The organism is Prauserella rugosa, from assembly GCF_000719975.1.
Classification (GTDB): domain Bacteria; phylum Actinomycetota; class Actinomycetes; order Mycobacteriales; family Pseudonocardiaceae; genus Prauserella; species Prauserella rugosa.
In genome coordinates this window covers 455973-512422 of record NZ_JOIJ01000001.1, presented here as the reverse complement: position 1 = coordinate 512422, position 56450 = coordinate 455973, and the positions used below count along the sequence as shown (strand labels likewise).

Sequence of the window (56450 nt, the reverse complement as noted above, 5' to 3'; positions counted from 1 at the left end):
GCGCTCCGGGAGCCGGTTCGACGAACGGGCGCAGCAGCTCGGCCGCGTCGACGATCTGGGTCGGGTGCGAGTCGGGGTCGAACGGGTCGTAACGCGGCCCGTCCACATCGTCCGGCGAGACGACCATGCGTTGCGCCCCTCTCTGCACCCGGTCACGCGACGCGCCGGCGCACGGCGGGTGCCGAAGCGACAGCGCAGAGCGACAACCTACCGCGCACGAGGCCGCGAGATCACCTGTTCAAGTGATCTTGTGGGTGCTGCGCGAGAGAGGTCAGCCGGTCTCGGTGGCGTGCACGGGGTTGAGGACGCGGCTCAGGAACGTCTTGGTGCGCTCCTCGGACGGCTCGCCGATCACCTTCGACGGCGGCCCGGCCTCGACCACCACACCGCCGTCCATGAACAGCACCGTGTCGGCCACCTCGCGCGCGAACTGCATCTCGTGGGTCACGACGAGCATCGTCATGCCCTCGTCGGCCAGCTGCCGCATGACGCCGAGCACGTCACCGACCAGCTCGGGGTCGAGCGCCGACGTCGGTTCGTCGAACAGCATCACCGCGGGCTGCATCGACAGCGCCCTGGCGATCGCCACCCGCTGCTGCTGACCACCCGAGAGCTGGTCGGGCATCGACTTCGCCTTCTCGGCCAGGCCCACCTTCTCCAGGTTCTCGCGCGCGATCCGCTCCGACTCGGCCGCGTCGCGGCCGAGGACCTTACGCTGGGCGACCGTCAGGTTGTCCAGCACCGACAGGTGCCCGAAGAGGTTGAAGCCCTGGAACACCATGCCGATCGAACGACGGGCGCGGTCGATGTCGACGTCCGGGTCGGTCAGCTCGTAGCCGTTCACCAGGACGGTGCCCGAGTTGGGCTCCTCGAGCAGGTTCACACAACGCAGCAGCGTGGACTTGCCCGAACCGGAGGGCCCGATGATGCACACGACCTCGCCGCGGCGAACCCGCACGTCGATGCCCTTGAGCACCTCGAGCTTGCCGAACGCCTTGTGCAGTCCGGAGATCTCGACGATCGCGTCATCCGTGCCGGCGCTCATGCCGTCACCTCCAGTCCTTCGTCACGCTGCCGTCCGGCGCGACGTTCCAGGTACCGCGACAGGTAGCCGAGCGGCACCGTGATGATCAGGTAGCACAGGCCGGCGAGCAGGATCGGCGACATCGAGTTCGTCGCGTTCATGCCCTCGCGGCCGAACTTGGCGAGCTCGTACTCCGAACCGAGCAGACCGAGCAGGTAGATCAGCGATGAGTCCTTCGTCAGCAGGATCAGCTCGTTGGTCAGCGGCGGCAGGATGATGCGGAACGCCTGCGGGATGACCACCGTGAACGTGGCCCGCGACTGGGACATACCCAGCGAACGCGCCGCCTCGACCTGCCCCTTCGGCACCGCCTGGATGCCGGCACGCAGCGTCTCGGCGATGTAGGCCGACCCCACGAGACCGAGCGCGATGGCGGCCGTGGAGTACGTGTCGAACTGCAGCTGGAACGCCAGCGGCACGCCGAACCCGAGTGCGATGAACACGAGCAGAGCGGGCACGCCGCGGAAGAACTCGATGTAGACGGTGGCGATCCACCGGTACGGGCCGACCGACGACAGCTTCATCAACGCCAGCACGAGCCCGATCGCCAGACCGAGCGCGAATCCGAGCGCCGTGTAGATGATCGTGTTGACCAGCGCCGTGGTGATGATCCCCGGGAACTGGGTGCTCATCGCGTCCAGGTTGAAGAACGCGTCACCCAGTTTCTCCCAGTTGGCGAAGAACGCCACTGCGGCCAGGGCCAGTACGAGGATCCCGTACTGCGCTCCGCGGAAGGCCTGCGCCCGCTTGCGCGGCGACATCGGCATGGACCGACTCCTCAAACGTTGCTCACCAGCGAGGAGCCGGCCTCGGGCGAGACCGGCTCCCTCACGGCGGAACTGTAGCGGTGGTGGTTACCGGCTGCTGTCGTCAGCACCCTCGCCGCCGCCACTGTCGGACGGGGCCTCACCGAACCACTTCTTGTAGATCTCGTCGTACGAGCCGTCCTGCTTGGAGGCGTCGATGACCTCGTCGATCTTCGCCTTGAGCGCGCCGTTGCCGTCGGCGACCGCGAACCCGTACTGCTCACCGGTGTCGAACTCGGCGCTGACCTGCAGGTCCTTCTTCGACTTGGTGGCGTACATCAGCACGGAGTTGTCGTTGATGCCCGCCTGCACGGCGCCGTTCTGCACACCCTGCTGGAGCAGTTCGAGGTCCTCGTACTGGCGCGTCTCGTAGCCGTGCTCCTCGGCGTGCTTGGTCGCGTACTCCTCGCCGGTGGTGCCCTGCTGGACGCCGAGCACCTTGCCGTCGAGGTCGTCGAGGCTCCCGACCTTGGAGTCGGAGGGGACGAGCAGCGCCTGGTCGGCGTCGAAGTAGCCCTTCGAGAAGTCCATGACACGGTCGCGCTCGGGGGTGATCGTGATCGCCGCGGCAGCGAGGTCGCACTTGCCGGTCTCGAAGGCCTGACCGGTCTCGATGCCCTCGAAGCTCGTGTCGACCAGCTGCTGCTTGACGCCCAGGTCCTTGGCGACGAGGTCGATGAGGTCGACGTCGAAGCCGACGATCTTGCCGCCCTGCTTGAACTGGAAGGGCTCGTAGGGCAGGTGGGTGCAGACGGTGAGCTGGCCTTCGTTCATCAACTCGACCTTGTCACCGGCTTGCGTGTTACCCGCCGTCTTGACCTCTTCCGCGCAGCCGGCCGCGGTTGCGGCGAGCGCCAACGCGGGCAGCAGGGTGAACGCGCGGAGCTTGTAACGACGCTGGGGGGTTCGACGCGCCACGATCTTCACTCCTAGTAATGAGTACCGGTCGGTCAAGGCATCCTGCCACTCCAAGTAGGGAGTTGGCACTATCAGGGTCGTTACATAGCGGTTTCATTGCTGATCACGCCGCGGTCATCGACGCGCCGCCCACGGTCGTTCACCCGCCGTGTTCCGCAACCGGGCCCGGGTCCCGTCCCCACCGCCGCGTACGGCGGGGACGTGACGCATGTCTATCCGCATCGCCGACTACCCGGGTTACCTTGCGTCTATGCCCGCACCTCGCGTCTCGCTGCCGGCCTCCGACCTGGCCCGGATCGTCGTGTTCGCCGCGTTCATCGCCGTGCTGGGGATCTTCCCCGGCATCTACTTCGGCGCGTCCGGAGTTCCCGTGGTGATCCAGAACGCGGGTCCGCTGCTGGCCGGCGTGCTGCTCGGTGCCCGCAGGGCCACGGCGTCGGTGGTGCTGCTGCTCGGGCTCACCGCCATCGGACTGCCGCTGTTGTCCGGCGGACGCGGCGGGCTGGCACCGTTCGTCGGCCCGAGCGGCGGGTTCCTGTTCGGCTGGATCGCCTCGGCGCTGATCGCAGGCCTCATCGTGTCGCGCGCGTCGAAGCCGACGCTGCCCGTGCTCGGCCTGGCCACGCTCGGCGGCCTGCTCGGCAGCTACGCGATCGGCATCCCGTTCCTCGGCGCCTACATCGGCGACCTGGGTGCCGCGGCGGTGCAGTCGCTGGTGTTCGTGCCCGGTGACCTCGGCAAGGTCGCGGCGACGACGGTGATCGCGGCCGTCGTGCACCGCGCGTTGCCCGGCACCCTGCTCAGGACCGCGCAGCGCGAGTGACGGTCGTCGGCCACCTTCCCCCGGAGGCGCACGGCGCCGCACGGACCCTCGCCGCCCGCGGCGTCTCGGCGGGCGACCACGTCGCGATCGACTCGCCGAACGTGCTGCCGTGGCTGCTGGGCGCCGACCTGCTCGGTGCTGCGGCGCTGGTCGTCGAGCCGACGTGGACCGCAGCCGACCGTGCTGCCGTGTTCGACGCCGCCCGGCCCTCCGTGACCGTCACCGGCAGCCCCGAGCCCGCACCGCCCGTGCCCCCGCACGTGGGCGACACCCGCTTCTACCTGCCGACCACCTCCGGCAGCACCGGCACCCCCAAGGTCGGCGTCCGGACCCGCTCGTCGTGGACACGCAGCTTCGAGGCGCTCGGCCGGATCGACGGTCCGGTGCTCGTCGGCGGACCGCTGAGCTCGTCGCTGTTCCTGTTCGGTGCACTGCACGCGCTGTGGTGCGGAGCCACGCCGTGGCTGCGGGACCGCTGGCGTCCCGCGGAGGCGCGCGAAGCGGGTGCCGTGCACGTCGTGCCCGCGATGCTGGCCGACCTGGTCGCCGACGCCGAACAGCGACCGGGACCGTCGGCGCTGCGCACGGTCGTCTGCGGCGGCGCGCACCTCGGCGAGGCGTTGCGCAGCCGGTTCGCCGAGGCGCTGCCCGAGACGCGGTTGATCGAGTACTACGGGTCGGCCGAGCACTCGCTCATCGCGATCCGCCGCCACGCCGACGCGGAACTACGCCCACTGCCCGAGGTGGACCTCGACATCCGCGACGGCGTGCTGTGGGTGCGCTCGCCGCTGGCGTTCGACGGCTACCTGCACGAGGGGGCTGTCGAACCCGCGGGCGAGTGGCTCAGCAACGGCGATCGCGTGCGGCGGACCGCGTCCGGCGGTCTGATCGTCGGCGGACGCGGCGAGACGATCGTGCACAGTGCAGGCACGCAGGTGCCTGCCGAACACGTCGAATCGGTGCTGCGTACCGTCGCGGGCGTGGACGATGTGCTGGTCACCGGGACCCCACACCCGCGTCTCGGCCAGCTCGTCACGGCGGTGGTGCAGGCGCGGCGGGCGCCGTCGCCGGCCGAACTCCGCGCGGCGGTGCGTGCGGCGCTGCGACCCGAACTCCGCCCGCGGCGCTGGCTGTGGACCACGCAGCTCCCGCGGACGGCCTCCGGTAAACCGGCCCGCGCGGCCGTGGCCGACCGGCTCCGCGACGGAACGCTGGACGCCGTGCCGCTCGGCGGGGAGCCGACGCCGTGAACGCCACCGACCCCGTGGTGATCGCGGCGAGGCGCACGCCGATCGGCACGAGCGGCGGCGGGCTCCGCGCGTACACCGTGGACGAGCTCGCCGCGCCCGTACTGCGCGCGGCACTCGACGACACCGGACTGGACCGCGTCGACGACGTCGTGCTCGGCAACGTCTTCGGCCCCGGCGGCAATCCCGCACGCGTCGCGGCGTTGCGCGCCGGACTCGGGGTCGACGTTCCCGGTGTGACGGTCGATCGGCAGTGCGCCAGCGGGCTGGCTGCGATCACCCAGGCGGCCGCCCAGATCCGCGCAGGTGAGGCCGAGGTGGTGCTGGCGGGCGGAGTGGAGAGCGCCTCGACGGCCCCGCACCGCGCGTGGCCCACCGACCCGCCCACGCCGTACCCGCGTGCACCGTTCGCACCGGCCGAGTTCGGCGATCCGGACATGGGCCCGGCCGCCGACGTCGTGGCCGCGGAGGCGGGGATCAGCCGCGAGCGGCAGGACGCCTTCGCCGCCCGCAGCCACGCCAGGGCAGTCGCGGCCCAGCGGGAGGGCCGGTTCGACGACGAGCTCGTGCCGCTGGCCGGACTGTCCGCCGACGAGCGGCCCCGGCCGGGGTTCACGGCCGAACGGCTGGCCCGCTTCCGGCCCGCGTTCACCGCGGACGGAACGGTGACGGCGGCCAACTCGTGCGGTGTCAACGACGGTGCGGCGGCGGTCGTCGTCGTGAGCGAACGCGTGCGCGCGCGACTCGGTGTGCCAGGACTGCGGCTGACGGCGTCGGCCACGCGGGGATGCGCACCGGCACGCCTCGGCCTCGGCGCCGTGCCCGCGATGAGGGCGGTACTGAGCGACGTCGGCGGCGTGCGGCTCGATGCGGTCGAGTTCACCGAGGCGTTCGCGGGACAGGTACTGGCGTGCCTCGACGCCGTGAATACCGATGCCGTGAGTACCGACGCAGGGGGTATCGATGCAGGGGGTATCGAGGAGAGTGTCGTGAGCCCGGACGGTGGCGCCATCGCACTGGGGCACCCGTGGGGCGCGTCGGGTGCGGTGCTCGTGGTGCGATTGTTCGCGCGGTTGGTGGCCCAGGGCCGTGGCAACACCGGGCTGGCCGCGTTGTCCTCGGGAGGCGGAATCGGAGTGGCGACGATGTGGACGGTCGTGCGGTGATCGAGTTCGAGAACGTGGGACACACCTACGACACCACGCCCGTGGTGTCCGACGTGGACCTGAGGCTGGAGCAACGGCGGGTCGCGTTCGTCGGCGCCAACGGATCGGGCAAGTCCACGGTCGCGCGGATGATCAACGGGCTCGTCGTGCCGTCCCGGGGCCGGGTTCGGGTGAACGGCCTCGACACCGCGTCGGAAGGGCGCAAGGTGCGCAAGCAGGTCGGTTTCGTGTTCACCAATCCGGACTCGCAGATCGTGATGCCGACCGCGGGCGAGGACGTGGCGTTCTCCCTCCGCGGCAGCGGTCTGTCCAAGAAGGACCGCGCCGCGCGCGCGGCTGAGGTGCTCGGCGAGTACGGCCTCGACCCGGAGCATCCTGCGCACCAGCTGTCGGGTGGGCAAAAGCAACTGCTCGCGCTGTGCTCGATGTTGGTGCTCGACCCCGACGTGCTGGTGTGCGACGAGCCGACGACGTTGCTCGACCTGCGGAACAAGCGCCGGTTCACCGAGTTGCTCACCGGACTGCGGCAGCAGATCGTGCTCGTGACGCACGACCTCGACCTGCTCGACGACTTCGACCGGGTGCTCGTGTTCGACGCCGGCCGCGTGGTCGCCGACGACGAGCCGCGGCCCGCTCTGCGGTACTACCGGGAGCTGGTGGGATGACGCCGCTCGGGCTGTACGAACCGGGCGGAAGCGTGCTGCACCGCGCGCCCGCCGGGGCGAAACTGCTCGCGGTGGTGGCGCTGGCGACGGCCGTGGTGCTGCTCGGGTCGCCGTGGTGGCTGGGTGGACTGCTGGCGGTCGTGCTCGCCGGCTACGTCGTCGCGCGGGTGCCTGCGCGGCGATGGCTGCCGCTCGTGCGGACGCTCGTGATCGTGTCGGTGGTCGTGTTCGGTGTGCAATGGTGGCTGCTCGGCGCGTCGGCCGCGGCCGTGGTCTGCCTGCGGCTCGTGACGGCGTTGGCTGCGGCGAGCCTGTTCACGTTGACGACGAGAGTGGACGATGTTGTCTCCACTGTGGAACGTGTTGCGCGGCCGCTGCGGCGGTTCGGGGTGCGACCGGAGACGATCGGCCTGCTGGTGGGTCTGACGGTGCAGGCGATCGCGACGCTGTCGGGCATCGCGGGAGAGGTGCGCGCGGCGGCGAAGGCGCGGGGCGCCGACCGAAGCCCGACGGCGTTCGTCGTGCCGTTCCTCGTCCGCACCCTCCGCCACGCCGACCAACTCGGCGAAGCCCTCGCCGCCCGAGGCGCCGGCGACCCCTGAAGGTGCCCCCGAGGGCCCCATGGTCGCGTTGAACGCAACTATGGGGCCCTTGGGAGCTTCTCGATCGGTTAGAAGGTGATCGCCATTGCGGGGTCGGACAGCAGGGCGCCGACGTCGGCGAGGAACTCCGAACCCTGCTGGCCGTCGATGACGCGATGGTCGAACGACAACGACAGCTGCATCACCTTGCGCACCGCGAGTTCGCCGTCGACGACCCACGGCATGTCGCGGATCGCGCCGACGGCGAGGATCGCGGACTCACCGGGGTTGATGATCGGCGTTCCGGTGTCGACCCCGAACACGCCCACGTTGGTGATCGTGAACGTCCCGTTCAGCATGTCCGCAGGCGTCGTCTTGCCCTCGCGGGCCGTGGCCGTCAGCTCCTCGATGCTCCGGGCGAGTTCGGGTAGCGACATCGCGTCCGCGTCGCGGATCTTCGGCACCACCAGGCCCCGCGGCGTCGCGGCCGCGATCCCGAGGTGCACGTAGTCCTTGAACACGATCTCGCCCGCCTCGCCGTCCCACAGCGAGTTGACCTCGGGGGTGCGCTTGGCTGCCAGGCAGACCGCCTTCGCCGCGAACGCCAACGGCGTCAGCTTGACGCCCGCGAACTCGGGATGCGACTTGAGCTTCTGCCGCAGCTGCATCATCGGTGTGACGTCGACCGTGAGGAACTCCGTCACGTGCGGCGCGGTGAAGGCACTCTCGACCATCGCCTGCGCGGTCGCCTTGCGCACGCCCTTGATCGGCACGCGCCGTTCCCTGGTTCCCGCTTCGACCGGAGCCGCGGTGGCGGGCTGCGGGGGCTCCTCGACCGCACGCCGGACGTCCTCGCGGGTGATCACTCCGCCATCCCCGGACCCGGCCAGCGAGCGCAGATCGACGCCGAGGTCCTTGGCGAGCTTGCGGACCGGCGGTTTGGCCAACGGCACGTACCCACCGCGCTGGGCAGGCACGTCCGGAACCGGCTGGGCAGGCTGTGCCGGTTCGGGCGCGACGCCCTGCGGCTGGGCCGGCGCGCCACCGGAGGTGGCACCGTTCGACCCTGCCGAACCCGCGGATGCCTTGCGGGGCCTGCGTTTCGTGCTCGTCGCCTTCGAGCCGTATCCGACGAGCGGCTTCATCTCGTCGGACTCCGCCGCGGACGACGCGGCCGCCTCGCCCCCGGCGCCGTTCGGCACGGCGCCGTTGGCCGCGGGAGCTCCCGCGTCGGCCGTCGGTGCGCCTCCGGTACCGGCCGGGTCGACGTCGACAGTGAGGATCGGTGTGCCGACCTCCACCGTCTGGCCGGGCTCGACGAGCAACTCGGTGACCACGCCCGCCCACGGGATGGGCAGTTCGACGGCCGCCTTCGCCGTCTCGACCTCGACGACGATCTGGTTGACCTTCACCTCGTCGCCCGGCTGCACCTTCCAGCCGAGGATCTCGGCCTCGGTCAGCCCCTCCGCGGTGTCGGCGAGGGGAAACTGCTTGTACTCAGGCATGAATCCTCCTCACCATTCCAGCGCGCGGTCGACGGCGTACAGCACTCGGTCGAGGTCGGGCAGGAAGTGCTCCTCGAGCTTGGCCGGCGGATACGGAGTGTCGAATCCGGTCACCCGCTGCACCGGCGCTTCGAGGGAGTAGAAGCACTCCTGCTGCACCCGGGCGGCAACCTCCGAAGCGAGCGACACCTCGGACGAGGCCTCGCTGACCACCACGAGCCTGCCCGTGCGGCGCACCGATTCGAACACCGGATCCAGGTCGAGCGGCGACAGCGTGCGCAGGTCGACCACCTCGAGCGAGCGGCCCTCCTCCTGCGCGGCCGTGGCCGCGTCGAGCGCGACCTTCACCGACGGCCCGTAGGCCGCGACCGTCGCGGTGTCCCCGTGGCGCACCACGCGCGAGGCGTGCAGCGGTTCGGGCGTCGCCGTCGTGTCGACCGGCGCCTTCAACGCGCTCGAGTGGTACAGCTTCTTCGGTTCGAAGAACAGCACCGGGTCGTCGGAGGCGATGGCCTGCTGCAGCATCCAGTAGGCGTCGACGGGGTTGGAACAGGCGACGACCTTCAGTCCGGGAATGTGCGAGAACAGCGACTCCGGCGATTCCGAGTGGTGCTCGACCGCACCGATCCCGCCACCGAACGGAACCCGAATCACGACGGGCGCCTTGAGCTTGCCCTGTGAGCGGTACCGCAGCTTGGCGAGTTGACTGGAGATCTGGTCGAAGGCGGGGAAGATGAAGCCCTCGAACTGGATCTCGCACACGGGACGGAATCCGCGCACCGCGAGGCCGACCGCCGTGCCGACGATGCCGGACTCGGCCAGCGGCGTGTCGAGCACGCGGTGTTCGCCGAAGTCCTTCTGCAGGCCGTCGGTGACCCGGAAGACGCCGCCGAGCTTGCCGACGTCCTCGCCCATCACGATGACCTTGGGGTCGGCCTCCATCGCCGCACGCAGGCCCTGGTTGAGCGCCTTGCCGATGGTCAGGTTGGCCACGTTCGCCTTCTCGGTGTCCACAGGGGACTGCACCGGTGCCGCCATCAGTGCTCACCTCCCGCGAAACCGGCGAGGTAGCTCAGGTACTCCTCGCGCTGGGCGTCCAATGTGGCCGGAGTGTCGGCGTACACCTCGCTGAAGATCCGCTCGGGCGGCGGATCGGGCATGGTGAAGCAGAAGTCGCGCAGCTGTGCGGCGAACTCGTCGGCCTCGGCCTCCACGGAGTCGAAGAACGCCTGGTCGGCCACGCCAGCCCGCGCGAGGTGCGCGCGCACGCGCTCGATCGGGTCCTTCAGCTTCCACGCCTCGAGCTCGTCCGAGAGCCGGTAGCGCGTCGGGTCGTCGGTCGTGGTGTGGGCGTCCATGCGGTAGGTGAACGCCTCGATCAGCACGGGACCGTTGCCGTGGCGGCACTCGTCGAGCGCCCACCTGGTCACCGCCAGGCAGGCCAGCACGTCGTTGCCGTCCACGCGGATCCCGGGGAATCCGTAGCCGCGGGCACGCTGGTACAGCGGAAGCCGGGACTGCCGCTCGGTCGGCTCGGAGATCGCCCACTGGTTGTTCTGGCAGAAGTAGACGATCGGCGCGTCGTACACCGCGCCCCACACGAAGCCCTCGTGCACGTCGCCCTGGCTGGTGGCGCCGTCGCCGAAGTAGACGATGGTGGCCTCGTTGTCGGCGTCGTCGGCGTTGCCGACCTTGCCGTCGAACTTCTGGCCCATCGCGTACCCGGCGGCGTTGAGCACCTGGTTGCCGATGACGATCGTGTACGGGTGGAATCCGTACGACACGGGGTCCCATCCGGAGTGGTCCGTGCAGCGGAAGATGCCGAGCAGTTCCCGGAAGTCGACCCCGCGCGTGTACGCGACGCCGTGTTCGCGGTAGCTGGGGAAGGCCATGTCGGAGGGACGCAACGCGCGCCCGGAGCCGATCTGCGCGGCCTCCTGGCCCAGCAACGGCACCCAGATGCCCAACTGGCCCTGCCGCTGCATGGCGTTGGACTCCCGATCGGCCCTGCGCACGAGCACCATGTCGCGGTAGAGCCCGCGCAGTGCCTCGGCGTCGATGTCGGAGATGTAGGGGTCGAACCGGCTGTCGGAAAGCCGCTCACCTTCCGGCGTGAGCAGCTGGGTCAGCTCGGTGCCCCCTTCGGTCGTCGCTCGCAAACCCGCGATCACCTGTTCCGGAGACGGCTGTGCCGCTGTCGCGGCTGGTCCGGCACCGGGTTCCGGTCGCGTCCACTGTTCTGGGGACGGCATGGTTTCTCCTCCAGGTCGTGCCGCTCGGCCGCTTGTGGCAGCCGGAACGGCTCGCCGCCGGCACCGCCGGCGCCGCGCCTGAGGTGTGGCCGCGCCGGTGTCCGTCGGCGGTGACGGTTCACGTCGTCATCCTGGCACGAACGGGGGAGGTTTGCGGAGGGTCCGTAGCCGAATTTTTGCCCGGACAGTGGCGCTGAACTGGGAAAATAATCGGAACACCGACGGTGTGCCCGCCGAAAGTCTGTCGTCCATCCCGGGGCTGGCCAGGACCGTTCGACGCGGGGATCGAGCGCCGCGGCGCACACCGTCGTCAGGCGAGGTGGTGAGCGAGACCGGTCACATCGGCGTGGCGCGTCCGGCGCCGTGCTTGGATGGCCGGCATGGATGCGAAGGGTGAGACACGCGCGGCTGACGGCATGGACACCACGGTGATCCGCGAGACGGTGCGCGACCGCTGGTCGCCGGACTCCGGTGCGGCGCTGGAGGGACTGTCGGGGCTGGTGGAGATCCCGGCGTTGTCGCCGTCGTTCGACGCGGACTGGCAGCGCACCGGCGCGCTGCACGACGCGATCGCCCACGTCCGCACCTACCTCGACGCCCGCGGGCTGCCCGGCGCGACGACCGAGGTCGTCGAACTGCCGGGGCGCACGCCCGTACTGCTGCTGGACGTTCCCGCCACCGAGGGAGCACGCACGGACGAGACCGTCGTCGTCTACGGCCACCTGGACAAGCAGCCGGAGGCGGGCGAGTGGTCACCGGGCCTCGGGCCGTGGAAGCCGGTGGTCAAGGACGGCAGGCTGTACGGCAGGGGCGCCAACGACGACGGATACGCGGCCTATGCCGCCGCGACCGCACTCGAGGCGCTCCACGCAGCCGGCGGCGCCCACGCCCGCGCCGTCGTCCTGCTCGAGACGTGCGAGGAGTCCGGCAGCCGCGACCTCGACGCCTACCTGGAGCATCTGCGGCCGAGGCTGGGCGAGGTCGGCCTCGTCGTGTGCCTCGACACCTCCGGCGCCGACCACGAGCGGCTCTGGCTCGCCACCTCGCTGCGCGGGATGATCTCGTTCGACCTGACCGTGCGCGTGCTCACCTCGGGTGTCCACTCCGGACACGCAAGCGGCTTCGTGCCCAGCAGTTTCCGCATCCTGCGCGAACTGCTCGACCGCATCGAGGACCCGCGCTCGGGCGAACTGCACCTGCCCGAGCTCGTCACCGACGTACCCGCCGACCGCCTCGCCGAGGTGCGCGCGGCCGGCGACGCGCTCGCGCCGACGCTGCCCCTGGTCGAGGGCATGCGCTACAGCCGCGACGGCACCGCCGACGTCGCCGACCTGGTGCTGGCCAACACGTGGGCCACGACGCTGTCGGTGACCGGGGCCGAGGGCCTTCCGCCGCTCGCCGACGCGGGCAACGTGCTGCGCCCGTACACGAGCGTCAAGCTCAGCTTCCGGCTTCCGCCGACCGTCGAGGCGAACACCGCGCTCGAGGCACTGACCACCACGCTCACCGCCGACCCGCCCTACGGCGCGCAGATCGACATCGCCCGCGCCGATGCCGCCACCGGCTGGAACGCGGGCCCCCGCGTTCCGTGGCTCGAATCCACACTGGACACCGTCAGCGACGAGGTGTTCGGGCTGCCGTGGCGCGCACTCGGACTCGGCGGCACGATCCCGTTCCTCGGCATGTTCGGCCGCGCCTACCCGGACGCGCAGTTCGTCGTCACCGGACCGCGCGGACCGGGCAACAACGCGCACGTGCCCGACGAGTGGCTGCATCTGCAGCAGACCGAACGGGTCACCGAGGCCGTCGCCAGGATCATCGACGCACACGCACGGGCCTGAGCCGACCCGGTGAGGCAGGATGGGGCACGTGGAACAGCAACGCGTGACCGACACCGTCCAGAAGATGTGGTCGGACGAGATCCTGCCCAGCCTGTCCGGCCTCGTCGAGATCCCCGCGCTGTCGCCGGGGTTCGACCCCGAGTGGCAGACCAGCGGCCACCTCGACGCCGCGATCGAGCACGTCCGCGCGTGGATGGCCAGCAGGGAGATCCCCGGCGCCACCATCGACGTCGTCCGGCTCGAAGGCCGCAGCCCGGTGCTGCTCCTCGACGTTCCCGCGACGCCGGGCGCCGAGGACGCGGGCACCGTGCTCCTCTACGGCCACCTCGACAAGCAGCCGCCGGTCGGCGGGTGGGCCGAGGGACTCGGACCGTGGACGCCGGTGATCGAAGGGCACAAGCTGTTCGGCCGCGGCTCGGCCGACGACGGCTACGCGGGGTACGCCGCGACGGCCGCGCTCGAAGCCGTGCGGGCGGGCGACGGTGCACACGCGCGTTCGGTCGTGCTGCTGGAGACCGGCGAGGAGTCCGGTAGCCCCGATCTGCCGGCCTATCTGGAGCACCTGTCCGACCGGCTCGGCCGGGTCACGTTCGTCGTGTGCCTCGACTCGGGCGGCAACGACTACGAGCGGTTGTGGCTGACGACCTCGCTGCGGGGCCTCGCGCAGGTCGACGTCACGGTGCGCGTGCTCGACTCGTCGCAGCACTCCGGCCTGGCCAGTGGTGTGGTGCCGGACTCGTTCCGCGTGCTGCGCGCGCTGCTCGACCGGATCGAGGACGCCACGACCGGCGACGTGCTGATCCCGGAGTGCACCGTCTCGATCCCGGACAACCGCGTCTCCGAGGCCCGCGCGACCGCCGAGGTCACCCCGCCCGGCGCGGTGGCCGGTGCGTTCCCGCTGCACGGCTCGACCCGGCCCGTCGCCGACGACGACGTCGAGCTGCTGCTGGCCAACGCGTGGCGGCCCACGCTGTCGGTCATCGGCGCGGCCGGCTTCCCCGACCCCGCGGAGGCGGGCAACGTCCTGCGCTCGGAGTCGACCCTCGCGCTGAGCTTCCGCCTGCCGCCGACCGCCGACTCCGCGGCCGCGCTCGAGGCCATCAAGAAGGCGCTGACCACCGACGTTCCCTACGGGGCGACCGTCGAACTCTCCGGGCTCGAGGCCGCCGACGGCTGGAACGCGCCCGACCCCGCGCCCTGGCTCGCGGACACGCTCGAGTCGGTCAGCACGAGCGTGTTCGACGCCCCGTGGCGCACGAGCGGGCTCGGCGGGTCCATCCCGTTCATGGGTCTGCTCGGCGAGAAGTACCCGGAGGCGCAGTTCCTCGTCACCGGCGCGCTCGGACCGGACTCGAACGCGCACGTGCCCGACGAGTGGCTCCACATCCCGCAGGCCCAGCGCGTGACCGAGGCGGTCGCCCACTTCCTGAACGCCCACGCACAGGGCTGACGCTCCCGGCGCGGCCGATCACCTGCTGGCGCGCAGGCCGGCCGCGCCGAGGGAGCTCGGTCATTCCTCGGTGTCGACCTCGTTGAACGCGACGACCTCGCCGCGCTCACCGAACGTCACGCGCTCGTTGTAGGCGATCTCCCAGCGGTTGCCCTCGGGGTCGGCGAAGTAGGCCGACCGGCCGCCCCACCGGCGTGGCTGCGGTTCGGCGACGGCACCTGCACCCATCGCGAGAGCGGCCTCGTAGGCCGCGTCGACCTGCTCGGGGGAGTCGACGTTCACGGCGAGCGTGAACCCGCCGCCGTACATGCCCGCACCGGTCTCCTCCGACAGCGCGGCCCGCGGATACAACGCCAACACCACGCCGCCGACGAGGAAACCGACCCAGTCGTCGCTGCCCGAGGGCAGTTCCTCCCAGCCGAGGGCCTTGTAGAAATCGCGCAGCTCCGCGACGTTTCCGGCGGCCAGCGTCACGACACTCATCCGCTGCGGGACGTGCCACTCGGCCACGTTCAACTCCTGCTCCGGCACTTCACTCATACCCCGGATTCTGGGCCCACCCGTCTCGAGTCCCGACGACCGGGTGGCCCTCGCGGTCCATTCGTCGCCGTGATCGGGATCAAACCGGACACCTCACGCGTTGACCCGGTATGGCCGTTGTGCTCCTGCTGTACGTGATCGCCGAAGTGGCCGCCGTGTGGACGGTGGCCTCGCTCGTCGGGTTCCTGCCGACGATCGGGCTGCTCATCGCCGGTGCGTTCGTCGGCTCGTGGCTGGCTCGCCGCGAGGGCGGCAAGGCGATGCGCGCGTTCACGGCGACGGCGCGCTCCGGCCGGTCCCCGCACGAGGAGATCACCGACGGCATGCTCGTCGGCGTCGGCGGCCTGTTGATCCTGCTGCCCGGTTTCGTCAGCGACCTCGTCGGCCTGCTGTTCCTCATCCCGCCGACGCGGAAGGTGCTGCGCAGGTCGTGGCTGCGGAGGGCGCAACGGCGGGCACCCGTCGGCGGCCGCGCGGGTGGTGCGTTCGGGCCCGGGATGCGCAGCCAGGTGATCGTGGTGGACAGCGAAGTGGTCGACGACCGCAACGCGGCGCGCGACGAGCGCAGCCGGCGCGAGGGGCCCGACGACGGCCCGCCGCGGATCATCGAAGGCTGACGGCCACCATCACCCGCCTGCCCGGTGGATCAGTTCGCGCCGGGCAGGTCGAAGAAGCTCAACAGCCGCATCGCCGGGGTGTAGTCGCCCTTGACCTTGAGCTTGCCGCGGACGAACTGCGAGGCGGCTCGGGCGTTGCCGGTCGCCACCCTGAGGAAGTCCTCGAAGGGTGCGGTGATCGTCGTGTCCGGCGTCAGCACGCAGTCGGCCGTGGACACGCACCGGCCGTCCTCGATGACGGTCTGGTAGCGGTCGTAGTCGTCGCCGTTGGGAAACCGCCAGGTCACGACGATGTCGGCGTCGCCGGCGCGTTCGGCGTCGAAGTGATCGGCCATCCGGCGGAACACCTCTTCGAGGAACAACGCCCTCAGCTGGGGATGCTTGGCCAGCGCCCGGAGTTGATCCTTCGACGCCGCCGACACCACCTCGGCCAGCACCTCGGTGGACAATGAGCTCAGCTCGATGCCGGCGCCCGCACTGTCCAACATGTGGAGCGTCTCCAGGACGCGGAGGAACTGTTCGGTACTCAGCACCTCAATATCGATGCTGCGAGCGAACTCGTCCAGGACACTTCCGGTTGGCACGGCGTAAGGTTACTCAGCGGTATGTCGCGGCGGCAATCGGCGGGCGAACGGCGGCACCACAAGGGTGAGACGCCCACTGGGGCAGGAGGAACAGTGACGGAGAGCGGTCAGCAGGTCGAGAAGGCGAAGCGCCTGCCGCGAGCGGTACGGGAGCGGCAGATCCTCGACGCGGCCGTCACCGTGTTCGCACGCCACGGATATCACCCTGCGTCGATGGACGAGGTGTCCGAGGTCGCTGGCGTGTCCAAGCCGATGATCTACAGCTACCTCGGCTCGAAGGAGGACCTGTTCCTCCAGTGCATCCGGCGCGAGGCCAACCTGCTGATCGACACCGTCCAGGCGGGCATCGACCTGGACGTCGCCCCGGACATGCAACTGTGGACGGGGCTGCGCGCGTTCTACGGCTTCGTCGCCGACCACCGCGAGTCGTGGACGGTGCTGCACCAGCAGGCGCTGGCCGTCGGCGGGAAGTTCGCGACCGAGATCACGGCGTTGCGGGAACACGCCATCGCGATGGTCACCAAGCTGGTCGTCTCGCAGGGCTCGCGGAAGGGGCTCGCGGAGCAGGCGGAGTTCTCGGGTGAAGGCCTGGCAGCGGCGCTCGTCGGCGCCGCCGAGGCGCTGGCCGACTGGTGGCTCGACCGCCCCGACATCTCGCCGGGCGTACTGGCGTCGTGGCTGATGAACCTGACGTGGCTGGGCTTCAACGACCTGGTCGAAGGCCAGGTGTGGCGGCCCACGGACGCCTGAGCCTCACGGCGCGCGAATCCCGTCGAGCAGGAACGTGGTGCGGCGATCGTAGTCGGCAGCCGCAGGCCGGGTTCCGTACTTGAGCGCGAGCGCGCTGTCGTGGATGAGCGCCTGCAGGTCGGCTTCGCCGAACTCGGGGCGAAGTGCACCCGACTCGTGTCCCGCGGCGACGAGCTCGGCGTTGAACTCGCCCGCGACGTGGCAGATCGCCATGAGCTGCTGCGATTCGGGATACATCTGCAGCAGGACGTCGTTGGCGGCCGGTTGGCGGTACTGGAGTCTGCGGATCGCGTCGATGTAGTACGCGATCCGATCGCCTGCGTCCGCGATGGTCCTGGCGTGGTCTATGACGGCGTACAGCTCACGAGCGACGAGCTGCTCGATGACCGCCTCGATGAGCCCGATCCGACCGCCGAACCGGTTGAACACCGTCGCCTTGCTCACTCCCGCGGCCGTGGCCACGTCCTCCAACGGCACGGAGAGTCCTCGGCCGCGGAAGGCGTCGATCGCGGCATGTCGGATCTGCTCCGCGTTGCGTTTGGCGTCGGCACGCAAGCGCGGCTGCTCGACGGTCATGTCCCCGCCCTTTCGACGTAGCCAACCTCGCCATAACTTGACACCATAAGTCAGTTTATCTACCGTCGGCGCACGGGACAAACTGACCAACCAGGTCAAATTAGGGGAAGGCCACGCATGATCGTTGTCACCGGCGCCACCGGCGCGCTCAACGGGGCCACCGTCGAGCATCTCCTCGAACGCCTACCCGCCGAGCGCATCGGGGTGAGCGTGCGTGACCCGAGCAGAGCCCAGCACCTGGCCGACCGCGGCGTACGTGTGCGACAGGGCTCCTACGACGATCCGGTCGCCCTCCGCCACTCCTTCGAAGGTGCCGACCAGGTGTTGCTGATCAGTTCCAACAACATGGCGGCCGACGTGGTCGGCCAGCACCACGCGGCCATCGAGGCCGCCGTCGCAGCAGGCGCACGGAGGATCCTCTACACGAGCCAGCACAACGCCGCGGAAACCCCGTACGCCCCGGCGGCCATACACGCCGCCACCGAGGCGGCCCTCAGCGAGTCCGGAGTGGCCTGGACCGCGTTGCGCAACGGATTCTTCGGCGACCTCGACCAACTCCTCGGCCCGTGGCGACAGACCGGGAAGATCGCCCAGCCTGCCGACGGACCTCTCTCGTGGACGGATCGAGCGGACCTCGCCGAGGCCGCCGCCATCATCCTTGCAGGGGAGCACTCATTCGACGGCCCAGTGACACTGGCAGCACCACCGGTCACCCTCGACGAGGTCGCCGCAATCCTGACCCGAGTCAGCGGACGTGCGGTCGAGCGCGTCGTCGTCGATGACGAGCAGTGGCGTGCCGACCGGATCGCGGACGGCGCCCCGGAGTTCCTGGCCGACATGACGCTCGGGATGTTCCAGGCCGCCCGCACCGGTTGCTACGCCAACCCCGGACCGGTACTGGGCGAGCTACTCCGCAGGCCGCCCCGCAGCGCAGCCGCCCAGGTCGAAGACCTGGTCACGGTCTGACCGCACCGCCCTCGTCGGGTGCCGGCTTCGAATGCGGCACCCGACGAGGAGGCGGACTACAGCGCGGTGATCGTGCCCGACAGGTGCGGTTTCGGCTTGCGGGCGTTCCACACCTCGAAGGCGTGGCCTTCGTCGGTCCGCCACGTCGTGAACGCCGCCTTCGCCGGCAGCAGCACCGGCAGCTTGAACTTGACGTCCACCGTGTAGGCCTCGGGCAACCTGCCCTCGAACGCCGCGACGGCGTGGGCCTTCGTCCACATGCCGTGTGCGATCGCCGAGGGGAAGCCGAACGCCTTGGCCGTCAGCGGGTGCAGGTGGATGGGGTTGCGATCGCCGGAGACCTCGGCGTAGCGACGTCCGATGTCGCCGGGGATCCGCCAGATCGCATCCGGAGTCGGCGCCGCGAGCTGCTTACCACCGCCACCGGAACCGGACCCGCCACCGCCGCGACGCAGATAGGTGCTGACGTCCGACCAGACGAGCTCCCCCTCGACGTGGGCCTCGCTGATGACGTCGAACTGCTTGCCCTTCTCGTGCGGGCGCAGGTCCTGCACGCGCACGCGCAGCGTCATCGGCTCGTCGATACGGATCGGCCGGTACTGCGTGATGCGGTTGGCCACGTGCACCATCCCCAGCAGCGGGAACGGGAACGACGGCTCGGCCATCAGCGCCATCTGGAGACCGAACGCCAGGATGTGCGGATAGGTGACCGGCAGCTCGTCGGACAGCCGGAACCCGCACACCTTGTTGTACTCGGCGAGCCTGCCCGCGTCGGCGACCACGCCGGTGCGCACGTACTCCAGGTCGGGCAGCTCACCGCCACTCTTGCGCAGTCCGCCGAGTACGACCTTCGGATACAGCGCCGCCACGTTGGGTGCGCCGTCGAGCTCCTTGACCGTCATGTCACGCGCCATGTCACGCCCCCAGGAACGCCTGGCCGCACACCCGCACGACGTTGCCGTTCACCGCGGCCGAACCCGGGTTGGCGTACCAGGCGATCGTCTCGGCGACGTCCACCGGCAGACCGCCCTGCGACAACGCGGAAAGGCGGCGGCCGAACTCGCGGATCATGATCGGCACGGCCGCGGTCATCTGCGTCTCGATGAACCCGGGTGCGACGGCGTTGATCGTGCCGCCGTACTCGGCGATCTTCGGCGCGGTGTCGTCGACCATGCCGATGACGCCCGCCTTGCTGGCCGCGTAGTTGGTCTGGCCGACGTTGCCCGCGATACCGGCCATGGACGAGACGCCGATGATGCGGCCGCCGGTGTTGAGCACCTTGTCGGCCATCAGCTTGTCGTTCACCGCGAGCTGCGAGACCAGGTTGACGCCGAGCACGGCGTCCCACGCCTGGTCGGTGAGGTTGCCGAGGGTCTTGTCCCGCGTGATGCCCGCGTTGTGCACGACGACGTCGACCCCGTCGTGCCGCTCGGACAGGTACTCGGCGAGCTTGGCGGGCGCGTCGTCGGCGGTGATGTCGAGCTGGAGCGCCGAGCCGCCGATCCGGTTGGCGACCTGCGACAGGTCTGCGCCCTGCGCCGGGATGTCGAGGGCCACCACGTGGGCGCCGTCGCGGGCGAGCGTCTCGGCGATCGCCGCACCGATGCCGCGGGAGGCACCCGTGACCAGCGCGGTCTTGCCCGCCAGCGGGGTGTCCCAGTTCTCGGGGGCCGTCGCGGTGGTCACGCCACCGGTGCCGACGCGGATCACCTGACCGCCGACGAACGCCGACTTGGCCGACAGCAGGAACCGGATCGTCGACTCTGTGGCCTCCTCGGCGCCCTCTGCGACGTACACCAGCTGGGCGGTGGCGCCGCGCTTGAGCTCCTTGCCGACCGAACGCGTGAAGCCTTCGAGCGCACGCTGGGCGACCCGCTCCCTGCCCTCGACGAGCTCCGGAGGGGTGCCGAGCACGACGACCCGCGCCGAAGGGGCGACCTTGCGCACCACGGGCTGGTAGAAGCGGTGCAGCTCGCGCAGCTGCGCGGGGTCCTTGATCCCGGTAGCGTCGAAGACGAGGGCGCCGTAGCGCGTGTCGTCACCGCCGGGTTCGGACAGCAGGTCGATGCCCGCGGCACCGATCTGCTTGGCCAGGGTCTTCTCGAGTCGTCCACCGGGTGCGGCGCCGACCAGCGCGGGGCCAGCCAACGGGGGCTCGCCCGGGCGGTAGCGCCGCAGCTTCGGCGGGTTGGGCAGGCCGAGCTTCGGCACCAGGAACTTGCCTACCGCGCTCTTGGTGAACTCTTGATACTTGTCCGCCATCCGCTGCGTCACCGTCCTCATGTGGCTGCTTGCTGCCTGAAAGCCTAACCTACTCGCGAGTAAGTTACACTCGGACGCACGCGAGCGTTCTCGAGAACCAGCCGAGCAGGAGGAAGCCATGACCTCAGCGCAGAAGCCGAGCAGCGGCAGGTCGCGGTCGAGCAAGCCGAAGGCGCCGACCGCACGCAGGGTCGCGATCGTCGGAGCGAACCGCATCCCGTTCGCGCGGTCGAACGGCCCCTACTCCAACGCCTCCAACCAGGACATGCTCACCGCAGCCATGGACGGCCTGGTGAGCAGGTACGCGCTGCAGGGCGAGGAGCTCGGTGAGGTCGCCGCCGGTGCCGTGCTGAAGCACTCGCGCGACTTCAACCTGGCCCGTGAGGTCGTGCTGGGCAGCAAGCTCGCGCCGACCACGCCCGCCTCCGACGTCCAGATGGCCTGCGGCACCGGCCTGCAGGCGATCGTGAACACGGCCAACAAGATCGCGCTCGGCCAGATCGACTCGGCCATCGCGGGCGGCGTCGACACCACCAGCGACGCCCCGCTCGCCGTGAACGACGACCTGCGCCGCGTACTGGTCAAGCTCAACGCCGCGAAGACGCTCGGCCAGCGGATCAAGCTGCTCGGCAAGCTCCGCCCCGGCCACCTCGTGCCCGAGATCCCGCAGAACGCCGAGCCGCGTACCGGCTTGTCGATGGGCGAGCACGCGTCGCTGACCGCCAACTCGTGGGACATCTCGCGCGCCGACCAGGACGAGCTGGCCGCCACCAGCCACCAGCGGCTCGCGGCCGCCTACGACGCGGGATTCTTCGACGACCTGCTCACGCCGTTCCTCGGCCAGACGCGCGACCAGAACCTGCGCCCAGACTCGACGGCCGAGAAGCTCGGCAAACTCAAGCCCGTGTTCGGCGGCCAGGACGGCACGATGACGGCGGGCAACTCGACGCCGCTGTCCGACGGCGCCTCCGCCGTGCTGCTGGCCACCGAGGAGTGGGCCAAGGCGCACAAGCTGCCGGTGCTGGCCTACCTCACGTTCACCCAGACCGCCGCGGTCGACTACGTGCACGGCGAGGAGGGGCTGCTGATGGCGCCGGCCTACGCCGTGCCGCGCATGCTCGACCGCGCGGGCCTGACGCTCGCCGACTTCGACTTCTACGAGATCCACGAGGCGTTCGCCTCGCAGGTACTGGCCACGCTGAAGGCGTGGGAGGACCCGACGTTCGCCAAGGAGAAACTGGGCCGCGACGAGCCGGTCGGCTCGATCGACCGCGCCAAGCTCAACGTCAACGGCTCGTCGTTGGCGGCGGGTCACCCGTTCGCGGCGACGGGTGGGCGCATCGTGGGCACGCTGGCCAAGCTGCTCGCCGAGAAGGGCTCGGGCCGCGGGCTCATCTCCATCTGCGCCGCCGGCGGACAGGGCATCACCGCCATCCTGGAACGCTGACACCAACCCGGGGACATCCCCGGTGAAGCTCCCGAGGGCCCCATGGTCGCGTTGAACGCGGCCATGGGGCCCTCGGTTGCATAAAGGGCGGCGGGTGCGCCGGGCCCTGAGAGACTGCCGTGGGTCAGTTCGGCAGGACGGACTCGACCGCGCCGGTCGCCTTGGAGGCGGTGTGCTCGAGGTTCTTGCGCGTCTTGCGGGCGGCGCGCTTGGTGCGCCACCCGACCGACGGCCTGCCCTCGGTGTCGGCCATCGCCAGCATCAGTCCACCGGCGAGGCCCGCGTTCTTGAGGAACTGGACCTGCTCCTGGGCGCGTTTGCCCTCGTCCTTCTCCTCCCAGAACGGGTGCCCGGCGACCGTGGTGGCGGTGATGCTCGTGAGCAGGGCGAGCGAGGACAGCCGGGGGAACTTGCCGAGCGCCAACATCGTGCCCGCGGCCACCTTCACGGCGCCGTCGAACTTCACGACGCCCACCGGGTCGGCGTTGACCGGCAACCGGTCGGCCGCGGGCAGGATGTTCTCGCTCAGGAAGGGTTCAGCGGCCTGCGCATGCCCCTCCGCCTGCCGGATGGCGTTCAGACCACCGGAGATGAAGATGGCGGCGAGCAGGGGACGGGCCACACGGCGCAAGATCATCGATGCTCCTGTAGATCGGCTGACGACTCTCTCCATCGACAAACCTACCCACGGAAGCCGTCTCCGACTCTCTACCGATCTCTAGCTTCACCACTAGAAAGGCCGATACATCCCAACACAGGCACGCACCGGTCAGCGTGCAGGCCGCACCGGTTTCGGAAGCTTGAAACCGTACTCGGCGGCCACCTCGCGCAACCGGTTCGGATAGTCGGTGATCAACCCGTCGACTCCGTCGTCGATCAGTTTGCGCATGGTCGGCTTGTCGTTGATCGTCCACGGGATGACGGCCATGCCGTGGGCGTGGGCCTCGTCGACCATCTCCTTCGTGGTGAACGGCACGTAGTCGGGGTCGCCGACCTGCCCGTCCTGAGGTTCACCGTGCACAGGGGACAGTGCGCTGGCCCCGAAGGAGGCGGCCGCACGCACGGGACTGCCGTCGAAGTCGTCGATGTCCAGTCCACCGAGCCACGGCGAGGCGCCCGGCTCGCCGACCTCGAGGAAGTTCGGCTCGGTCAACGCCACCAGCGGAAGCTTCGGCATCCGTTCGGACATCGCCATCAGCGAGCCCCAGTCGAAGCTCTGGATCGTCACGTTGCGCGCGAACCCGGACCGTTCGACCTCGGAGGCGACCCGCTCGACGAACTGCTCGCGCGGCGCGGTCTCCTCCGGAGCCGCGGCCTCGACCTTCGTCTCGATGTTGAACCGCACGCCGAACGCCCGGTGCTCGCGGACGAGTGCGAACAGCTCCGCCAACGTCGGCATGCGGGCGCCGGGGGAGAGCTCCTGGTCCGGATGACGCGGGTCCTGCTGGGAACCGCAGTCGAGGGTGCGGACCTGGTCGAACGTCAGATCCTTGACGTACTTGCCCGCGTAAGGGAACTGCGGGTCGCCGGGCGTGACCGGCTCGGTGTCCAGACACTTGTCGGGGTCGATCTGCCGGTCGTGCGTGATCACCTCGCGGCCGTCACGAGTGATCTGCACGTCGAGTTCGAGTGTCGTGACACCCAGCTCGAGGGCACGTTCGAAGGCCTTGAGCGTGCCCTCGACGGTGAGGCCGATGCCTCCTCGATGCGCCTGGATGTCGAAGTGCGGCCGGCCGGGCTTGCCGGGGGCCGGGTCGGCGGCCGCGGCCGGTACGCCGACCCCGATGACGGTCACAAGGCTCGCCACGAGGGCTGCCATACGCTGCGTGGTCTTCACCCGCGGACAGTCGCACTCGCAGGTGACAACCAGGTGAGCCACAGATGTACCTGGCAGCACGCACAGCGACACGCGCGTAGCTGTTTCTCGGGCAATATCGGGTTTCGGCTAGAGAAACCAATACCGTGCTAGCCCATGGATCCCGTGCGGAACCCGTTCGCCCCCGGAGCCGGTCAACGCCCGCCCGAGCTCGCAGGGCGCGAACGCGAGCTCGACGCCTTCGACGTCGTCCTCGAACGCGTCGCGCGCGGGCGTCCGGAACGGAGCCTGATGCTCACCGGCCTGCGCGGCGTGGGCAAGACCGTCCTGCTCGGCGAACTGCGGTCGATGGCGATCCGGCGGCGCTGGGGAGCGGGCAAGGTCGAGGCACGCCCGGACGCCGAGCTGCGCAGGCCGTTGTCCGCGGCCCTCCACCGCGCCGTCCGCGACCTCGCCGTGCGCCACCGCGCACCCGATCGCGTCGACGAGGTACTGGCCGTTCTGAAGGCGTTCGCGCTGAAGGCCAACAAACCCGACGCCAAGATGCGCGACCGGTGGCAACCCGGCATTGACGTACCACCCGCACAGGGCCGCGCGGACTCCGGCGACATCGAGATCGACCTGGTCGAACTGTTCACCGAGGTCGCCGAGCTGGCGACGGACGTGGGCACGGGCGTCGCGCTGCTCATCGACGAGATCCAGGACCTGACCGCCGAGGACGTCTCCGCCCTGTGCGCCGCGTGCCACGAACTGTCGCAGTCCGGCGCACCGCTCGTGGTCGTCGGCGCGGGCCTGCCGCACGTGCCCGCCGTGTTGTCGGCGTCGAAGTCGTACTCGGAACGCCTGTTCCGCTACGCGCGGATCGACAGGCTGAGCAGGGAGGACGCCGACCGGGCCGTGCTCGCACCCGTCGAGCGCGAGGACGCCGAGATCGCACCAGCCGCCCTCGATGCCCTGTACACCGCCTCCGGCGGCTACCCGTACTTCATCCAGGCCTACGGCAAGGCCGCATGGGACGCCGCCCCTTCGAACCCGATCACCGAGGAGGACGTCCGGGTCGCCGCCCCCGAAGCGGAGACCGAACTCGCCGTCGGATTCTTCGGCTCGCGGTACGAGCGCGCGACCCCTGCCGAACGCGAGTACCTGCGCGCGATGGCCGAACTGACCCACGGCAAGGACGAGAGCGCCGTGACCTCGGACATCGCCGTCTACCTCGGCCGCAAGCCGTCATCGTTGTCCCCTGCTCGCGACAGCCTCATGAAGAAGGGTCTCGTCTACTCGGCCGAACGCGGGCACATCGCGTTCACGGTGCCGCACTTCGGCAACTACCTGCTCACGCGCGCCGACTGACCGGCGGCTCACGGAAACAGGCGGCTCACCGAGACAGGCGGCGCAGACGGCCGCCGACACTCCACCCTGCCCGGCACTCGTTCCTGCCCGGCTGCGCCTTGCACTCCGATCCTCGCGCTCCGATCGCCTCGCATTCCACGCGGCTCGACCCGCCGGATCGCCGTCACTATCGTCGTATTCGGGTTTCTACGTACACGGCTAGAAATCGGTAGACAGAGCTAGCGTCGAGGTTCATACGGATGGACCACGCTAGATCTGTAACGCGCGCCGTTGATCGTTCGGGAAGTAAGGCAGCTCACCGAATAATCAGTGGCGAGGCACTCGAAGGCCGTGGATAATAAGGGACGTAGGGGAAAAAGTCGATAGGTTCTTGAAGGAGATGCCACACCCCAGATGTCGAATCTCGCCGCCCGCCTCCGCGTCCGTCGAGCCCACTCCCGCACCCGCCGCGCCGTCAGCAAGGCGATCGACACCGCCGCCGCGACGACCGTGCGCGACGAGCTGATCACCATCGCCCAGAAACACGGTTACCAGAAATCCAAGGCGCGCGTGTGAGCTGAATTACACTGGGATTCAGGTGTAACGCCGTCGCTATGGGCGGCGATATGCCTCATGACCCCGCGATGCTGGCGGACCCCCGACCTGGCAGCATCGCGGGGTTTCCATATGTCTGGACCTGGGGTTTCTCCGACACCGAGCGGAGAATTCGGACGCGCCGCGTCGCGAGTGGACATAGTGGACGGCCCACTGTCGATCTTGCGATGATCGACGATCACACCCGATCGAGCCGCCACCGGAGATCGACACCGGCCGTGCGGACCACGTCTGTCCAGCCCGCCGACTCACTCGATAGAGTGACTTCGTGTCGAGCACCGGGCGTATCGCACTGGCCGTGTCCGCGCTCGCGGCCGCCCTCACTCTGGCCGGATGCGCCGACGCCACCACCGGGTTGGCCGAACCCGACCGCGTGCGGGCCACCGAGATGCCCGCCGACCCTCCCGTGCTCGACGACGTGCCCCGCACACCCTCCTCGAACCAGGCGGCCAGGACGGTCGTCGCAGGTGAGGGGGAGTGCCTGGATGGCGGAAGCCCCGGGCCGGTCGAGTGCTCCGAGCCGCACACGGTCGAGATCACCAAGGAGGGCACGTTCGGCGGCGACCTCGGCTCGACACTCACCGACACCCCGCCCGACCGCGCCACCGTGTTCCGCACCGTCTTCCCCCAGTGCAGGCAGGCGGCCGCCGAGTACCTGGGCAGCGGGGCCTACGACGCCTCGAGGCTCGGCGCATGGCTCGTGTGGGCCGACGCCGACGACTGGAAGACAGGCAATCGCTGGTACCGCTGCGGCGTGGCCGAACTCGACGGCGACGGGCAGGCACAGACCCGCAGCGGTTCGGTCCGCAACGCGCTGGCCGACGACTTCGACGCCTACCGCCTCTGTTCGACGACCCGCCCTTCCGACGCACTGCCCACCCCCGTCCCGTGCGATGAGCCGCACGTCGCCGAGGCCGTCGGCGTCGTGGGCGCGGGCTCGCCGGACGACCGGCCGCCGTCGGCACGCGAGTTCGACGACAAGGCGCGAGCGAGCTGTGGCGCGAAAGTGACCGAACACGTCGGCGACAAGCGTCGCGACGTGGCACCTTCGTGGCGCTGGCCGGACGAGGCCAACTGGCGAAACGGCTTCACGAACATCACCTGCTACGCCGAGTTCCGCTGCCCGACCTCGGGTTCCGCCCGCGACGGCGACCCGTCCGGTTCGCCCAATTAGGACACTGGCCGTTGTCAACCCTCGGAAGGACGCGACTTCCGACCGGTTGATACCACCGCGTGCGGCAGCTTGAATGACCTCGATCATTTCGAGATTGAGGGATTCATGACCAACACGACACTGCGGCGCACCGTGGTCGCGAGCGCACTGGCGAGCGCCATGGTCGCGACGATCGCCCCTGCCGCGACCGCGGATCCCGAACCGCCGCGCCAGCGGGAGACCCACCAGGCGACGACGGCTCAGCCCGAGATCGCTCACGACATTCCCGACCGGTACGCCGACCAGGACCTGAACTGGCATCCGTGCACCGGCGACGAGCTCGACGCGCCGCAGCCCGAGGAGCATCCGCTGGAGTGCGCCACCTACGTGACGCCCCAGGACTGGAACAACGCCGACTCCGGCGAGGACATCACGATCGCCGTCAGCAGGTTGAAGGCGAAGGGCGATGCGACCGCGAGTGTGCTGACCAACCCCGGCGGCCCGGGCGCCCCCGGCAGGGATTTCCCACTGCGCCTGGCCGAACAGGACCGGCTCCGCCAGCACCAGGAGGTCATCGGATTCGACCCGCGCGGGACGGGCCGCAGCACCAACATCACGTGCGGCGGTGCGATCGGCACGGGTGACTCGCTCGACCCGAGGGACCGCAGCCGCGAGAACCTCAACCTGATCCTCGACGCCACGAAGTACGCGGCCGACTCCTGCCAGGTCAAGTCCGGTGAGCTCGGACCGCTGATCAACACGTTCCAGACCACCCACGACATGGATCTGCTGCGCACGCTGCTCGGGCGCGACAAGATCAACTGGGTCGGCTACTCGGCGGGTACCTGGCTGGGTGCGCACTACGCGCAGCGGTTCCCCGAGCACACCGGCCGGTTCGTGCTCGACTCGTCGACCGAGTTCACCACCACGTGGCAGCGCTCGTTCGACTGGCAGCCGCTCGGGTTCGAACGCCGTTGGCGCGACGACTTCCTGCCGTGGATGGCGAAGTACGACGAGGAGTACGGCTTCGGCAAGTCAGGCGAGGAGGCCCGCCAGACCTACGAGGACGTGCGCGCGGCTCTGGCCGAGGAGCCCGTGGAACTCGACGGCGAGAAGGTCGGCCCGAACGAGCTGGACTCGGCGATCGCGGGCATGCTCTACAGCAAGTCGTCGTTCCCCTCGCTCGCCGAGTACCTGGTGTCGCTGCGCGAACTGACCGGCGAACCGAAGGCCGCCTCGACCGAGGCCCTCGCCGACCTGCGCAAGCTGATCTCCGAGACCAAAGCACTCGGCCCGCAGCCGCTGATCGTCAACAACGGTGTCGACCAGGCCGATGACGCCTACGACGCCAGCTTCTGGACGATTCCCTGCAACGAGGGCCCCTGGTACGGCAACCGGATGACCGCGACCTGGCAGTCCGAGATGATGGGCAGGCAGTGGCCGCTGCTCGGATGGGGTTGGCTCATCCAGCCGTGCATCTTCTGGAAGGGCAAGCCGATCGAGCTTCCCGAGATGGACGGTGAGGGCGTGCCGCCGACCCTGATCGTGCAGTCCGAGAACGACCCGGCGACGCCGATCGAAGGTGCCCGCCGCGCCCACGCCAGGTTCGAGGGCTCGCGGATGATCACCGTGACCGATGAGGGCGACCACGGCATCTACGCCGGGGACAACCCGAAGGTGGACAAGGTCGTGGAGGACTACCTCGTCGACGGTGTCGTGCCCGAGGACCAGAGCATCCCGGGCGCACCCATGCCGACACCGAACGGCTGATCTGCACGCAGTAAAGACACCGATGCGTTGAGGGGTCCGCCTTCCCATCCGGGGAGGCGGACCCCTCGGCGTTCCGGGCGGGAGCAGTTCCCGGCCAGCGTCATGCACAGCTGTCGTCGAAGCGTGCACAAGCTTGTACACAGCCTTTCCATGGTTTTCCACAGAGTTATCCACAGGATGGGTGCACAGGTGCCCACAAGCAGGCGCGGCGGATGCCACGCGGGCGTCCGCACCTGCAGCTGCGTGCTGTCCCGGCGGACAGATCGGTATTAGTATTGGTGCCGTGGTGCGAGTGCCGTTGAGTGAAGCCGAGCGCGAGCGGGGTGAGCTGCTGGGGTCCGTCCTCCGCGCGGCACGTTGCGAACGCAGCATGGTCGACGTCGCCTCCGAGGCCGGTATCTCGGTGGAAACCCTCCGCAAGATCGAGACCGGCCGGATTCCGACACCGGCGTTCTTCACGGTGCTCGCCATCGCCGACGCGGTCGACCTGCCTCTCGAGCGGTTGAGGGACGCGCTCGGCGGCCAGGATGAGCGGCCGGCGACGCCGTCGGGCTCGCACCTGGCGGCTGGCTGACACGGACTCGCCTTCCCCTCTGTCCTCGGCGGGCGCGGTCCTTTACATTGCTCCGCATGTCCCGCGATTCCGATCATGCCGACGTCGTCGAACCGGAAGTCCCCGTCGGGTGGAAGGCGAAACTGCGCCAGATCGGCCCCGGCATCATGGCCGCGGCGACGGGTGTCGGCGCAGGTGACCTCGTCGCCACGATGGTGGCCGGCTCCCGCTACGGCTACACGCTGCTGTGGGCGGTGATCGTCGGGACGATCTTCAAGATCGCGCTCGGTGAGGCCGTCGGACGCTGGCATCTGACCTCGGGCCGCACGATGCTGTCCGGCTGGCGCGTGCTCGGGCGCTGGGTGCTCGTCTACTTCGGCGCCTACGCCGTGGTGTGGGGCTTCGTCTACGGCGCGACCGCGATGTCGGCCAGCGGACTGCCGCTCAACGCGCTGTTCCCGTGGCTCGACGTGCGCTACTGGGGCATGATCTCCGGCGTTCTCGGCTTCGTGCTCGTGTGGTTCGGCCGCTACCCCGTGATCGAGAAGATCATGACGGCGCTGGTCGGCGTCATGTTCATCACCGTCGTCGGCACGGCGGTCCTGGTGACGCCGAACCTCGTCGCAACCGCGGAGGGCTTCGTGCCGCGGCTGCCCGACGGCTCGTTCGTCTACGTGCTCGGGTTGATCGGCGGTGTCGGCGGGACGATCACCATGGCCTCGTACGGCTACTGGACGCTGGCGAAGGGCTGGCGATCCTCGCGCTGGCTGTCGATGATGCGCCTCGACAACCTGGCCGGCTACATCACCACCGGGATCTTCGTGCTTGCGATGCTCGTCGTCGGTGCCGAGATCCTCATGGGACACAACGTCGTCGACGGTGACGAGGGTCTGCTCGTGCTCGGCGACACCCTCGCGCAGGATTACGGCCAGTGGGCACGGATCCCGTTCCTGGTCGGGTTCTTCGCGGTGTCGTTCAGCTCGCTCATCGGCGTGTGGAACGGCGTCAGCCTGCTGTTCGCGGACTGGTGGCGGACCTGGCGGCTGCCGCGGTACGTGGCGAGCGAGGGCGACTCGCTCGACGACTACGACCACCGCGCCGGCATCGGAAGTCCGGTCTTCCGCGGCTACCTGGTGTGGCTGACGTTCCCGCCGATGGCACTGCTGTTCCTGGACCAGCCGTTCCAGCTGACCGTGACCTACGGCGTGCTCGGCGCGCTGTTCATGCCGTTCCTCGCCGGCACCCTGCTGGTGTTGCTGAACTCCGGCCGAGTCGGCAGGGAGGGCCGTTCGGGCTGGGTGTCGAACACGCTGCTGACGATCTGCCTGGTGTTGTTCGCCTACCTGGCCGTGGACCAGATCATCGGCCTGTTCTGATCGGACAGCCTCACCGCAGCACCGACCACGCGGCCAGCGCCACCGCGACGCAGGCGGTGGCGGCCGTGGGGAGGGCGAGCGCGGCGAGGACGCCGATGAGCACGAGGTCCGGACCGCGGAGCAGCTGTCCGACGAGGTGCACCGGCGCCTGTCCGAACGGTGTGTCGGTCGCGGCCGGGGTGGAGTAGTCGACCGGCGGCCGGGTCGCGGTCCGGACCACGGACGCCACGACGACGGCCAGCACCGGCCAGACCGTCATCGGGACCACGCCACCGACGACGAGGCCGGCGACCGCCAGCATTGCTCCCCACACCGCGGCGAGCATCGCCACCGCGGCGAGGTTCCAGGCCCGCAACACGACGTCGCGCTCGTGCAACCACCGGCGCAGTCCCGGCGACCGCCACAGCCATCCCGCACCACCGCCGAACGGCACCAGCGCCGCGTAGGCGCACACGCCCACGAGCGCGGCGTCCGGCACGGCGGGCAGCACCGGCCGCATCGCCGCGGCGACCACCGCGAGTATCGCCGCCGCGGGCAGGTACCGCGCGCGGGCGAGCACGCCCGCCACCACGAACGACCGCGCCGAGCGCACCCGCATGCGCACCGCTCTTCCCGGTGGCATCACCATGCCGGGGTCGAGGAACGTCACGCCGACGGTGCGCACCACGCGTTCGCGCCAGCCGTCGACGAGACGTTCGCGCGTGGCCCGTGCCGCGACGGGCAGTCGCCACGGCACGCCGACGCCCGCCGCGAGCGGCAACGCGACCAGCCCACCCACGGCGACGACGCAGGCCATCACCGCCCACGACCACTCCGGAACCCGCCACACGGCGCCCACGAAAGCCCCGAGGTAGGCCAACCCGGCGAGCCGGGCCAACCATCCGAACCACACGCGGCCGCTGATGGCGTGCACGCGGTCGTGGGCGCGGATGAAATCCCGCCACGTCAACGCCGCAGGTTCGGCCCACAGGAATCGCCGCCGCATCAGTGACGACCACACGGCGACCGCCGTCACGCCGACGAACACCACCACCGGCGCGGGACTGCCCTCGCCCGCGCCGAGCACTCCCCGCCACCACTCGATGCGATAGAACGCACTGATCAGCCATCCACCCACGAACAACGCGAGCAGGGTGGGCGTGTCACCACTGAGGAGTCTGCGCAGGGTCATCAGGCGCAGATCGGGTCGGCGGGCGATTCGGTCACGACACCGGTGCCAGCGCGGCGAGGTCGAGGACGTGATCGGCGGTGTCGAGCAGCGGGGGATGGTGGGTGGCCACCACGACGGCTGCCCCGTGGCCGGTGGCGCGGGCGATGACGTCGGTCAACCAGCGTTTGCCCGCGGTGTCGAGCGCGCGCTCCGGCTCGTCGAGCAGCAGGACGTCGAACGGACGCGCCGTGGCGCCCAGCAACAACAGACGACGGCGCTGGCCCGCCGACAGCGAACCCGCGGTGACGTGTGCCCGATCGTCCAATGTGGCCTCGGTGAGCAGTGCGTCGACGTCGAGATCCACACCGAACGAACCCGCCAACAGCTCGAGATGCTGCACGGGGGTGAACTCGGCGAAGAAATCGGAGTCGTCGAGCAGCACCGACACGCGTCGCCGGAAGTCGCGGTCACGCTCGTCCGGGGAAAGGCCGCCCACGGTGATGGAGCCCTCCGTCGGTTCCTGGGTTCCGTACACCAGCCGCAACAGGGTCGACTTCCCGCTGCCGTTCGGACCGGTCAGCACCAGGCATTCGCCGGGCCGCACCCGCAGGTCGACCCCGCGCAGCAGCCACGTGTCACCGGCACGCACCCCGAGCCCGTCCGCGACGACCTCCATCGCCTGCGTGCCGGCGGTCGGCCGTGCACGCTTGCCGAACCTCGCCCCCTTCATCGGCGCAGCTCGGCGATCACACCGGCGAAGGCGTCCAGGTCCTTGTCCATCACCGTGATGTAGGTGAAGCCGAACCGCTCCCTGTGGGCGCGCAGCTGGTCGGCGATCTGCCGCGCGGTGCCGACGAGCAGCACCGGCGCCTCGCCGAGTTCGGCGACCGGTCGATCGGGGGCGTACCGGCTGAGGTTCTCCAACGCGGACGCCCGGTCGCCGGTGATCTCGACGTGCTGGATCAGCAGGTTCAGCTCGGGATCGCGGTCGCCGGCCTCGGCACGTACGAACGCCACCCGTTCGTCCAGTTCGGACGGTCCGACGAGCGTGGCCGCGGCACCGTCGCGATCGAACCGCACGCCGGTGAAGCCGACGACGTCCGCCTCCCTGGCCGCGATCCGCAGCATGCGGTCGCGCTGTCCACCGAGGACGATCGGCGGCAACCTGCGCTCACCGTAGTGCTCCCGCAACACGGCGAGGCACCGTTCCAGATGGTCGAGACGGGCGCCGGGTCCGGGGAACGGAAGCTCCGCCGCGTCGAACTCCTCCCTGGCGTATCCGGTGCCGAGGCCGAGTTCCAGCCTGCCGTCGAGGAGCAGATCGGTGGTGCCGACGTCGCGGGCGAGCAGCGTGGGGTTGTGGAACGCCGTGTTGACGACGAACGTCCCCAGCCGCACCCGTTCGGTCACCTCGGCTGCCGCGACCAGCGAGGGAAACGGCGCGGGCATACCGATGTGGTCGGGTACGGCGACGACGTCGAACCCGAGATCCTCGGCTCTACGGCACCTGTCCTGCCAGTGAGTCCGTTCCCCCGAGGCGAGCATGTTCACGCCGAATCGGAACTCCATGCCCGCACGCTACCGAAAAACGGCCTCCGGGCGAGCGCGGCGAAAGTGGGGGACCCGGAAAACCACTGGAAAACCACTCGCCCCACCCGGGCCCGCCTGCCTACCGTGCCGATCGTGCCCGACGACCTGTTCTCCGACCCACGCCTGGCAGCCCTCTACGACACGTTCGACGGCCCTCGCGACGACATCCCGCTCTACGTGGAAATCGCCGACGAGCTGCGCGCCCGCCGCGTGCTCGACGTCGGCTGCGGTACCGGCGAGCCCGCCGTCGCGCTGGCGGCGACGGGCCGGGAGGTCGTCGGCGTCGACCCTGCGAAGGCGTCCCTGGACATCGCGCGGAGCAAGAGCGGCGACGTCACGTGGCTCGACGGAGACGCCGGCACGGTGTCGGCGCACCTGCCCGCGTTTCGCGCCGACCTCGCGATGATGACCGGCAACGTCGCCCAGGTGTTCCTCACCGACGAGGATTGGCACCGCACCCTCGGCGCGATCCACGCGGCGCTGCGGCCGGGTGGTCACCTCGCGTTCGAGACGCGACGCCCGCAGGCACGCGCGTGGGAACACTGGTCGGACGCCGAACCGGTGACGGCCACCGTGCCCGGCGTCGGCGACGTCACCCAGGACCGGACCGTTATCGATGTCGACCTGCCGTTCGTCTCGTTTCGGCACACGTACCGATTTCCGGACGGGTCCACACTGGCCTCGGACTCGACCCTGCGGTTCCGCGAGCACGACGAGATCGCCGCGAGCCTGCACTCCGCGGGGTTCGACGTCACCGACGTCCGCGACGCACCCGATCGCCCCGGCTTGGAGTACGTGTTCCTCACCCGAAGCACCCCGCGCACGTAAAAAGCCCCCGAGGGCCCCATGGTCGCGTTGAACGCAACTATGGGGCCCTCGGGGGCTCGAAGAAAGGCGTCAGCCGAGGCGCTGCTTCAACGCCGCGAGCTCGTCCTTCAGCGCGGACGGGATCTTGTCCTCGCCGATGGAGGCGAACCACTCTTCGATGAGCGGGATCTCCTGCCTCCACTCGTCGACGTTGACGTCGAGCGAGGCCTGGATGTCCTCGATCGGCTCGGACAGGCCGGACGTCTCGATGTCGTCGGCCGTGGGCACGAGGCCGATCGGCGTCTCCTGGGCGTTCGCCTTGCCCTCGAGCCGCTCGACGATCCACTTGAGAACGCGCGTGTTCTCGCCGAAGCCCGGCCACAGGAACCGGCCGTCGTCGCCGCGCCGGAACCAGTTGACGTAGAAGATCTTCGGCAGCTTCGACTGGTCGGCGTTCTTGCCGGTGTCCAGCCAGTGCTGGAAGTAGTCGCCCGCGTGGTAGCCGAGGAACGGCAGCATCGCCATCGGGTCGCGGCGGACCTCGCCGACCTTGCCCGCCGCGGCCGCCGTCTTCTCCGACGACATCGTGGCGCCCATGAACACGCCCTGCTGCCAGTCGCGCGACTCGTTGACCAGCGGAACCGTGGTCTTACGACGACCACCGAACAGGATGGCCGAGATCGGCACGCCCTTCGGGTCGTCCCACTCCGGCGCCAGCGTCGGGATCTGCGAGATGGGCGCGCAGAACCGCGAGTTCGGGTGGGCGGCCGGCTCGTCCGAATCCGGCGTCCAGTCGCGGCCCTTCCAGTCCGTCAGGTGGGCGGGCGCCTCCTTGGTCATGCCCTCCCACCACACGTCGCCGTCGTCGGTGAGCGCGACGTTGGTGTAGACGGTGTTGCCCTTCTCGATGGTCTTCATCGCCACCGGGTTCGTCTTCTCGCCGGTGCCGGGCGCGACGCCGAACAAGCCGAACTCGGGGTTGATCGCGTACAGCCTGCCGTCCTCGCCGAAGCGCATCCACGCGATGTCGTCACCGATGGTCTCGGCGCGCCAGCCGGGCAGTGTCGGCTGCAGCATCGCGAGGTTCGTCTTGCCGCACGCGCTCGGGAACGCGGCCGCCACGTAGTAGGCCTTGTTCTCCGGCGAGATCAGCTTGAGGATCAGCATGTGCTCGGCGAGCCAGCCCTCGTCGCGCGCCATCGCCGAGGCGATGCGCAGCGAGTAGCACTTCTTGCCGAGCAGCGAGTTGCCGCCGTACCCGGAGCCGTAGCTCCAGATCGTGCGCGACTCGGGGAAGTGCGTGATGTACTTGGTGTCGTTGCAGGGCCACGGGACGTCCTGCTCGCCCGGCTCGAGCGGCTTGCCCACCGAGTGCAGCGCCGGCACGAACTCGCGCTCGGTGCCGTCCTCGGTGATGAACTTGTCCAGCGCCTTCTTGCCCATCCGGGTCATGACCCGCATCGAAGCCACGACGTACGCGAAGTCGGTGATCTCGATACCGAGCTTCGGGTCATCGTCGCCGAGCGGACCCATGCAGAAGGGAATGACGTACATCGTCCGACCACGCATGCAGCCCCGGTAGAGCTCCGTCATGGTCGCCTTCATCTCGTCCGGGTTCATCCAGTTGTTGGTGGGCCCGGCGTCCTCCTCCCGCTCGGAGCAGATGAAGGTGCGCTCCTCGACCCGCGCGACGTCGCTCGGGTCCGACGCGGCCCAGTACGAGTTCGGCCGTTTGTCGAGCTTGACGAACGTGCCAGCCTCGACCAGTTCCTGGTTGATGCGTTCGGCTTCCTCGTCGGAGCCGTCGACCCACACCACCCGGTCCGGGGTAGTCAGCTCCGCGACCTCGCGCACCCAAGACAGCACGCCACTGTGCGTGGTCGGTGCGTCGTCCAGCCCTGGGATGGCTACTGCAGTCATCTCTTCTCCTGTCTTCGACGACAAGAGCCCACACCGAACTACATCGTCCTGGTGCGGGCTCCGTTGCCGGCGACCGAAATGGCTTCACACACCGCCGACGAAGCGGTGCGTGCTTTTCTTGGGGATTCCCAGAGACTAACGGCCGAATTGCAGCCTCAGGCAGGCGAGCGCTGTCGGTTCTCTCACAAGAACGATCAGGGAATCGATTCAGTTGTCGCCGATCGGCGCAGTGACCAGAGGTTTTTCACCGAATGTCTCAAGCCGGATATGGCACCCGAACAGAGCAGAGCCCCGGGGGACGATGTTCGTTCCCGGGGCTCTGCTCGAGTGCTCCGCTGCCGGTCTGCCGGCTCGGGCTGCCGGTCGCGACCGGCGGATGGCTCAGTTCTGGCTGATCCACTGGCCGGTGACCGAGTCGATCTTGGCGACGCCCTCGACGCCCGCACCCACCGACGCGGTGCCGTCGCTCCACTGGTCGGAGCTCGCCGAGGAGGCCGAGTCGCCACCGTATCCGCCGGTGTCGGTCGTCTCGGTCCACTCGCCGTTGCCGTCGGTCTCGAGCACGACCTGGTTGCCGTTGGAGTCGATCACCACGGCGACGTCGGCCTGGCCGTCCCCGTCGGCGTCGGTGAAGGCGATGGTCTTGCCGTCCTCGGTCTCGACGACGGCCGTGTCGTTGGTGCCGTCCTCGTTGGTGTCGATCGTCGCCGGCCCGACCTCGACGTCCCCTTCACCGAGGTCGGCGGTGATCGTGCCGCCCGAGCTGGTGTCCTGCTCGGGCGAGTCGGAGGAGGGCCCGTCGGACATCTCCACCCAGTTGCCGCTCTTCGCGTCGTACTCGGCCTCGGCGACGACGTTTCCGTTGGAGTCGGCCATCGCGTAGAGGTCGGCCTCGCCGTCGCCGTTGCTGTCGGCGAACAGCTGAGCGCTGCCGTCCTCGTGCTCGATGAGGGCGGCGTCGTACACGCCGTCGCCGTTGATGTCCTGGTTGAGCTCGGCCGTGTACTCCTCGCCCTCCACGGTCACCGTGATGTCCTCGCCGGTGGCCGTGGTGTCAGTGGTCCCGTCGTCGACCCACACTGCAAACTCCCCCTCAATCAGGGCTGCTGGCTCACGTTCTGTTGTCCGGAATGGCCCCCGCCGACCCGGCCGCCCTGGTGGGCGCTTTCGTGGATGAGACTCACGTTAGGCCTGTTCGGTTCCCTGCACCAGGCTCACTCTTCCGTGCGGGGGCGGTCGCGCAGGGCACGGATGCGCGCAAGGAGCGTCTCGGCGCGGTCCCGCCCGTCGGACAGGCCGGTGACCCGTTTGGTCGCCACGCTCAGCTTCCGCTTGCGCTCCTGCTCGTCCATCTTGATCGTCTTGTCGACCTCTTTCAGCTCCGCCTCGATGGCCTCGATGCGCCTGCTCAGCGCATCGTCGAGCGCGAGCGACAGCTGCTGTTCGGCCTCGATGAGCTGTTCGGACACCAGCTGGTCGAGCGTCGAGCGGGCGTCGGCGATCGACTCGACCAGCCACTGTTTCGTGTGCTGTTTGTCGGCGGAGTGCCTGCGTGTGCGGCCGACCCACCAGCCGGCGCCCAGCCCGACGACGATCGTCGCGGGCAGCACCACCGGGTTGAACAGCGCGAACCCCGCGAGCGGGGCCGCGGCGAGTTTGGCCGCGCCCGCGCCGCTGGTCAGGCCCATGAACACGAGCAGCTTGTCCTCGGCCGACGACGGGCGCTTGTCCTGCGGTCTGAGCACGACCGGCGGGGTTCCTCCGCGAAGGAGCTGCCCGCGGATGACGTCCAGTTCCTCCTGCGAGAACAGTTCGGCCAGCGCGGCGTCGGCGACCTCGTTGAGCCGCTGGGACAGCAGCGCGGAGACCTGCTGCGACGTGGCCTGCAGCGCGGCGTCGACCTGGGCGGGCAGGTCCCTGAGGTCCTTGCGGTTCGCGCCGTCCACCTGTTGCCGGAAGTGCGCCTGGGCGTCCCGCATCCGCCGAGCCGACTCGTGGGTGAGGTCGACCCGCGCACGCTGGATCTCGCCGCGGAGTTTGAGCTGCCAACCCCGGGTCGACGACCGCCGCGCGGTGGTGAGCTCGTCCCGGCGCCGCCGCAGCGCCGCGGCCTCGTCCTCACCCGAGGTCAGGGCGCGCTGGTCGGCGAGCGCCTTGGCGTGCCGTTCGCCGAGCGCCGTCGACAACGCCCGCAGGGTGTTGGCCTCGGCGAGCATCGCGGCCCTGCCGACGAGCGTCTCCTGCAACGCGCCCTGCAGCTCGGCCACCCCGGACTTCTGCCTGAGCAGCGTCGCGGCCTGGTCGTTCGGCGCGGTGGCCGCCATCTCGAACATGCGGGCGGACACCGGGTGGAACGGTGCGTCGGCGAACCGCGGTGCGTGCTCGGCCAGCAGTGTCCTGTCGGCGTCCAGCACCTGGCGCCATCCCCGGAACTGGTCGGTCTTGGCCAGTGCGAACAGCACCGTTTCTACCCGGTCGCTCATGTCGGAGAGGAACCGCAACTCCGACGACGTGAACGGGGCGGAGGCGTCGACGACGAACAGCAGTGCGGTCGCGTTGGCCGCCGCCTCCATGGCCAGTTCGGCGTGCCCTGCGTCGAGTCCGCCCACGCCGGGGGTGTCGATGACGGCGATGCGTTCCAGCAGCGGACACGGCCCGTCGACCTGCACGTAGCGGGGAGGCAGCTGTCCCTCCGGCAACTCGTGCGACGCGGACGCCCACCGCACGAGCTCCTCCATCGGGAAGCCCACCGGTGCCAGCTGCCCGGGATAGCAGGCGCGGGCACTCCACTCGTCGGCGTGGTCGAACACCAGGTACGTCGACGTGGCGACCTCCGCGTCGACCGGGGAAAGACCCTGCTTCGCCAACAGCGCGTTGACCAGGGAACTCTTGCCGCGGTTGGTCTCGCCGACGACCACCACGGTCGGTTTCGAGGCCGACGCCTTCCGCTGCTGCTCGACCCACGCCGCCGACTCGGGCGCTTCCCCGCGCAACAGCGTCAGGAGGGACTCCCGCGCCTGCTTGACCTGCGCGGGCAGGCCCACCTTGCCGAGCGAACCAGTCGATGCGGTCACGACCCGAACCCTAAAGGCTGTGCCGGTCGCAGGGTTGCGCGCCGCGACGGCGGTGCGATCAAGCCCGCGACCTAGCGGCGCGTGTACACGGTCACGATCGGTGCCCGCAGCAGCCGGTCGTGGTCGACGAACCCGGGCGACTCGGTCTCGGCGATCGTGCCCTCGAGGCGAGCGTCCTCGGTGCGCACCGCGCCGCCTGCCTCGTGCTTGGCCGGGTCGAACCGCACCCCGTCCGGGCGCAGTGCGTGCACCCCGATGGCGGCGAGGCCCTGCTCGATGCGCTCGGCCACGCCCTCACTGTGGGCGCGGTCCATGGCGTACAGGCAGAGCTGGATGAGCGCCTGACGGTCGGCCAGCGCCTGATCGCGGTCGATGCCGCTCACGAGTGCTACGGGGTCCACATCGCTTTCCGACGCGGTACCCACCGGTACGGTTCCGTCTTCCGGGACACCGGTTTCCGGCGAGTTCACCGGCCTGCGCCCTGCTGGGCTGGCGGGACGTGTCCGCTGCCCGTGCCCTGCGCCTTCAGCCGCTGCCAGAGCAGGAAGTACGCTCGGTGCACGACGTGGGCCACGCGCGCCTGGCCCGGGGTCGCCCCGAACGAGGCGAACGACCGCCACCACCCGGCACGTTCGAGGGCGTGGGCGGCGAGCTGGTCGGGCGTCGCGCCCGGCATGCCGAGCTGCGCGGAGACGTCGGCGTTGCTGCCCACCCGCAGGACCTCCTCGGCCAGGTCCTCGGCCAGTTCGACCGCACCCGAGGTCACCAATGTGAGCGCCTCGAGTACCCGCAGCTGGTGCGCCTCCGGTCTGGCCAGCAGCATCTCGATCGCGTCGTGCACCCGCTGGCGTTCGGCCCTGTCTCCGGAGTCGTGGGCCAGTGCCGTGATGGACGCGAGCGCCGCGGCGGCCTTGATGCCGTCCGCGCGCGCCGCGAACACCTCGGCCAGCCGGGCGCGCACCGCCTCCAGTCCTGAGACGTCGAGCAGTCTCCGGTGCAGGGCCCCCACCGTGATCTGCGGTTCCGTCCGGATGGCTTCGATCGCGTGGCGGATGCCGAACAGGTCGAGTTTCTCCAGCAGCCGCACCCGCACCCCGGAGGGCACGTCGCAGTCCCACGTGGTGAAGATGTCGGCGGAGACGAGCATGACCTCGAGGTCGGCGTCGTCGAGCGCGGCGAGGGTGCGCAGGGCCTCGGCCTCGGTGGGCGTGAAGGCGCCGGTCTCGGTCGACTCGGCGAGCAGGCCGATCACGGGGAGCACGTCGGCCACCCGCGGGCGCAGCACGGCGGCCTGCTTGCGGGCGAGGAGCGTCGCGGCCTTCCACACGTCGCCGTCGGCGCCCTCGACGGATTCGGGCGGGATCGTGTCGGCCTTGTTCAGTACCGCGACGGCGTTGACCGGCCCTGGCTCCCTGCTCGCGGTGGCTGCCGTGAACGCGGCGAGCGCCTGGTGGTCGTCGGAGCGCACGCCCTGCGTGACGACGTAGAGCACCGCCTCGGCCCCGACGAGCGCGCCGCGTGAGGTGTCGTCGAGCGTGTCGGGCTCCTCCGACCCGGTGGGCGAGGCGGCACCGTCGCCGGTGTCGCGACTGCCTTCGGAGCTTTCGGACTCGCCGGAATCGAGCGAGCCGCTGAGCCGGGTCGCACCGAGCAACTGCTGGGTGCGGGCGACCGAGGAGGAGTCGAGCGAGCCCAGTCCCGGGGTGTCGATGACGGTCATGTCGCGCAGCACCGCGTTGGTCAGATACGCCTCGATGTGCGACACCCGGTCGATGTCGACACCGAGTTCGGCGGGGATTCCTCCGTCGGGCGCGAACGGCTGGACCTGCCTGGTGCCGTCGGTGAAGACGATCTCGATGCGGTCGACGGTGCCGTACTGGAACCGGGTGACCAGGCGAGTGCACTCACCGACGGCCGTCGGCGCGACCCGGCGCCCGATCAGCGCATTGACCAGTGTCGACTTGCCCGACTTGATGCGCCCGGCGACGGCCACCTGCAACGGCGCCTCGAGGCGGCGCAGCACCTCGGTGAACCCGGCCGCGGTGCGCGGGCCCACCTGGCCGCGCAGGCGGGTGCACAGGTCGGCGACCGACGCAGAGAGCGGCCCGGCCGGTCTGTCCCCGTCCGCCGTCATCGAACCCCCTCCCGTGCTGCTCGCGATCGGTGCTCATCCTCCCACCGCGCACCGACAGGCCGTAGCCGCAGGCCCGTCCGATCATCCTGAACGCCGATCCGGCGTGGGACCACAGGAGGACGCGGCGGTGGTCACCTCGCGCCTACCGTGGGTGGGTGCGCCGGATCAGTCTGTGGATGAGGGCCCACCCTGTCGTGGGCGACAGCCTCATCGCCATCGTGCTGTTCGCGCTCGACGTGGCGCTGTACAGCCTGTTCGTGGCGTTCCCGGTGCCGGACGTGCCCCCTCCGCCACCGTGGTACGTCGGGATTCCGCTTGCCGTCTGCCTGCTCGCGGCCGTTCCGGTCCGCCGCAGGCACCCGCAGCTCATGGCGTACTGGGTGCTGGTGTGGACGGTGCCGCACGTCGTGTTCGGGATCGGCAAGACGACGATCGGCGTGGCGGTCGTCAGCTGTATCGCCCTGTACACGCTGGTGGTCTACACCGGACGCAGGCAGGCGGCGGTCTACACGGCGTTGACGCTCGTGGTCAGCCTGGCCCACCAGATCATCGAGTTCCCCGGGGAATGGCTCGTCAACACGGTGACGGTCGTGCTGTCGCTGGCGTTGTGCTGGGTGCTGGGCGAGTTCGTGGGTGCGCGCCGTGCCTACCAGGCCGAGGTGGAGGCACGGCTCGCGCTGCTGGAGAACGAACGTCACCAGGCCACGCGGATCGCCGTGGCCGAGGAACGGGAACGCATCGCGCGCGAACTGCACGACGTGGTCGCCCACGCGGTCAGCGTCATCGTGGTGCACGCGGACGGGGCGTCGTACGCGGTGCGGACGAATCCGGAGGTGGCCGAACGCGCGATCGGCACCATCTCCGAGACCGGGCGCAGCGCGCTGGCCGAACTGCGCAGGCTGCTGGCGATACTCCGCGACGACCAGGGCGAGAACGCCCGCACCCCGCAGCCGACGGCCGCCGACCTCGGTGACCTCGCCGAGCGGATGCGTGCCGCGGGTCTGGCCGTACGACTCGAGACCGAGGGCCCGCTCGACGACCTTCCGGCAGGCGTGGCCCTCGGCGTGTACCGGATCGTGCAGGAGTCGCTCACCAACAGCCTCAAACACGCGGGCCCGGGTACGCGTGCCCACGTGCGGGTGCGACACGTCGCCGACGGCGGCGGTGAGGACAGCGGTGGGGTCAGCGGTGGGGACGGCGGTGGGGACGGCGCCGCCGGCGCGTCGGTGCGCATCGCCGTCGACGACGACGGGGCCGGCCGCGCCCACCCCGTGCTGGCGACCACGGCGCACACGTCGGTGCCGAGCACGGGGGAGACGGCGCAGGCCGCAGGCAACGGGCTGATCGGCATGCGCGAACGTGCGAACGTACACGGCGGGGTCCTCGAGGCGGGTCCCGCGCCGGGCGGTGGCTGGCGGGTGCGTGCCGCACTGCCCGTCAACTCCGGTTCCCTAGGGTTGGACGCATGATCCGGGTGCTGCTCGTCGACGACCAGGAACTGATGCGTGTCGGCTTCCGCATGGTGCTCGGCGCGGCGGGCGATCTGGAGGTCGCCGGCGAAGCGGCGAACGGCGAGGAGGCCGTGCGGCTGGCCGAACAGCTGCGTCCCGACGTCGTGTTGATGGACGTGCGGATGCCGGTGCTCGACGGCGTCGAGGCGACGCGGCGGATCGTCACCTCCGGCAGTTCCCGGGTGCTGGTGATGACCACCTTCGATCTCGACGAGTACGTCTACTCGGCGTTGCGGGCAGGCGCATCGGGCTTCCTGCTCAAGGACACGCCGCCGGACGACCTGGTCTCGGCCCTGCGGTCGGTGGCACGGGGTGACGCGGTGGTCTCGCCCGCGGTGACCAGGCGACTGCTCGACCGGTTCGTCGACACGGGCCGGCTGGCACCGCGCGACGCCGGTGCGCTCGACGTGCTCACCGACCGCGAACGCGAGGTGCTCGTCCAGGTGGCCAAGGGCCTGTCGAACACCGAGATCGCGGCCGAGCTGCACCTGTCGGAGGCGACGGTCAAGACGCACGTCGGCCGCATTCTGTCCAAGCTGGACCTGCGCGACCGGGTGCAGGCGGTCGTCCTCGCCTACGAAACGGGCCTGACCCGGCCGGGGGCGCGGGACTGATCTGCGCTGGATGCAGGCCGGTCAACGGTAGGTCGCCATGTCGACGGTCGCGGGGTCGACGCCGCGCCGGTAGACCTCGGCGAAGTAGCGCCCGAAGTCGGGCCTGCTGCCGTCGACGTCGGTGAGGCCGTAGGTGCGGGCCAGCGTCCACGAGGCGAGTGTGGAACCGGCGAACCGCCGGACGCCGGGGTCGGTGGCCAGCGCGACGACACCGCGTCCGAGGTAGGTGGGCGTCTCCGAGAGCGCGAACTCGGGGCGCTCGTCGGTGATCGCGTCCCGCCAGTTGCCCTCCGTGACGCCGAACAGGTCCAGCATCGCCTCCGAGCGCAGGAAGCCCGGCGTGACCGCCAGTCCGGTGCAGTCGTGCTTCGCCAGTTCGGCGCCCAGCGCACGGCCGAGCGCCCGCACCCCGGACTTCACGAGGTAGTACGGCACGCCTGCGCCGACGTACTCGTCGTCCTCCCCGTCGGTCACCTCGACGACCAGTCCACCCGGTGAGCGCACCACGAAGGGCAACAACCGGTGCAGCGCGACCAGGTGCGTCTCGAGACCGCCGCGCACCATCGCCAGCGCGTCGTCGAGCGGCGAATCCCAGTACGCGTGCTCGAAGTCGGTGTACGGATCACCGCCCCAGACGTCGTCGACGAGCACGTCGATCCGCCCGTCCACTTCGGATTCGACACGCGCGGCCAACGCGTCCACATCGGCCACGACCGAGAAGTCGCACCGGACCGGGATTCCGTGTCCGCCCACAGCGTCGACCAGCTCGGCGGTCTCCTCGATGGTCTCGCTGCGGCCCATCGGCGACGTGTGCTGGCGCGTGGTCCTTCCGGTGACGTACACGGTCGCGCCCGCACGGCCGAGCTCGACGGCGATCGCCCTTCCACAGCCCCGCGTCGCACCCGTCACCACGGCGACCTTGCCTGCCAGACCGGTCATGCCCGCCATCCCTTCGTGATCGCATCGACCGTCTCGCCGAGGCGGTCGGTCAGTTTTCCGTCGGGGCGCAGCGCCCAGTCGAGTGCCGCGCCGTTGACCGCGGACAGCAGCACGCGGGCCGCGGTCGCGGGTTTCGGCGCCGACTCGGCGCGCGGGGCGCTCCGGAGCAGTTCGAACAGCTGCCCGCCGCACGCCGCGTAGTGCTCGGCGAGCAGTTCCCGCAGTGCGGGGTCGGCCAGGTCGGCCCCCAGCTGTGCCAGGTGGTTCGCCACGCCGGGGCCGTCCACTGTGTCCAGGTCGGCGAACACGGCGATCACCGCGGCGCGTACGGCGGCCCACGGTGATCCGGCCTCCGCCTCGGCGGCCACGCGCATCCGTTCCACGGCCTGCGCCCGCCCGAGCTCGGTCATTGCGCGCACGAGCCCCGCCTTCGAGCCGAACCGCTGGGCCACACTGCCGACCGCGACACCGGCCTCCTTGGCCACCTGCGCGAGCGTAAAACCGGGACCCACCTGCTCGATGACCGCTGCCGCCGCGGCGAGGAGGCGTTCGTCGGTAATGGTTCGTGGCCGTGGCACGACATTAATGAACCACAGTTCAATAACTACCGCAACCCTGGTCCGCACACGGGAGGTTCAGGGTGAACTCAGGGTTGTCACCGATCGCCGTACGGCTCGGAGTGCGCGAAGCTACAGACCGAACTTCCGATGCGTGTACGACCAGGGGCTGGGGCGAAGTTCGGTCTACAGGATGACGCGTATCGGGGCGGGTAACCGCGAGGATGGCAACACCACGGGTTCCACGACGACGAACGTGACGACCACAGGCGTGACGAACCAGGCGTGACGAACCACAGGCTTCACGGACAGGCGGATCGCGTTCCGCGACCACCACAGCCGACCAGGGGACCAGCGGCGGCCCACCGGCACACGGATGGCCGTCACAGGAGGACATCATGATCGAGGCACAGGGCCTCACGAAGAGGTACGGCGACAAGGTCGCCGTCGACGACCTCTCGTTCACCGTCAACCCGGGCCGCGTCACCGGCTTCCTCGGCCCGAACGGTGCCGGCAAGTCGACGACGATGCGCATGATGCTCGGGCTCGACAACCCGACGCGCGGGTCGGTGACCATCGGGGGCAAGCGCTACACCGAACTGCACCATCCACTGAGGACCGTCGGGGCGCTGCTCGAAGCACGGTGGGTGCATCCCAACCGGTCCGCCCGCGCGCACCTGTCCTGGATGGCCAAGTCGAACAAGATCTCCCCGAAGCGCGTCGACGAGGTGCTCGACATCGTCGGCCTGACCGAGGTCGCAGGCAAGCGGGCGGGCGGATTCTCACTGGGCATGTCCCAGCGCCTCGGCATCGCCAGCGCGCTGCTGGGCGATCCGGAGGTGCTGCTGTTCGACGAACCGGTCAACGGTCTCGACCCGGAGGGCATCCTCTGGATCCGCAAGTTCATGCAGCGGCTCGCCGACGAGGGCCGCACGGTGTTCGTCTCCAGCCATCTGCTCTCGGAGATGGCGCTCACCGCCACCGAGCTCGTCGTCATCGGCAAGGGCAAGCTGATCTCGCAGAGCACCACCGAGGAGTTCGTCGCCAGGGCCACCGACAGCACCGTGAAGGTGCGCAGTCCCCAGCTGGATCGGCTGCGGCCCGCGCTCGAGGACATCGGTGCGACCGTCACCGAGTCCGACGGCGGCCTGCTCGTCTCGGGAGCCAGCAGCGACAAGATCGGTGAACTGGCCATGGAGAACCGGGTGACGCTGCACGAACTGGCACCCCAGCAGGGTTCGCTGGAGCAGGCGTTCATGCAGATCACGGGCGACTCGGTCGAGTACCACACCGACATCGACACCGCCGACGCCGCAGCGGCGAGCGCGGCCGCCACGAACTGACCAGGGGACCGGAGACGATCATGACGCTTCTCGCAGTCGAACGCATCAAGCTGCTCAGCACGCGGTCGCCGTGGTGGTGCGCGCTCACCGCGCTGCTGCTCACCGGCGGGTTCACCGCACTGGTCGTGAGCAACACGAGCCCGCAGTTCCCCGCCACCGTGGCGTCCACGCAGTTCGCCTACAGCTTCGGCATGGCGGTGATCATGGTGCTGGCCACGCTCGCGGTCACCACCGAGTACCGCTTCGGCACCATCCGCACGACCTTCCAGGCCGTGCCCAACCGCACCGCGGCACTGCTGGCCAAGACGTCGGTCGTGGCCCTGATCGCGCTGCTCATCGGCGAGGTCATGGCGTTCCTGTCGTGGGGCCTGAGCATGGCGATCAAGCCGGAGGCCGACCTCGCGCTCAACAGCACCGCCGATTGGCTCAACGTGGCAGGCGTGGGCCCGGTGTGCGCGCTGGCCGCCGTGGTCGCGGTCGCGGTGGGCATCCTCGTGCGGCACAGCGCCGGAGCGATCTCGCTGGTGCTGATCTACTTCCTGGCCGCGGAGAACCTGATCACGCTGATTCCGGAGATCGGGGACGACATCTACAAGTGGATGCCGTTCAACGTCGCGCACAAGTTCGTGACCGGCGACGGCGAGTCCGCGGGCGGCGCGGCGTTCGGCCAGCCGCTGTCGACGTCGACGCTGAGCCCGTGGTGGGCGCTGGCCTACTTCGCGGGCTTCGCGGTGATCATGCTGGTCGTCGCGTTGGCCACGGCACGCAAGCGCGACGCGTAAGGACCGACCGGGGGACATTCCGTCCGCGGGGACAGCGGGGGCTGTCGGACGGAAGCCGGGGTAGGGGGATCGACCCGGCCCGGGCCGCATTCGGGGGCGGCCCGGGCCGGGTCTTTTCGTGTTCTGTGGATTTCCGATGCGGGAGTTTTTGCTCCATCCGCATTAAGAATCCGTAAATTGCCTGTGAGTACCCCCACGGCGGACGACATCGGGCCGCCGTTCGGGGGATGCTGGGTATCAGCCCGTCAGGACTCTACGGAGGTGACCCTTGACGGTATTCGACATCTCGCAGGAATCACGCGGCAGCGACGCCTCACCCGCCGACGACGCTCCGCCCAGTCTCGAGCCGATGGTCGGCCTCGAATGGTCGCAAGCCATCGAACTCCCGCTCGCCACCGGCGACGCCGCGACGCCGGCCGAACTGCGCATGGCCTGGGTGCACCGGGCCCCCGTGAGCCAGGTGCTCTCGCTGTATCGCGCCGCGTGTCGTTCCGACGAACCCGTGCCGTCCCCGTGGTGGCTGCGGGCGCTGTCGGACGGCAGGCTCGAATCCCGCGACGCGGGATTCCGCATCGAGGACCGCGTCCACAAATTGCTCAGCAGGCGCCCTGGCTGGGAATTCGTACCGTGGCCGGGGGACGGCGAATCCGGATACTGGGAATTCATCCCGTCGGAAGGGGCCGGTGGCGACCGGCGGATTCCCACCACGATCGTCAACACCGCACGGCACACCGGCTGGATCGACGTGCTGCCCGCACACGCGATGACGACACCCGAACCGATCGCCGTCGAAGGGCTCGCCGGGCTGCGCGCGCGCCTGGGGGAGATCGAAGCGGTCCGCTGACCCGCGGCTATCGTCGGCTCCCGTGGACAGCGAAGGACAGCCGCGGCTGCGCAGCGTCGTCAGCTACGTCAAACGCGGCGGGCGGATGACGGTCGGCCAGCAGCGCGCGTGGGACACGAGGTGGCCCGAACTGGGCCGGACCGTGTCCGAACTCGAGCAGGGGCCGATCGACTTCGAGGCGTGGTTCGGCAGGTCGGCGCCGGTGGTGCTCGAGATCGGCTCGGGCATGGGCGAGGCGACGGCCCAGCTCGCGGCCGCCGCCCCGGAGGTCAACTACGTGGCCATCGAGGTCTACGAGGCCGGCCTCGGACAGCTCATGCTCCGCGCGGACAAGCTCGGCGTGACGAACCTGAGGTTGCTGCACGGCGACACCGTCCCGCTGCTGCGCGACCACGTCGCCCCCGAATCCCTGGCCGGCGTGCGGATCTTCTTTCCCGACCCGTGGCCGAAGAAGCGCCACCACAAGCGCAGGCTCGTCCAGCCCGAGTTCGTCTCGCTCGTGGCCTCTCGCATCGCGGGCGGGGGCACGCTGCACCTGGCGACCGACTGGCAGGACTACGCCGACCAGATGCTCGAGGTGTGTTCGGCCGAGCCCACGCTGGCCAACCGGTTCGAGGGCTGGGCTCCGCGACCCGAATGGCGTCCGGTGACGAAGTTCGAACAGCGCGCCGAGCAGGAAGGCCGCATCTCCCGCGACCTGATCTTCGAGAAGCGCTCCTGACCACAAGCGCGGACCCCACGGCCCCGGCAGGCCTCGCCGCTCGCACACGTGGGCTGGGCGTCCCCCGATGACGCCCAGCCCACGTTCCCCTCATCCCCACGTCCCCCTCTTCCCCCTGGGCCCCTCCACCCCCTGTCTTCCCCCGGGGCCGCCCGGCTGCGCTGGCGTTACTCGTCGGAGAGGGGCTCCGAGCGGACCCGGTTCAGTGCGGGTGTGCACACCGAGGAAGCGATCAGTGCCACCACGAGCCCGAGCACGATCGGCGCGGCCAGCCAGGGCGTGACCACGGCGTCGCCGTCGTCGAGGAGGCTGAAGAGCCCGACCCCGACGAACGTGCCCGCGATGCCCGCACCCGCCGTCGCGATGAACGCGGGCAGTCCGGCCTCCGCGCGCAGCGCCCTCGCCAGCACCCGCACCGGCGTGCCCGCCGCGATGAGCGCACCGAACGTGCGCCTGCGGTCCATCACCGAACCGGCCGTCGCGATCGCCGCGCTGCATCCGCCGAGCAGCGCCGCCACCGTCAGGCCGATCACGGTCACGCGCCGGACGTCACCCAGTTCCCCCTCCTGGGACGCCAGCCGCACCTCGCGGCTCTCGATGTGCGCGCCGTGGGATGCGGCCGCGAGGGCGGTGCGCACGACGTCGCTGTTCGCTGCCGTCGACGGCACGGCCACGGTTCCGTAGGACAGCTCGAGGTCGTCGGGCACGACCGCGGAGTCGACGACGACGGTCGAGTACGCGGCGTCGCCGCGCTCCTCGACAGGGCGGACGGGCACGTCGCCGAGCGGCGTACCCGGTTCACCGGGCATGCCGGCCAACGACAGCTCGCCGCCGGTCAGCGGGTAGGGCGCGTAGACACCGGGCGTTCCCTCGCAGGCGCCGCGCATGTCGATCGGAAGCACCTGCTCGGCGCCCCTGCAGTCGACGACCTTGACGTACTCGTCCTGCCGGTCGCCCGCGCCGAGGTAGGCCTCGCCGACGACCACGGCACGCTCCGACTGGCCGTACCTGGCGAGCCGGTCGTTGGTCTCGCCGGCGATGCGCTGCAGGTCGGCGCCCTCGCCCTGGACGTACTGCACGCCGTCGGCGTACTCCCGTGACGCACCGCTGAGGCTCTCCAGGCTCGGCAGCACGGTCAGCGCCATGGCACCGGTGAACACGGCGAGGGCGACGCCTGCCGTGGCCCGGTACGCACCGCGCGGGTCCTCGGTCAGCCTGCGGCCGGCCAGCAGTCCGGACGGCCGTCGCCAGCCGCGGCTGAACGCCTTGCCCACGAGTGCCGTGATCCACGGTCCGGCCAGGTTGATCGAGAAGATGATCATGGCCATCGACACCATGATCAGCATGGCCTCGATCTCGCTGTCGGCCTCGGAGACGAAGTAGGCGAACATCGCGGCCGACAGCGGCAACGGCAACAGGCGCCACCAGTGCAGCGGCTTCGGCGTGTGCCCGCCCACGGCACCGAGCGGGGCCGACAGCACACGGCGCAGGCCGAGCACGGCGGCCAGCAGCACCAGCAGCGGCACACCCACGACGATCGCCACCGTGGGAACCACGCCCAGCTCGAAGTCGGAGGCCTGCCAGGTGCCACCGTCCCAGGGCACGAGGGTGGCCAGGTGGTGCAGCAGCGGGCTGATCGCCAGGCCCAGCAGCGCACCCGCCGCAGCCGCAATGGTCGTCTCGGCCGCGACCATGGAAATCACCTGCCGCGGCGTCGCCCCCGCAAGGCGGAAGACCGCCAGCCGTTGCTCCCTGCGGGCCGCGATGAGCCGGGCCGCCGACGCGATGAGCACCAGACTCGGCACCGTCAGCACCACCACGCCGACCCCCGCCAGGAGGGACAGCAACATGTCCGGCCCCTCGCCCGCGGGCAGGAACCCACCGAGCTCCGCGGCGTTCGCCGGCATCTCGTCGGGCGTGTGGCCGACGAGCGCGACGAGCTGCTCTGGGAAGGCGAGTGCCTCGTCGCCGAGTTCGCCCACCCGCTCGCCGTAGCGCTCGCCGAGCTGCGACCCAGGGGTGGCGTCGACGATCTCGGCCAGCGCGGGCGACATCAGCGTCTCGCCGGGCCCCGGCAACCGGTCGATGCCGGGGGGCAGCGTGATGTCGGACGGGTCGGCCAGTGCGGCGACGTCGACCCGGTCGATCTTCTGCCCGTCCGGGGTGACGTCCTCGCTCGCGGCGTGCTGGATCGTCGGGTCTCCGACGGGACGGTCCGACACGCTCGAGGGCACCGCGGTCAGCTGCCAGGCCGCGCGGTCGGCGCGCGCCTCGGTGGCCCCCGGCAGCGACACGAGCAGCAGCACCAGCCCGGTGGCCACGGCCACGCCCAGCGCGATCAACAGTGCGGACGTCCGGGTCCTGCGGTCGGTGCGCAGCACCCGCAACGCGATGCGGAACGAACTCACGACGCCGTCACCGACCCCGCGCGCGTGTCCGACTCGATGCGCCCGTCGCGGATGGTGACGGTGCGGGGCAGCGATGCGGCCAGCTCCCGGTCGTGGGTGACGAGGACGACCGCGGCCCCGCACTCGGCAGCCGAGTCGAGGAGCGCGCGCATCGTCTCGCCACCCGTGCGCGTGTCGAGCGCACCGGTCGGTTCGTCGGCGAAGATGACGCTCGGCCGGTGGGCCAGCGCGCGGGCGATCGCCACCCGTTGAGCCTGCCCGCCGGACAGTTCGCCGGGACGGTTGCGCTCCTTGCCCTCCAGCCCGAGGCGGGCGAGCCAGCCCTGGGCGTCGGCGAGGGCCGCGCCCCTTCCCGTTCCAGCCAGCAGCGACGGCAGCGCCACGTTCTCCTCCGCCGTCAGCTCGGCAACCAGCATGCCGCTCTGGAACACGAAGCCGAACTCGGTGCGGCGCAGCTCGCTCCGGGCGGCCTCGCCGAGCGTGTCGATGCGGCGGCCGCCGAGCGTCACCTCACCCGAGTCGGCGGGCAGGATCCCCGCCAGCACGTGCAGCAGCGTCGACTTGCCCGATCCGGAGGGTCCGACGATCGCCACCGCCTCGCCCGGCGTGATGTCGATGTCTACTCCGGACAGTGCGGTTTCGGTGCCGTAGCGCTTGACGAGGCCGCGTGCGCCGAGTCCGGGCCTGGCCACCGTCGCCGACCGCGGCGGGGTGTGTGAGATCCGTGTCGTCATGGTCCGAAAGCCTGGCCGAGCAGCGGACCCGGCCACTTCGGACGGACGGCCATGTCCGGACCACCCGGCATCGGCCGATCGGCCGACCCGCCCTCTGGCCACATGGCCAAGCCGCGGCCCGCACCCTCTCGGCTACCGTCGCTGAGGTGTTCGACATGCCCACCGTCCGCGACCGCGCCGCGCAGGTGCTGCAACAGCTCGGCCTGCCCGGCATCGTGCTGCTTGCCGCCGTGCTGGGCGACCTCGGCGTGATCGTGCCCGCGGCGATGGACGGCTTCGGCCGGGCCGGCGCGGACCTGTTGCTGCTACCGGGAATCGTCGGCCTGGCCGCGTGCGGAGTGTGGGGAAGGAGCCGTCCCGTCGCCGCCGCGTGGACCGGGGTGGCGGTGCTGTTCGTGAGCACCGTGGGGATCCGGCTCACCTCCGCACCCGCCTACTCGACGGCGTTGCCGTCCACCTCGTTCGCCGAGTGCGTGGCAGGCACGCTGCTGGTCTACTACTGCGCGCGGTCGGCGTCCGTGCTCGCCGCTTCCGTGACGACGTCCGCGCTCGTCGCGGCCGAACTGTTCGCCATCGTGGCGCGCCGCGACATGACCGGGATCGACAACTTCACGCCGTTGGTGGGCGCGGCCCTCCTGCTCGGCGCCGTCGTCCTGGGTGCACGCTCACGGAACTCCGCCGCGACGAACCAGTTCGTCGAACTTCTCCGCACTCAGTGGCTGCTCGTGGGCATCCTCGCGCTCACCCTGTTCGTGGACGCCTCGATCATCATGAGCGGTTCGCGCAGCGCCGCACTGCTGAGCGTCCCGTCCGCGGTGGCCGCGTTGACGGCGCTGTACGCGACGCGGCGGCCACTGCGTTCGATCCTGCTGCTCGCGGGCATCTACGTGGTGTGCGACGTGCTCATCCTGTCGATCGGCGCGGTGCACTACGGCTCGATCGGCGGACTGCCGTTCACGGCGACCGCATCCGGCGTGGTCGCGGTGGCGCTACTGGTGCGCACGGAACCGGCGCGACGTTCGGTACCCGCCGTCGCGCTGCTCAGCTGCGTGGTCGGGGCGGGCGCGACCGCGCAGGCGTACGCGTTGGCGCGGGAGAGCATTTATTCCAGACCGAGCTCAATTCTGCCGAGCCTGTTCATCGCGGCCGTGCTGCTGCTCGGCATCTCCGTCGCGATCGGCATGTTCCTGCGGGCCCGCGACTCGGAACGCACCACCGTGGTCGAGGCCGCTGTCGCCGAGGCCCAGACTGCCGAGCGGATGGCACTGGCCCGCGAGCTGCACGACATCGTCGCCCACTACGTCACGGGCATCGTCGTGCAGGCGCAGGCGGCCAAGATCGTCGCCGAACGCAGTCCCGACGTCGTGCCCGACTCGCTCGACCAGATCGAGAACGCGGGCACCGAGGCGCTCACCGCGATGCGCAGGCTCGTACGCAGCATGCGCGGCGACGGCACCGACATCCAGGGCGACAGCGAACAGGCGACCACCGACCTCGCCGCCGATCTGCGGGCGCTGGCCGCGTCCGGCGGACACGGGGTGCGGATCGACCTCGACGTCGACCTGCCCGCAGATCTGCCGCAGGAGGTCGCCCGCTCGGCGCTGCGGATCGTGCAGGAGTCGTTGACCAACGTCAGCAGGCACGCGGCGGGCGCCACGGCGGCATGGGTTTCGGTGCGGGCCGACGACGGCGGCGTGCGCGTACGGGTGGCCGACGACGGCTCGCCCGGCGAACCCGGCCCGCTCGCCGTCCCTGGCGGATACGGTCTCGTCGGCATGCGCGAGCGGGTGGAACTGCTGGGCGGCACCCTGCGCACCGGCCGCACCCACGACGGCTGGGTGGTCGAGGCATGGCTGCCGCTCACGGGAGAAGAGGAGTCCGAGTGATCCGGGTGTTGATCGCCGACGATCAGGACATGGTGCGGACCGGTTTCCGCATGATCGTCGACGCGCAGGACGACATGGAGGTCGTCGCCGATGTCGCCGACGGCGTCGACGCCGTGCGCAGGGCGCGCGAACTGCGCCCGGACGTGTGCCTGCTCGACATCCGCATGCCGGGGCTCGACGGGCTCGAGGTCACCCGGCAGCTCGCGGGACCGGATGTCGCCGACCCGCTGAAGGTCGTCGTGGTGACGACGTTCGACCTCGACGAGTACGTGCACAGTGCGCTCACCGGGGGAGCGTCGGGTTTCCTGCTCAAGGACGCGGGCCCGGCGTTGCTGTTGGAGGCGGTCCGCGCGGCGCACCGCGGGGACGCCCTGGTCTCGCCGCAGATCACGGTGCGCCTGCTGGAACACTTCGCCGACTCGCCCGCGGCGGCAGCGACCCCGGCGATGACCGAGGAGCCGTCCGAACCGTTGACCGCGCGGGAACTCGACGTCGTGCGTGCGACGGCGCGGGGGCGGACGAACACCGAGATCGGCGAGGAGCTGTACCTGTCGCTGTCGACGGTCAAGACCCATCTGGCCTCGGTGCAGAGCAAGATCGGGGCACGCAACCGCGTGGAGATCGCAGCCTGGGCATGGCGAAACGGCATCGTGGCCGATTGATACCGCGCACGGCGGGCCGGCAGGCACGCCGTTGCTGCTCGTTAGGGTGACTCCATGGCCTCTCCTCGCGTGGCTCACCGCCTGACAGCTCCCGTGGTCCTGCCGGCCGACCCGGCGTGTTCCGTCGTCCGGGACGGCGCGATCGACGTCGACGACTCCGGGCGCATCACCTACTGCGGCACCGCGGCCGATGCGCCCGGCGAGGCGGAGCGCACCACCGCGAAGGACGGCATCCTCCTGCCCGGCCTCGTCAACACCCACGCCCACAGCCCGATGGTGCTGCTGCGCGGAATGGGCGGCGACCTGCCGCTGCTGCGCTGGCTCCGCGAGGTGATCTGGCCGACCGAGGCGAAACTGCGCCCTTCGGACGTGCGCGCGGGCATGGTGCTCGGTTCGATCGAGATGCTCCGCCGCGGCGTCACGACCAGCGCCGAGATGTACTTCCACGCCGAGCAGATGGCCGAGGCGGTCCTCACCACCGGAGCTCGCGCGGTTATCGGCGGGCCGATCATCGACCTACCCGGCCTCGACTGGCGCGCGCTGCTCGCCGACACGAGCAAGTGGATCGACGCCGACGGGCTGCGCTGGGGACAGGGCGACCGGATCGAACTGTCGTACGCGGGACATTCGGCATACATGTTGCCGCCGGAGGCACTCGGCGCGATCGCCGACGAGGCTCGGCAGCGGGACGCGCTGGTGCAGATCCACGTCGCCGAGGCCGCCGACGAGGACGCCGAACAGCGTGCGAACCACGGTTCGGTGCCGCGCCTGCTCGACGAGGTCGGGCTGTTGCGCGGCAGGCTGATCGCGGCCCACTCGGTGCATCTGTCCGATGAGGACATCGCGCTCTTCGCGGCGCGCGGCACGGGTGTGGCCCACTGTCCAGGGTCCAACGCCAAGCTCGCCTCCGGCATCGCGCGGCTGCCCGAACTGCAGGCCGCCGACGTGCGCGTGGGACTGGGCACCGACGGGCCCGCGAGCAACGACGACCTCGACCTATGGGAAGAGATCCAACTGTCTGCGATGCTCGCGCGTCTGTCCACTCAGGATGCCACGGCCGTCACGGCAGCCGACGCACTGCTGCTGGCCACCCGCGGAGGGGCGGACGCGCTCGGCCGGGACGACATCGGCGCGCTCGAGGAAGGGCGATGGGCCGACGTCGTGCACGTCGACACCGACGACCCGGCCTTCGCCGCGGGCATCGACGTGCCGGACGAGCAGCTGCTCGGCAACCTCGTGTGGGCAGCCGGATCCCGGCGGGTCACCGACGTCTGGGTCGCGGGCGAGCAGGTGGTCTCCGGCGGCGAATCGTCCCGTGTGGACCGCGGCGAAGCGCAGGCGAACGTCGCCGTCGCGTCCGATCGCCTGCGGGGCGCCTGACTACGACCGGGGAGACACCGAGAAGCCGGATCTCGCCTCGAACCCGAACACGCCGGCGGTCTCGCCGGCCGCGTCCGGGGCGACGTCCACGTCGGACCGCTCGCCAGTGCCCAACGGCACCGCGGCCGCCCGGCCGTCCTTGCGGGCGTGGCCGTACGCAGTGCCGCCGGACACCGCCGTCACGGTCACCGCACCGTCGTCGACGCAGTGCGCCTTCTGCTCGTGCAGGTCGAACACGAGCGGCCCATTGAAGGCATACCGCCCGTTCGGCGACGTCCGCGGCTCGAACTCCTCCACCTCACACGGCGTCACCGCGAGAACGTCACCCGCGTCGGCGTCGTGCAGCCCCCACAACTGGCTACCGCCGACGAGTGGCGGCCACGCGGCCAGGACGGTCGAGCCGTCGGGACTCATGACGTCGAGCACCGGGAAGCCCGCCCGTTCCGCCTCGGAACGAACGACATCGTTGCTGTTCCAACGGCCCTCGATCTCGAATGCACCGGGCCCGGCGACGAGCGGCCCCGCGGTGGTCATACCGCGCACGGACGCCTCGGTGTCGCAGCTGTCCAGCTCCGCTGCCCTGCACTTCCGCGGCACGTGGACGCTGCCGGGCTCGAACGTGCGCTGTTCGCCGGTGGAGAGGTCGACCACGGTGTCGTTCACCATGACGACGCCGTTGCGCTGCACCAGGAACGTCTCGAT

General features: G+C 70.2%; 54 protein-coding genes (2 of these 54 cut by a window edge). 27 read left to right on the top strand and 27 right to left on the bottom strand.

What is annotated here, in order from left to right:
- From IF64_RS0102470 to IF64_RS0102455, 4 genes are all read right to left on the bottom strand, one after another.
- Nucleotides 1–127: the 5' portion of an oxidoreductase gene (locus tag IF64_RS0102470; protein WP_246134807.1), read on the bottom strand. 2291 nt of this gene lie to the left of the window's left edge; the window shows 127 of its 2418 coding nt (coding positions 1–127); the start codon lies at nucleotides 125–127; the stop codon falls past the left edge of the window.
- A 144-nt stretch (nucleotides 128–271) separates the two neighbouring features.
- Entirely contained in the window at nucleotides 272–1045 is a 774-nt protein-coding gene (locus IF64_RS0102465; RefSeq protein WP_030530328.1) for an amino acid ABC transporter ATP-binding protein, read from the bottom strand.
- Nucleotides 1042–1851 carry an amino acid ABC transporter permease gene (locus IF64_RS0102460; RefSeq protein WP_030530327.1) on the bottom strand — a complete coding sequence of 270 codons (810 nt, stop codon included), beginning with the start codon at nucleotides 1849–1851 and terminating at the stop codon, nucleotides 1042–1044. The genes IF64_RS0102465 and IF64_RS0102460 overlap by 4 nt, the downstream gene beginning before the upstream one ends.
- A gap of 87 nt (nucleotides 1852–1938) precedes the next feature.
- A complete protein-coding gene (locus tag IF64_RS0102455; protein ID WP_051757421.1) occupies nucleotides 1939–2808 on the bottom strand; it encodes an ABC transporter substrate-binding protein in 870 nt (289 codons plus the stop codon).
- 250 nt (nucleotides 2809–3058) lie between these two features.
- On the opposite strand from IF64_RS0102455, the gene IF64_RS0102450 reads away from it, so the two are divergent.
- The 5 genes from IF64_RS0102450 to IF64_RS0102430 are packed head-to-tail and all read left to right on the top strand — an operon-like array spanning nucleotide 3059 to nucleotide 7311.
- A complete protein-coding gene (locus tag IF64_RS0102450) occupies nucleotides 3059–3631 on the top strand; it encodes a biotin transporter BioY (RefSeq protein WP_030530325.1) in 573 nt (190 codons plus the stop codon).
- Nucleotides 3628–4881, top strand: coding sequence for a class I adenylate-forming enzyme family protein (locus IF64_RS0102445; protein ID WP_030530324.1), 1254 nt, complete (start codon nucleotides 3628–3630; stop codon nucleotides 4879–4881). The genes IF64_RS0102450 and IF64_RS0102445 overlap by 4 nt, the downstream gene beginning before the upstream one ends.
- A complete protein-coding gene (locus IF64_RS0102440; protein WP_030530323.1) occupies nucleotides 4878–6044 on the top strand; it encodes a thiolase family protein in 1167 nt (388 codons plus the stop codon). The genes IF64_RS0102445 and IF64_RS0102440 overlap by 4 nt, the downstream gene beginning before the upstream one ends.
- Complete coding sequence (locus IF64_RS0102435; RefSeq protein WP_030530322.1) at nucleotides 6041–6709, top strand: energy-coupling factor ABC transporter ATP-binding protein; 669 nt, start codon at nucleotides 6041–6043, stop codon at nucleotides 6707–6709. The genes IF64_RS0102440 and IF64_RS0102435 overlap by 4 nt, the downstream gene beginning before the upstream one ends.
- The gene (locus tag IF64_RS0102430) at nucleotides 6706–7311 is read left to right on the top strand and encodes an energy-coupling factor transporter transmembrane component T family protein (protein WP_030530321.1); all 606 of its coding nucleotides are present in this window, start codon (nucleotides 6706–6708) and stop codon (nucleotides 7309–7311) included. The genes IF64_RS0102435 and IF64_RS0102430 overlap by 4 nt, the downstream gene beginning before the upstream one ends.
- A gap of 68 nt (nucleotides 7312–7379) precedes the next feature.
- Here IF64_RS0102430 and IF64_RS0102425 read toward each other — a convergent pair whose 3' ends face one another.
- Genes IF64_RS0102425 through pdhA form a run of 3 tightly spaced genes read right to left on the bottom strand, consistent with a single transcriptional unit; the run spans nucleotide 7380 to nucleotide 11047 of the window.
- On the bottom strand, nucleotides 7380–8795 hold the full coding sequence (locus IF64_RS0102425) for a dihydrolipoamide acetyltransferase family protein (protein WP_030530320.1): 1416 nt from the start codon (nucleotides 8793–8795) through the stop codon (nucleotides 7380–7382).
- A gap of 9 nt (nucleotides 8796–8804) precedes the next feature.
- Nucleotides 8805–9833: an alpha-ketoacid dehydrogenase subunit beta gene (locus IF64_RS0102420; protein ID WP_030530319.1), complete on the bottom strand. Its 1029-nt coding sequence runs from the start codon at nucleotides 9831–9833 to the stop codon at nucleotides 8805–8807.
- Nucleotides 9833–11047 (bottom strand): pyruvate dehydrogenase (acetyl-transferring) E1 component subunit alpha, encoded by a 1215-nt coding sequence (gene pdhA / locus IF64_RS0102415; protein WP_030530318.1) that lies wholly within the window; start codon nucleotides 11045–11047, stop codon nucleotides 9833–9835. The genes IF64_RS0102420 and pdhA overlap by 1 nt, the downstream gene beginning before the upstream one ends.
- Before the next feature lie 416 nt (nucleotides 11048–11463).
- Here pdhA and IF64_RS0102410 point away from each other — a divergent pair, with 416 nt between their 5' ends.
- Together IF64_RS0102410 and IF64_RS0102405 are read left to right on the top strand one after the other, a co-directional pair.
- Nucleotides 11464–12888: a M20/M25/M40 family metallo-hydrolase gene (locus IF64_RS0102410; RefSeq protein WP_030530317.1), complete on the top strand. Its 1425-nt coding sequence runs from the start codon at nucleotides 11464–11466 to the stop codon at nucleotides 12886–12888.
- Between the two features lie 19 nt (nucleotides 12889–12907).
- Nucleotides 12908–14338 carry a M20/M25/M40 family metallo-hydrolase gene (locus IF64_RS0102405; protein WP_030530316.1) on the top strand — a complete coding sequence of 477 codons (1431 nt, stop codon included), beginning with the start codon at nucleotides 12908–12910 and terminating at the stop codon, nucleotides 14336–14338.
- 60 nt (nucleotides 14339–14398) lie between these two features.
- Here the strand turns inward: IF64_RS0102405 and IF64_RS0102400 are convergent, their stop codons facing one another.
- The gene (locus tag IF64_RS0102400; RefSeq protein WP_063493117.1) at nucleotides 14399–14878 is read right to left on the bottom strand and encodes a VOC family protein; all 480 of its coding nucleotides are present in this window, start codon (nucleotides 14876–14878) and stop codon (nucleotides 14399–14401) included.
- A gap of 110 nt (nucleotides 14879–14988) precedes the next feature.
- Here IF64_RS0102400 and IF64_RS0102395 point away from each other — a divergent pair, with 110 nt between their 5' ends.
- The gene (locus IF64_RS0102395; RefSeq protein WP_030530314.1) at nucleotides 14989–15495 is read left to right on the top strand and encodes an FxsA family protein; all 507 of its coding nucleotides are present in this window, start codon (nucleotides 14989–14991) and stop codon (nucleotides 15493–15495) included.
- Nucleotides 15496–15524: 29 nt separating this feature from the next.
- On the opposite strand, the gene IF64_RS0102390 is transcribed toward IF64_RS0102395, so the two are convergent.
- Nucleotides 15525–16079, bottom strand: a complete 555-nt coding sequence (locus IF64_RS0102390) for an SCP2 sterol-binding domain-containing protein (protein ID WP_048807297.1) — start codon at nucleotides 16077–16079, stop codon at nucleotides 15525–15527.
- A 93-nt stretch (nucleotides 16080–16172) separates the two neighbouring features.
- Between IF64_RS0102390 and IF64_RS0102385 the strand changes: the two genes are divergently transcribed.
- Nucleotides 16173–16829, top strand: a complete 657-nt coding sequence (locus IF64_RS0102385) for a TetR/AcrR family transcriptional regulator (protein WP_030530312.1) — start codon at nucleotides 16173–16175, stop codon at nucleotides 16827–16829.
- Nucleotides 16830–16832: 3 nt separating this feature from the next.
- Here IF64_RS0102385 and IF64_RS0102380 read toward each other — a convergent pair whose 3' ends face one another.
- Nucleotides 16833–17405, bottom strand: a complete 573-nt coding sequence (locus tag IF64_RS0102380) for a TetR/AcrR family transcriptional regulator (RefSeq protein WP_030530311.1) — start codon at nucleotides 17403–17405, stop codon at nucleotides 16833–16835.
- A gap of 117 nt (nucleotides 17406–17522) precedes the next feature.
- On the opposite strand from IF64_RS0102380, the gene IF64_RS0102375 reads away from it, so the two are divergent.
- On the top strand, nucleotides 17523–18371 hold the full coding sequence (locus IF64_RS0102375; protein WP_030530310.1) for an NmrA family NAD(P)-binding protein: 849 nt from the start codon (nucleotides 17523–17525) through the stop codon (nucleotides 18369–18371).
- A 56-nt stretch (nucleotides 18372–18427) separates the two neighbouring features.
- Here IF64_RS0102375 and IF64_RS0102370 read toward each other — a convergent pair whose 3' ends face one another.
- Together IF64_RS0102370 and IF64_RS0102365 are read right to left on the bottom strand one after the other, a co-directional pair.
- Complete coding sequence (locus IF64_RS0102370) at nucleotides 18428–19273, bottom strand: MaoC family dehydratase (protein ID WP_030530309.1); 846 nt, start codon at nucleotides 19271–19273, stop codon at nucleotides 18428–18430.
- Nucleotides 19274–19286: 13 nt separating this feature from the next.
- Nucleotides 19287–20633: a 3-oxoacyl-ACP reductase gene (locus IF64_RS0102365; RefSeq protein ID WP_030530308.1), complete on the bottom strand. Its 1347-nt coding sequence runs from the start codon at nucleotides 20631–20633 to the stop codon at nucleotides 19287–19289.
- 118 nt (nucleotides 20634–20751) lie between these two features.
- Between IF64_RS0102365 and IF64_RS0102360 the strand changes: the two genes are divergently transcribed.
- Nucleotides 20752–22080 (top strand): acetyl-CoA C-acetyltransferase, encoded by a 1329-nt coding sequence (locus IF64_RS0102360; protein WP_030530307.1) that lies wholly within the window; start codon nucleotides 20752–20754, stop codon nucleotides 22078–22080.
- 124 nt (nucleotides 22081–22204) lie between these two features.
- On the opposite strand, the gene IF64_RS0102355 is transcribed toward IF64_RS0102360, so the two are convergent.
- The gene (locus IF64_RS0102355) at nucleotides 22205–22717 is read right to left on the bottom strand and encodes a DoxX family protein (protein ID WP_030530306.1); all 513 of its coding nucleotides are present in this window, start codon (nucleotides 22715–22717) and stop codon (nucleotides 22205–22207) included.
- Between the two features lie 132 nt (nucleotides 22718–22849).
- The gene (locus tag IF64_RS0102350) at nucleotides 22850–23899 is read right to left on the bottom strand and encodes a glycerophosphodiester phosphodiesterase family protein (RefSeq protein WP_030530305.1); all 1050 of its coding nucleotides are present in this window, start codon (nucleotides 23897–23899) and stop codon (nucleotides 22850–22852) included.
- A 153-nt stretch (nucleotides 23900–24052) separates the two neighbouring features.
- Between IF64_RS0102350 and IF64_RS0102345 the strand changes: the two genes are divergently transcribed.
- The 6 genes from IF64_RS0102345 (at nucleotide 24053) to IF64_RS0102320 (ending at nucleotide 30692) form a co-directional block, all read left to right on the top strand.
- A complete protein-coding gene (locus IF64_RS0102345) occupies nucleotides 24053–25246 on the top strand; it encodes an ATP-binding protein (protein WP_030530304.1) in 1194 nt (397 codons plus the stop codon).
- A gap of 393 nt (nucleotides 25247–25639) precedes the next feature.
- Nucleotides 25640–25801, top strand: coding sequence for a hypothetical protein (locus IF64_RS27430; RefSeq protein WP_169741913.1), 162 nt, complete (start codon nucleotides 25640–25642; stop codon nucleotides 25799–25801).
- 307 nt (nucleotides 25802–26108) lie between these two features.
- Nucleotides 26109–27014, top strand: coding sequence for a septum formation family protein (locus IF64_RS0102335; protein ID WP_051757389.1), 906 nt, complete (start codon nucleotides 26109–26111; stop codon nucleotides 27012–27014).
- A gap of 105 nt (nucleotides 27015–27119) precedes the next feature.
- On the top strand, nucleotides 27120–28763 hold the full coding sequence (locus IF64_RS0102330; protein WP_030530302.1) for an alpha/beta hydrolase: 1644 nt from the start codon (nucleotides 27120–27122) through the stop codon (nucleotides 28761–28763).
- A 283-nt stretch (nucleotides 28764–29046) separates the two neighbouring features.
- Nucleotides 29047–29337: a helix-turn-helix domain-containing protein gene (locus tag IF64_RS0102325; RefSeq protein ID WP_030530301.1), complete on the top strand. Its 291-nt coding sequence runs from the start codon at nucleotides 29047–29049 to the stop codon at nucleotides 29335–29337.
- 56 nt (nucleotides 29338–29393) lie between these two features.
- On the top strand, nucleotides 29394–30692 hold the full coding sequence (locus tag IF64_RS0102320; protein ID WP_030530300.1) for an Nramp family divalent metal transporter: 1299 nt from the start codon (nucleotides 29394–29396) through the stop codon (nucleotides 30690–30692).
- A 10-nt stretch (nucleotides 30693–30702) separates the two neighbouring features.
- Here IF64_RS0102320 and IF64_RS0102315 read toward each other — a convergent pair whose 3' ends face one another.
- Genes IF64_RS0102315 through IF64_RS0102305 form a run of 3 tightly spaced genes read right to left on the bottom strand, consistent with a single transcriptional unit; the run spans nucleotide 30703 to nucleotide 33411 of the window.
- The gene (locus IF64_RS0102315) at nucleotides 30703–31863 is read right to left on the bottom strand and encodes a hypothetical protein (RefSeq protein WP_030530299.1); all 1161 of its coding nucleotides are present in this window, start codon (nucleotides 31861–31863) and stop codon (nucleotides 30703–30705) included.
- Nucleotides 31864–31894: 31 nt separating this feature from the next.
- Nucleotides 31895–32518, bottom strand: coding sequence for an ABC transporter ATP-binding protein (locus tag IF64_RS0102310; RefSeq protein WP_030530298.1), 624 nt, complete (start codon nucleotides 32516–32518; stop codon nucleotides 31895–31897).
- A 50-nt stretch (nucleotides 32519–32568) separates the two neighbouring features.
- The gene (locus tag IF64_RS0102305) at nucleotides 32569–33411 is read right to left on the bottom strand and encodes a TIGR03621 family F420-dependent LLM class oxidoreductase (RefSeq protein WP_030530297.1); all 843 of its coding nucleotides are present in this window, start codon (nucleotides 33409–33411) and stop codon (nucleotides 32569–32571) included.
- 114 nt (nucleotides 33412–33525) lie between these two features.
- Here IF64_RS0102305 and IF64_RS0102300 point away from each other — a divergent pair, with 114 nt between their 5' ends.
- The gene (locus IF64_RS0102300; RefSeq protein WP_030530296.1) at nucleotides 33526–34260 is read left to right on the top strand and encodes a class I SAM-dependent methyltransferase; all 735 of its coding nucleotides are present in this window, start codon (nucleotides 33526–33528) and stop codon (nucleotides 34258–34260) included.
- Nucleotides 34261–34329: 69 nt separating this feature from the next.
- Here the strand turns inward: IF64_RS0102300 and IF64_RS0102295 are convergent, their stop codons facing one another.
- The 5 genes from IF64_RS0102295 to IF64_RS0102275 form a co-directional block, all read right to left on the bottom strand.
- Complete coding sequence (locus tag IF64_RS0102295; protein WP_030530295.1) at nucleotides 34330–36159, bottom strand: phosphoenolpyruvate carboxykinase (GTP); 1830 nt, start codon at nucleotides 36157–36159, stop codon at nucleotides 34330–34332.
- A gap of 381 nt (nucleotides 36160–36540) precedes the next feature.
- Nucleotides 36541–37239: a DUF6802 family protein gene (locus tag IF64_RS0102290; protein WP_030530294.1), complete on the bottom strand. Its 699-nt coding sequence runs from the start codon at nucleotides 37237–37239 to the stop codon at nucleotides 36541–36543.
- Nucleotides 37240–37373: 134 nt separating this feature from the next.
- The gene (locus IF64_RS0102285; protein ID WP_211252502.1) at nucleotides 37374–39233 is read right to left on the bottom strand and encodes a dynamin family protein; all 1860 of its coding nucleotides are present in this window, start codon (nucleotides 39231–39233) and stop codon (nucleotides 37374–37376) included.
- Nucleotides 39234–39304: 71 nt separating this feature from the next.
- On the bottom strand, nucleotides 39305–39703 hold the full coding sequence (gene grpE / locus IF64_RS0102280) for a nucleotide exchange factor GrpE (protein WP_030530292.1): 399 nt from the start codon (nucleotides 39701–39703) through the stop codon (nucleotides 39305–39307).
- Nucleotides 39700–41367 (bottom strand): dynamin family protein, encoded by a 1668-nt coding sequence (locus tag IF64_RS0102275; RefSeq protein ID WP_051757388.1) that lies wholly within the window; start codon nucleotides 41365–41367, stop codon nucleotides 39700–39702. The genes grpE and IF64_RS0102275 overlap by 4 nt, the downstream gene beginning before the upstream one ends.
- Nucleotides 41368–41543: 176 nt before the next feature.
- Between IF64_RS0102275 and IF64_RS0102270 the strand changes: the two genes are divergently transcribed.
- Together IF64_RS0102270 and IF64_RS0102265 are read left to right on the top strand one after the other, a co-directional pair.
- On the top strand, nucleotides 41544–42836 hold the full coding sequence (locus tag IF64_RS0102270; protein WP_030530290.1) for a sensor histidine kinase: 1293 nt from the start codon (nucleotides 41544–41546) through the stop codon (nucleotides 42834–42836).
- Nucleotides 42833–43492, top strand: a complete 660-nt coding sequence (locus IF64_RS0102265; RefSeq protein ID WP_030530289.1) for a response regulator — start codon at nucleotides 42833–42835, stop codon at nucleotides 43490–43492. The genes IF64_RS0102270 and IF64_RS0102265 overlap by 4 nt, the downstream gene beginning before the upstream one ends.
- A 21-nt stretch (nucleotides 43493–43513) precedes the next feature.
- On the opposite strand, the gene IF64_RS0102260 is transcribed toward IF64_RS0102265, so the two are convergent.
- Nucleotides 43514–44431, bottom strand: coding sequence for an SDR family oxidoreductase (locus IF64_RS0102260; RefSeq protein ID WP_036875609.1), 918 nt, complete (start codon nucleotides 44429–44431; stop codon nucleotides 43514–43516).
- The gene (locus IF64_RS0102255; protein ID WP_030530287.1) at nucleotides 44428–45009 is read right to left on the bottom strand and encodes a TetR/AcrR family transcriptional regulator; all 582 of its coding nucleotides are present in this window, start codon (nucleotides 45007–45009) and stop codon (nucleotides 44428–44430) included. The genes IF64_RS0102260 and IF64_RS0102255 overlap by 4 nt, the downstream gene beginning before the upstream one ends.
- A 377-nt stretch (nucleotides 45010–45386) precedes the next feature.
- On the opposite strand from IF64_RS0102255, the gene IF64_RS0102245 reads away from it, so the two are divergent.
- The 4 genes from IF64_RS0102245 to trmB all read left to right on the top strand — a co-directional run bounded on the left by IF64_RS0102245 (nucleotide 45387) and on the right by trmB (nucleotide 48678).
- Nucleotides 45387–46331: an ABC transporter ATP-binding protein gene (locus IF64_RS0102245; protein WP_030530286.1), complete on the top strand. Its 945-nt coding sequence runs from the start codon at nucleotides 45387–45389 to the stop codon at nucleotides 46329–46331.
- 20 nt (nucleotides 46332–46351) lie between these two features.
- Entirely contained in the window at nucleotides 46352–47113 is a 762-nt protein-coding gene (locus IF64_RS0102240; RefSeq protein ID WP_030530285.1) for an ABC transporter permease, read from the top strand.
- A 349-nt stretch (nucleotides 47114–47462) separates the two neighbouring features.
- On the top strand, nucleotides 47463–47957 hold the full coding sequence (locus IF64_RS0102235) for a hypothetical protein (protein WP_211252512.1): 495 nt from the start codon (nucleotides 47463–47465) through the stop codon (nucleotides 47955–47957).
- 22 nt (nucleotides 47958–47979) lie between these two features.
- Nucleotides 47980–48678, top strand: a complete 699-nt coding sequence (gene trmB / locus IF64_RS0102230) for a tRNA (guanosine(46)-N7)-methyltransferase TrmB (RefSeq protein WP_030530283.1) — start codon at nucleotides 47980–47982, stop codon at nucleotides 48676–48678.
- 167 nt (nucleotides 48679–48845) lie between these two features.
- On the opposite strand, the gene IF64_RS0102225 is transcribed toward trmB, so the two are convergent.
- Complete coding sequence (locus IF64_RS0102225) at nucleotides 48846–51086, bottom strand: FtsX-like permease family protein (RefSeq protein WP_030530282.1); 2241 nt, start codon at nucleotides 51084–51086, stop codon at nucleotides 48846–48848.
- On the bottom strand, nucleotides 51083–51820 hold the full coding sequence (locus IF64_RS0102220) for an ABC transporter ATP-binding protein (RefSeq protein WP_036875532.1): 738 nt from the start codon (nucleotides 51818–51820) through the stop codon (nucleotides 51083–51085). Before IF64_RS0102220 ends, IF64_RS0102225 begins: the two co-directional genes overlap by 4 nt.
- Nucleotides 51821–51975: 155 nt before the next feature.
- Here IF64_RS0102220 and IF64_RS0102215 point away from each other — a divergent pair, with 155 nt between their 5' ends.
- The 3 genes from IF64_RS0102215 (at nucleotide 51976) to IF64_RS0102205 (ending at nucleotide 55748) form a co-directional block, all read left to right on the top strand.
- Nucleotides 51976–53706, top strand: coding sequence for a sensor histidine kinase (locus IF64_RS0102215; RefSeq protein WP_030530280.1), 1731 nt, complete (start codon nucleotides 51976–51978; stop codon nucleotides 53704–53706).
- Nucleotides 53703–54368 carry a response regulator transcription factor gene (locus IF64_RS0102210; protein ID WP_030530279.1) on the top strand — a complete coding sequence of 222 codons (666 nt, stop codon included), beginning with the start codon at nucleotides 53703–53705 and terminating at the stop codon, nucleotides 54366–54368. The genes IF64_RS0102215 and IF64_RS0102210 overlap by 4 nt, the downstream gene beginning before the upstream one ends.
- A gap of 69 nt (nucleotides 54369–54437) precedes the next feature.
- Entirely contained in the window at nucleotides 54438–55748 is a 1311-nt protein-coding gene (locus IF64_RS0102205) for an amidohydrolase family protein (RefSeq protein WP_084705587.1), read from the top strand.
- Here IF64_RS0102205 and IF64_RS0102200 read toward each other — a convergent pair whose 3' ends face one another.
- Nucleotides 55749–56450 carry the 3' portion of a hypothetical protein gene (locus IF64_RS0102200; RefSeq protein WP_145600534.1) on the bottom strand. The gene runs 273 nt beyond the window's last position, so 702 of the gene's 975 nt are visible here — the last part of the coding sequence; its start codon lies beyond the right edge, outside the window; it ends in the stop codon at nucleotides 55749–55751.

Coding starts and splice junctions, on each gene's coding strand:
- IF64_RS0102215 (WP_030530280.1), top strand. CDS start 51,976: ATGCCCACCGTCCGCGACCGCGCCGCGCAGGTGCTGCAACAGCTCGGC.
- IF64_RS0102365 (WP_030530308.1), bottom strand. CDS start 20,633: ATGGCGGACAAGTATCAAGAGTTCACCAAGAGCGCGGTAGGCAAGTTC.
- IF64_RS0102360 (WP_030530307.1), top strand. CDS start 20,752: ATGACCTCAGCGCAGAAGCCGAGCAGCGGCAGGTCGCGGTCGAGCAAG.
- IF64_RS0102410 (WP_030530317.1), top strand. CDS start 11,464: ATGGACACCACGGTGATCCGCGAGACGGTGCGCGACCGCTGGTCGCCG.
- IF64_RS0102405 (WP_030530316.1), top strand. CDS start 12,908: ATGGGGCACGTGGAACAGCAACGCGTGACCGACACCGTCCAGAAGATG.
- IF64_RS0102425 (WP_030530320.1), bottom strand. CDS start 8,795: ATGCCTGAGTACAAGCAGTTTCCCCTCGCCGACACCGCGGAGGGGCTG.
- IF64_RS0102235 (WP_211252512.1), top strand. CDS start 47,463: ATGGTCGGCCTCGAATGGTCGCAAGCCATCGAACTCCCGCTCGCCACC.
- IF64_RS0102355 (WP_030530306.1), bottom strand. CDS start 22,717: ATGATCTTGCGCCGTGTGGCCCGTCCCCTGCTCGCCGCCATCTTCATC.
- IF64_RS0102465 (WP_030530328.1), bottom strand. CDS start 1,045: ATGAGCGCCGGCACGGATGACGCGATCGTCGAGATCTCCGGACTGCAC.
- IF64_RS0102320 (WP_030530300.1), top strand. CDS start 29,394: ATGTCCCGCGATTCCGATCATGCCGACGTCGTCGAACCGGAAGTCCCC.
- IF64_RS0102375 (WP_030530310.1), top strand. CDS start 17,523: ATGATCGTTGTCACCGGCGCCACCGGCGCGCTCAACGGGGCCACCGTC.
- IF64_RS0102295 (WP_030530295.1), bottom strand. CDS start 36,159: ATGACTGCAGTAGCCATCCCAGGGCTGGACGACGCACCGACCACGCAC.
- IF64_RS0102460 (WP_030530327.1), bottom strand. CDS start 1,851: ATGCCGATGTCGCCGCGCAAGCGGGCGCAGGCCTTCCGCGGAGCGCAG.
- IF64_RS0102450 (WP_030530325.1), top strand. CDS start 3,059: ATGCCCGCACCTCGCGTCTCGCTGCCGGCCTCCGACCTGGCCCGGATC.
- IF64_RS0102395 (WP_030530314.1), top strand. CDS start 14,989: ATGGCCGTTGTGCTCCTGCTGTACGTGATCGCCGAAGTGGCCGCCGTG.
- IF64_RS0102315 (WP_030530299.1), bottom strand. CDS start 31,863: ATGACCCTGCGCAGACTCCTCAGTGGTGACACGCCCACCCTGCTCGCG.
- IF64_RS0102430 (WP_030530321.1), top strand. CDS start 6,706: ATGACGCCGCTCGGGCTGTACGAACCGGGCGGAAGCGTGCTGCACCGC.
- IF64_RS27430 (WP_169741913.1), top strand. CDS start 25,640: ATGTCGAATCTCGCCGCCCGCCTCCGCGTCCGTCGAGCCCACTCCCGC.
- IF64_RS0102245 (WP_030530286.1), top strand. CDS start 45,387: ATGATCGAGGCACAGGGCCTCACGAAGAGGTACGGCGACAAGGTCGCC.
- IF64_RS0102270 (WP_030530290.1), top strand. CDS start 41,544: ATGAGGGCCCACCCTGTCGTGGGCGACAGCCTCATCGCCATCGTGCTG.
- IF64_RS0102330 (WP_030530302.1), top strand. CDS start 27,120: ATGACCAACACGACACTGCGGCGCACCGTGGTCGCGAGCGCACTGGCG.
- IF64_RS0102350 (WP_030530305.1), bottom strand. CDS start 23,899: ATGGCAGCCCTCGTGGCGAGCCTTGTGACCGTCATCGGGGTCGGCGTA.
- IF64_RS0102260 (WP_036875609.1), bottom strand. CDS start 44,431: ATGACCGGTCTGGCAGGCAAGGTCGCCGTGGTGACGGGTGCGACGCGG.
- IF64_RS0102275 (WP_051757388.1), bottom strand. CDS start 41,367: ATGACGGCGGACGGGGACAGACCGGCCGGGCCGCTCTCTGCGTCGGTC.
- IF64_RS0102220 (WP_036875532.1), bottom strand. CDS start 51,820: ATGACGACACGGATCTCACACACCCCGCCGCGGTCGGCGACGGTGGCC.
- IF64_RS0102370 (WP_030530309.1), bottom strand. CDS start 19,273: ATGACGGTCAAGGAGCTCGACGGCGCACCCAACGTGGCGGCGCTGTAT.
- IF64_RS0102345 (WP_030530304.1), top strand. CDS start 24,053: ATGGATCCCGTGCGGAACCCGTTCGCCCCCGGAGCCGGTCAACGCCCG.
- IF64_RS0102305 (WP_030530297.1), bottom strand. CDS start 33,411: ATGGAGTTCCGATTCGGCGTGAACATGCTCGCCTCGGGGGAACGGACT.
- IF64_RS0102310 (WP_030530298.1), bottom strand. CDS start 32,518: ATGGAGGTCGTCGCGGACGGGCTCGGGGTGCGTGCCGGTGACACGTGG.
- IF64_RS0102420 (WP_030530319.1), bottom strand. CDS start 9,833: ATGGCGGCACCGGTGCAGTCCCCTGTGGACACCGAGAAGGCGAACGTG.
- IF64_RS0102400 (WP_063493117.1), bottom strand. CDS start 14,878: ATGAGTGAAGTGCCGGAGCAGGAGTTGAACGTGGCCGAGTGGCACGTC.
- pdhA (WP_030530318.1), bottom strand. CDS start 11,047: ATGCCGTCCCCAGAACAGTGGACGCGACCGGAACCCGGTGCCGGACCA.
- IF64_RS0102265 (WP_030530289.1), top strand. CDS start 42,833: ATGATCCGGGTGCTGCTCGTCGACGACCAGGAACTGATGCGTGTCGGC.
- IF64_RS0102240 (WP_030530285.1), top strand. CDS start 46,352: ATGACGCTTCTCGCAGTCGAACGCATCAAGCTGCTCAGCACGCGGTCG.
- IF64_RS0102380 (WP_030530311.1), bottom strand. CDS start 17,405: ATGACCGTCGAGCAGCCGCGCTTGCGTGCCGACGCCAAACGCAACGCG.